Source organism: Enterobacter sp. 296B2 (assembly GCF_034106185.1).
Lineage (GTDB): Bacteria > Pseudomonadota > Gammaproteobacteria > Enterobacterales > Enterobacteriaceae > Enterobacter > Enterobacter cloacae_N.
The window spans coordinates 1-55,484 of record NZ_JAWNCA010000011.1 but is presented as its reverse complement, the minus strand read 5'-3'; the positions used below and the strand labels follow the sequence as shown (position 1 = coordinate 55,484).

Genomic DNA, 55,484 nt, shown 5'->3' with positions numbered 1-55,484 from the left:
ATCGTAAATCTCGTCCGCCTGATACGGCGGCTCCGGTGGCGCAACGTCCAGCTCGTGGCGGGACTGGCTGATAAACTCGCCAAACCATTGTTTAAAGTGTTCCGGCTCGTTGATCAGATCCAGCATCATGCCGCGCAGTTTATCCAGCTCTTCTGGCACGATATCTGCCGGATGCTCTCGCGCAGGTACATCCGGATCGCTGTAGCGATAGCTGCCCAGCTCGCGCTGCAGAACATAGTCGGCAAAGCCGCTGATCATCTCGCGGCCGCTCGGCGCGCGGAATCCAACGGAGTAGTTCAGCGAGTTCTCCAGGGAGTAACCTTCGTGAGGGAATCCCGGCGGAATGTAGAGGATATCGCCCGGCTCCAGCTCTTCGTCGATAATTCCTTCGAACGGATCCACCTGAAGCAGATCCGGGTGCGGGCAGTGCTGTTTCATTGGCACTTTTTCGCCCACGCGCCAGCGGCGGCGGCCCGTACCCTGAATGATAAACACGTCGTACTGGTCCAGATGCGGACCCACGCCGCCGCCCGGTACAGAGAAGGAGATCATCAGATCGTCCATTCGCCAGTCGGGCAGGGCGCGGAACGGGCGCATTAGCGCGGCAGTTGGCTCGTGCCAGTGGTTGACCGCCTGTACCAGCAGCGACCAGTTGCTTTCGCCGAGGTGATCGTAGCTTTCGAAAGGACCGTGGCTGACCTGCCATTTCCCGTCCTGGTGGCTGACCAGGCGGCTGTCGACTTCGTTTTCCATGGCCAGACCGGCCAGCTCGTCAGGCGAGATAGGGTCGACAAAGTTGCTGAACCCGCGTTTCAGAACCACCGGGCGCTTTTGCCAGTAACGTTCGATAAATTCGGGCCAGTTAAGTGTTAAGTGATAATCCATATTTTTTTATTCCGCAGGCTCTTACTGACTCGGATTATAACGGAAGCTCAGGCCCCCGGCTGCGAGATCCTCGCATTTTTCACATAACGGGTTAACTATCGTCCGAAGTGGGCTGCTGTCGACCAAAAATCACTTCCATTCTGGCCCCACCCAGCAAGCTTTCGCTGGTTTCGATTTTGCCATCGTACTGGTCGACAATCTCGCGGGCCACGGCTAATCCCACCCCCTGACCGGGACGCAGCGTATCCGCACGCTGACCGCGATCGAACACCACATCACGTTTATTGCGCGGGATCCCCGGGCCATCATCCTCGACGATAATATGTAATTCGTTATCCGTCTGGCGCGCCGACACTTCCACAAACTCCAGGCAGTACTTGCAGGCGTTATCCAACAGGTTGCCCATCACTTCCATAAAGTCATTTTTTTCGCCGACAAAGCTAATCTCAGGCGAAATATCGAGGCTGATATTCACCCCTTTACGCTGATACACCTTGTTGAGCGCGGACGTGAGATTATCCAGCAGCGGGGCTACCGGGTGCAGCTCGCGGCTTAGGAGCGCGCTGCCGGAACGCATGCTGGCGCGGTGCAGATAATAGCCAATTTGCTGCGAGATTCGGCTGATCTGTTCCAGCATCACCGGCTCGGCATCATCGACGCTCAGCTTTGAGCTGCGCATTGAACGCAGAGTGCTTTGCATCACGGCCAGCGGCGTTTTCAGGCTGTGCGTGAGGTCGGTCAGGGTCGTACGGTACTTATCATAGCGTTCACGCTCGCTTTTCAGCAGGCGATTGAGGTTACGCACCAGGCTGGTCAGCTCACGGGTGGTCTCCGGGTTGAGCTTTTCACGATGATGTTCCTCAAGCTCGCGCACCTCTCGCGCCAGGGACTCAATAGGACGCAAGCTCCACCACGCCGCCACCCAAAGCAGCGGGATCACCAGCAGCAGGTTTGCGGCGAGAACATAAACGAACCAGCCCCAGACCTTATAGGAACGTTTTAGCTCAACCGGGATGGTGTCAATCACCACAATGGTCAACTGCGGCATGTTCATGGTCGCCGGGTAGATATTGATCGCCACCGAGTGCGTCATCTCCGTCTCGGCATCGTCAGCGCGGATTTCATTGAGCTTTTGCTGCATTGAGCGATCTTCGCGGATCAGGGTGCTGGTGGTGTTGAGATCGGCTTCAATCTCATGAAATCCGTTGGTTTTGAGCCATTCAGGACGAATGCTATTGACCAGCCACGGAATATCGCGCTGCGCCCAAAGCAACTTTCCCTTTTCGTTATAAATCATGGCCAGGGTTGGACTCTGCTGATTCAGATTTTCCGGCATTTCAACGGTGATGTGGTTGTCTTCCCATTTCGCCAGGGTATAAAACAGATTGCTTTCGCCGCGTAACAGACGAAAGGTCGTTTTATCGAAGCTGACGCTGTACCCTACGAGGGCGACCATACCGTAGGAGAGCGACAGCACCAACACCACCGCGGCCGTAGCCAGTAAAAAGCGAACCCGCAGCGAGAGGGGCAGAATATGGCGCAAAATCCGTCTCATTTAGCGTAATTCAAACAGGTAGCCCTGACCGCGGACGGTGGTAATCACATCCTGCGGATACTGCGCCTGAATTTTCTTACGCAAACGCCCCATCAGCACGTCGATGGTGTGACTCTCGCGCAGCTCAGCGTCAGGGTAGAGCTGGAGCATTAAGGAGTCTTTGCTCACTACCTTGCCGCTGTTACGGATCAGCGTTTCCATAATGGTGTATTCGAATGCGGTCAGCTTGATCGCTTCATCGTTAATTGAGAGCTCGCGCCGGGAGAGATCCACCTGGAAAGGCGGAATGGAGATAACCTGTGAAGCCAGCCCGCTGTTGCGGCGTAACAGCGCCTGCATGCGCGCCGCCACTTCTTCAATATGGAACGGTTTGGTGACGTAATCATCCGCACCGGCGCTGAGCACTTCAACTTTGTCCTGCCAGCCTTCGCGTGCCGTCAGAACCAGAACCGGCAGAGAAACATCATGGCTGCGCCAGCGACGAATTAACGACAGGCCGTCTTCATCAGGCAGGCCTAAATCGACAATGGCGATGTCCGGCAGGTGTTCATTGAGATAATAATCGGCTTCTTTTGCATCTTCAGCATCGTCCACCTGATGTCCCATCTCCTGAAGCTGAACCTTCAGGTGGTGGCGTAGCAATGCGTTATCCTCAACAACCAGTACGCGCATCATCTTTTCTCCGGGAATAAATAGTATGAATAGTTTAACGCTGATTATGTTGCTGTGGGGATAAACATTCAGTAAACCGGGGAAAAGCAACCCCCTTTCCGGGCGGAAAGGGGGGGGAAGGACGTTATTTCAGCTCGTCAACCATGGTGATGGCGCGGCCAATGTAATTCGCCGGGGTCATGGCTTTCAGGCGGGTTTTCTCTTCTTCCGGCAGTGCCAGACCGTCGATAAACTGCTTCATGCCTTCGGCGTCAACGCGTTTACCGCGGGTCAGCTCTTTCAGCTTCTCGTACGGCTTTTCGATACCGTAACGGCGCATCACGGTCTGAATCGGCTCTGCCAGCACTTCCCAGTTGTGATCCAGTTCGTCCAGCAGACGATCGCGGTTCACTTCCAGTTTGCTCACGCCTTTCAGGGTGGACTGATACGCGATCAGCGCGTAGCCGATGCCCACGCCCAGGTTACGCAGTACGGTGGAGTCGGTCAGGTCGCGCTGCCAGCGGGAAACCGGCAGTTTGCTCGCCATATGCTGCAGCACGGCATTCGCCAGGCCCAGGTTGCCTTCAGAGTTTTCGAAGTCGATGGGGTTCACTTTGTGCGGCATGGTGGAGGAGCCGATTTCACCGGCGATGGTTTTCTGCTTGAAGTGGTTCAGCGCGATGTAGCCCCAAACGTCACGATCGAAGTCGATCAGGATGGTGTTGAAGCGCGCGATGCAGTCAAACAGCTCGGCGATGTAGTCGTGCGGCTCAATCTGGGTGGTGTACGGGTTCCACTGAATGCCCAGCGAGGTCACGAACTCTTCGCTGAACTGGTGCCAGTCCACTTCCGGGTAAGCGGCGATGTGGGCGTTATAGTTACCGACCGCGCCGTTGATTTTGCCCAGAATCTCAACCTGTTCCAGCTGACGATACTGGCGCTCCATGCGGTACGCCACGTTCGCCATCTCTTTACCCATGGTGGATGGGGTGGCCGGCTGGCCATGGGTACGGGAAAGCAGTGGAATATCGCGGTATTCCACGGAGAGTGTTTTCACCGCGTCGATGATTTTACGCCAGTAAGGCAACACAACCTCTTTACGCGCGGTGGAGAGCATCAGCGCGTGAGACAGGTTGTTGATATCTTCGGAAGTACAGGCGAAGTGAATGAATTCGGATACCGCGTGCAGGGCAGGGACGCTTTCCACTTTCTCTTTCAGGAAGTACTCAACCGCTTTCACGTCGTGGTTGGTGGTGCGTTCAATGGTCTTAATACGCGCGGCGTCTTCTTCGCTAAATTCAGCAACGATTTTATCAAGGTAATCGTTTGCCTTTTCATCAAAAGCAGGAACTTCCTTGATTGCTGCCTGGGCGGCCAGCTTCTGCAGCCAGCGTACTTCAACCTGAACACGGAACTTCAGCAAACCATATTCGCTGAAGATCCCGCGCAGCGCGCTGACTTTATCGCCGTAGCGTCCATCGACAGGGGATACGGCGGTCAGTGAGGATAATTCCATAATTCGCAACTCCGGGAGGTTAACAATGAGCAAGAATTTGTTTTGCCTGAGTGGTCAGGCGATTACGAGAAAACATTAACTGCAGGCGGCCACCGCCAACCTGGTGCCACAGCACGGCAGCGCGGATCCCTGCCAGCAGGGACGCGCGCACTTTTGCCTGTACCTGCGGACTTTGCAGTACGGCAGGGGATCCGGTGACCTGAATACGCGGGCCCAGCGGGCTGATGACATCAACGTAAATGCCCGCCATGGCGCTCAGCAGCGTTTCGGACTGCAGGTCGAAATGGTCGAGCTGACGCTGTAACCCGGCGATGCGATCGCCCAGGGTATTAAGCGCGCCTTTCGCGGCGCTCAGCTTACGCTCCAGCACCATCAGGCTTAAGGTGTAGCGGGTCAGCTCCGCGTTTAACCCCTGACGGCTGCTGGCGTTAAGTACGCCAAGCAGGGTTTCAAGACCGAGACGAAGATTGGTTTCACTGCCGCCGAACACACCCAGAGTTGAACCGGGGTTGAGGTCGATAACGCTGTTGAGCGAAACGTGCAGGGCGTCAGCGTCGCAGTGACCCTGATGCGCCAGCTGTTGCACCAGACGAGCTGACTGGCAAATTCCCGCCAGCGCCAGGGTGATGTCATAGTAATTCTTCGCCACACGGTCTCCTTTATGTGTGCAATCGGTTAAACAGCGGGCAGCGGCAGGCGCTGTTCAATGATCCCGCCGCCCAGGCAGATCTCACCGCTGTAGAAGACAGCAGACTGGCCCGGGGTAACGGCGGCGACCGGCTCGTCGAAACGCACGTCAATACGGTCATCATCAAGCGCGGTGATGGTGCAAGGAATATCGGTCTGGCGGTAGCGCGTTTTCACCGTGCAGCGCAGCGTGCCTTTCAGCGGCTCGCGATCGACCCAGTGCAGCTGCTGTGCGATAAGGCCAACGGACATCAGACGCGGGTGGTCGTGACCCTGAGCCACCACCAGAATATTGTTTTCGACGTCTTTGTCGACCACGTACCACGGATCTTCGCTGCCTTCTTTGGTCCCGCCAATACCCAGGCCTTTACGCTGGCCTAAGGTGTGGTACATCAGCCCCTGATGCTGACCAATCTCGTCGCCATCAACGGTGACAATTTTACCCGGCTGCGCAGGGAGGTAGCGGCCAAGGAAATCACGGAACTTTCGCTCGCCGATAAAGCAGATACCGGTAGAGTCTTTTTTCTTCGCGGTGATCAGGTCCAGCTCTTCAGCGATTTTACGCACTTCCGGTTTTTCCAGTTCGCCAACCGGGAACAGGCTTTGCGCAATCTGTTCGTGGCTCAGCGTATAAAGGAAGTAGCTCTGATCTTTGTTGCCGTCCAGGCCGCGCAGCAGCTGGCTTTTGCCATTCACGTCTGCACGACGCACGTAGTGACCGGTCGCAATGTAGTCTGCGCCCAGATCTTCCGCGGCGAATTCCAGGAAGGCTTTAAATTTGATCTCTTTGTTGCACAGAATATCCGGGTTCGGGGTGCGGCCTGCTTTGTACTCTTCAAGGAACAGTTCAAAGACGTTATCCCAGTATTCTGCGGCAAAGTTAACGGTATGCAGTTCAATGCCGAGCTTATCGCATACGGCCTGCGCATCGGCGAGATCCGCAGCGGCAGTGCAGTATTCCTCGCCATCGTCTTCCTCCCAGTTCTTCATGAACAGGCCCTCCACCTTATAGCCCTGTTGCTGTAACAGGTAGGCGGAAACGGAGGAATCGACACCGCCGGACATGCCGACGATCACTTTTTTCTGGCTGTTATCTGACATGGAATACTCACGACATTGAACTTCAAGGCGGCGTATTCTATCACGCCCCCCCACCGATGACACCCTCTGTAAACGGCCAGTTAAATTCTCCGATGACACCCAGCGGCAAGCGCGCGTCTGACTGCCAGCAGCGGATGCTTTCCGCAACCAGCGGTGAGCGCAGGTTTGGCGCGTTCAGGATCTCCTCGGCGGTGACCCACAGGCAGCGATCGATATCGTCATCGTGCGGTTCAGTGGCGCACGTTTCGCTAAGCTCAACGGCAAATAAAAAGCGCAGGAATGGGGTGCTGTCGGGTGCAATCCACTGGTGCATGCGAATGAAGTGCTGCGGTTCAGCGTGAATGCCCGTCTCTTCCCAGAGCTCGCGCTTCGCGGCCTGCAGCAACGTTTCATTGGCTTCAAGATGCCCGGCAGGCTGATTCCACAGCGCCTTGCCGTTGATGCTCTCTTCCACAACGAGGAATTTTCCCTGCGCATGCACCACGCAGGCGACCGTAACATGAGGTTTAAACATCGTTTCTCCTTAAGGGGCAACGTCGCGCCATTCGCCGTTTGCCAGCGAATCCAGCGTGTAGCTGCCCATGGCGTAGCGAATCAGACGCAGGGTAGGGAAGCCGACGTGTGCGGTCATGCGCCTCACCTGACGGTTGCGGCCTTCATACAGGGTGATTTTGAGCCAGCTTGTCGGGATGGATTTGCGCTCGCGAATGGGTGGGTTACGCGGCCACAGCCACTCCGGCTCATTCACGCGTTCAATACCGGCGGGCAGGGTGGGGCCGTCGTTCAGCGTCACGCCGCTGCGTAATTTCGCCAGCGTCTCTTCGTCCGGCTCGCCCTCGACCTGCACGAAGTAAATTTTTCCGGTGCGTTTGCCCGGCTGCGTGAGCTTCGCCTGCAGAGCGCCGTCATTGGTTAAGACCAAAAGTCCTTCGCTGTCCCGGTCCAGACGCCCGGCGGCGTAAACACCCTGAACGGGGATGTAATCCTTCAGCGTGCTGCGCCCGGCCTCATCGGTGAACTGCGGCAAAACATCGTAGGGTTTATTGAACAAAATCACCCGCTTCGGCTGGGTTTGCTGGGGTCGTCTGGTGGCTTGCCGCGAGCTGAATCGCTCAACCCGGTGTTTTGTAAAAGAAGTTTTCTTCATGGTATTTTCAGGCGTTATCAATTGCCGCATTATAGCCTAATAACGAAGACCTTTCATGGCGCAGGACAATCAGGTACTATCGAAGGGCTCATTACAATTTATTAACATAAGATCAGTAACAACCAGAAGCGCTCGAAGGAGAGGTTAATGGAAAGCAAAGTAGTTGTTCCGGCGGAAGGTAAAAAGATCACCCTGCAAAACGGCAAGATTAACGTTCCTGACAATCCGATTATCCCGTTCATCGAAGGTGATGGTATCGGCGTAGACGTTACCCCGGCAATGCTGAAAGTGGTTGATGCCGCTGTTGAGAAAGCCTACAAAGGCGAGCGTAAAATTTCCTGGATGGAAATTTACACCGGTGAGAAATCGACTCAAGTTTATGGCCAGGACGTCTGGCTGCCAGCGGAAACGCTGGACCTGATCCGCGAATACCGCGTTGCTATTAAAGGCCCACTGACTACCCCAGTTGGTGGCGGCATCCGTTCCCTGAACGTGGCACTGCGTCAGGAGCTTGACCTGTACGTGTGTCTGCGTCCGGTTCGTTACTATCAGGGCACCCCAAGCCCGGTTAAGCACCCTGAACTGACCGACATGGTTATCTTCCGCGAAAACTCAGAAGACATCTACGCGGGTATCGAATGGAAAGCGGACTCTGCTGACGCAGAAAAAGTGATTAAATTCCTGCGCGAAGAGATGGGCGTGAAGAAAATTCGCTTCCCTGAGCATTGCGGTATCGGCATCAAGCCGTGCTCCGAAGAAGGGACCAAACGTCTGGTGCGTGCGGCCATCGAATATGCGATCACCAACGACCGTGACTCTGTGACCCTGGTTCACAAGGGCAACATCATGAAGTTCACCGAAGGCGCGTTCAAAGACTGGGGCTACCAGCTGGCGACCGAAGAGTTCGGCGGTGAGTTGATCGACGGCGGCCCGTGGCAGAAGATTAAGAACCCGAACACCGGCAAAGAGATCATCATTAAAGATGTGATCGCCGATGCGTTCCTGCAGCAGATCCTGCTGCGTCCTGCAGAATACGACGTCATTGCCTGTATGAACCTGAACGGTGACTACATTTCTGACGCCCTGGCAGCGCAGGTTGGCGGTATCGGTATCGCCCCTGGCGCGAACATCGGTGACGAGTGCGCCCTGTTCGAAGCGACCCACGGTACTGCGCCTAAATATGCCGGGCAGGACAAAGTGAACCCAGGCTCTATCATCCTGTCCGCAGAGATGATGCTGCGTCATATGGAATGGTTCGAAGCCGCAGACCTGATCGTCAAAGGTATGGAAGGCGCGATTAACGCCAAAACCGTCACCTATGACTTCGAACGTCTGATGGAAGGCGCTAAGCTGCTGAAATGTTCAGAGTTCGGCGACGCGATTATCGCGAACATGTAATCCAGATTCTGGGTTTAACAAGAGCGGGGGCCTGAGGGTTCCCGTTTTTTTTGCCTCTGCCTGCAGGAAATAACACGATGCTCGCTACTGTTCTTATTGCTGTCGTTGCATTCATCCATGTCTACATTCTTGTGCTGGAAATGTTCCTGTGGAACACCAGAACAGGGCACAAGGCCTTTAATTTGCGTCCCGACTTTGCGCGGGAAACCCGCGTGCTGGCCGCGAATCAGGGGCTCTATAATGGTTTTCTGGCGGCGGGCCTGGTCTGGAGCCTCTGGCTTGGCGAAAAAGGCGTCCATGTGGCCATCTTCTTCCTGGTCTGCGTGCTGATTGCCGGTCTCTTTGGCGCAGTGACGGCCAGCCGGAAGATACTGTACGTTCAGGCATTACCTGCTCTCGCGGCCCTGCTTGCGCTGCTTCTCTGACGCAACGCGTTGGTCAACCGTCCGTCGTCGGATATACTTTTGGCTTCACCCTGAGAGGTTAACACTGTTATGAATAACGAAATCCCACTGAAGTATTATGACATCGTCGAAGAATACGCGACGGAAGCGACAAAGCCCGTGAGTGAATCGGAGCAGGACCCGCTGGCGCATTATTTCCAGCTGCTTCTCACGCGTTTGTCGAATAATGAGGAGATTGATGAGGAAGCTCAGCAAGAGATGGCGCGTGAAGCTGGAGTACATGCCGAACGTATTGATGATATTGCGAATTTCCTCAATCAGTGGGGAAATGAATAACCTACCGAGCGACACCAGTGAGCTGCTTCGCAAGCTCACTCCGGGTGACCGATTTTGAGAAATACCATCCCTGAACGTAAGCCTCGGGATATCTTTCTGCAATAAAGCGATACTGTATTTCGCTCTCCACGCCTTCGAAAACAAGCGTTTTATTCAGTTTTGCGAGGGCGTCACAAAAGATAACAAAAATATTCTGCTTATAATGCTCGCTGATGCCGTCGACCAGCGACTTGTCGATTTTGATCTCATCATATTCAAGAAGAGAGAGTCGGGCCAGGTTTGAGTTTTGCACCCCGAAGTCATCAATGGATATCTTCACGCCAAGCGATTTTAACTCCTTACAAAAATCCTCCAGAATAGTCTCCGTGGAAACGGCTTTTTCAGAAAGCTCGATTTTAACCAGAGACAGGGGAATGTTATTAGCTAAACACAGACGGCGTAAGATGCTGATAAATTGTCCATCTTCTATTTCCGTTCTTCCTACATTGAGTGAAACCACCAGTCGATGTTTAATAACAAGCGGTGCGATATCCGCAAGGGATTTTTCGAGAATGTTAATGTAGTATTTTTTATACAGGCCTATTTTTTTGATTAGTGGAATAAACAGCTCCGGAGAGACGTCACCGTATTTTACATCACGCCATCGGGACAAAACTTCCACACCCACTATTTTTTTATCCTGAATCCTGACAATAGGCTGGTAGTGCACGCCGATAGTGTTGGTAAAAACGGCTTTAACCAGCGTCCGCTCCAGTGAGAATCGATCTTCATTGAGTCGAAAGAAAAATAGCGTTATCGCCACCCAGATAAAACATAAAATGGCCGCGAGCACGGTAAACACGACGGGCGACAGGGAGGCCAGTCCCGCATTGTGGTGCTTCACAATGACGCACAAATCCCAGGATGCGCTGCACTGGGTGAGTGTAAGGGTAAACAAAGAGGAATGCAGTCCGCTCTGCTTTTTTAACTCCGGGGTCGCCGAAAAAAATATTCTGCCGAAGTCTTTTGTGGTTGTGCTGAGAGAGTAGTTTGCGGTGACCGGGATGAATTTATCGTAAGCGTTGCGGGAGGTGAAGATAATAAGATTATTATAGATGGCCGCATTGCCGGTAAAAAAATCTTTTCTGGAAAATTGCGCGAGGAGGAATCCTCTGGGCGTTTTATGCAGTTCTGCAGGAAGCGGGACAGGATTAGCGAGTTTTCCCCAAAAAGCGGTACAGATTATTTTCCCCTGTTCTATATAACCGATGTCTGCAAGATAGCGGCTTTCAAGCTTTATCTGCCTGTAGCGATCGAGACTGCTTTTGTCACATCCCTGAGCGCTCAGGCTTTTGAGTGTCTGTGCCACGCTCTGGGTCAAACTTTCCGAATAGTGTAAAAGGGTACGGGAAATTTCAAGCTGCTTGCTTTTCTGCTGACCCACGATAACCGCGTTGACCGCATAAAGAGACAGGAAGACCAGAAACGCTGAAACGATAGCAACGGCAATGATCTTTTTCATTTTCCGGATACCCTGTCTGCTCCCTGATTTCTCAAATCTTAACACAGGCAGGGCAAGCTACAAGCGTGATAATAACGGCAGCCGGGCTACTCCAGAGAAATGAACGCCTGCCTAAGTGCAATTCATTTTCCTCTTAACCAGAGCTTTGTTACAGTGACAACAGTTGTCAGCCAGGGATGACTGGCGTGATAAGGTGGAAAAGCTCGTGCATGTGAAAAATACTTTTTACACAACAACCATTACCGTCATCATTGTCTCACTGATCGTTTCATTGTCGCTTGCCGTCCAGATTGCCACGTCCCGACAGCAGTCAATCCAGCAGATCAATACCAGCGTTGCCAATTTGAGCCATACCCTGAACGTCTACACTGAAGGGATCATCCGCCAAAGTGAAATGTTGATTACCACCGTTTCCGACACAATTGAAATTTATGGCATGACCCCTCAACAGGCGATCAATATTCAGCGAATGATAAGCAATCAGGATAATCTTCTCACTCAGATTAATAATGTAGTTGTCTATGATGCGCATGGGGATATCTTCACCGCGTTGCACAAAAATTTTGCGGGTCCCCGTAAAGGCGCGGACAGGGCATTTTTTGTCTATCACAAGGAAAATAAAATTCAGCAGATTTATATTGGTGAGCCGGTGATAAGCAGAACCAATGGTAAATGGGTTATTACCCTTAGCCGACGACTTGAAACCCATACCGGTGCGTTTAACGGTGTTGTGGTGGTGACACTGGGTATCGAAAATTTTCTGGCCCTGTATGGACAGATAAATATTGGTCACGCGGGTGTTATCGGTTTAACGACACAAGCAGGCGTTTTACTGATTCGTTATCCTTTTAAAAATAACTATATCGGTACGATTTTTTCTGATTCACCGCTCTTCAGAAAATACCTCAAGGTACAAAATACAGGTATAGCCAGCTCTGTCTCCCGGTTTGATAAAATCGAACGCATTTATGCCTATGAGAAAAACAGACGCTACGGACTGGTTACGACGGTAGCGGTAAGCATCGATGAAGCCCTTTCACCGTGGCGCAAGCAGGCGATTCAGCTTGCCGCACTTATTTTTGTCTTTACCGCGACACTCATCGTGGCGTCCTGTTTCCTCTATTCCGATTTATCCAGAAAAACACGGGATAACAAAGCGCTAAAAATTATTGCCTCGGAGGATGCGCTGACAGGGCTTTATAACAGGCGCATCTTTGATGAAAAAATCCTCTCGGAAATTGCGGCGTGTGCGGTAAAGGACGCGCCAGTTTCGCTGCTCCTTGTGGATGTGGACTACTTCAAAAAGTACAACGATAACTACGGCCATCCGGAAGGAGACAGATGCCTGGCGTTGCTGGGAAACTGCCTCAGGGAAAGTCTCACCCGGGACAACCAGATTGTGGCGCGTTATGGCGGGGAGGAGTTTGCGTTGATTTTGCCTGAAACGGATATTCAGGAGGCGCTCCGCCTTGCGCAGACGATTATTCGCAATGTTTTCTCTCAGCAAATTGAACACGCGTTTAGCCCCTTCGGGCGGGTCACGGTAAGCGTAGGGATCTCCAGTGCGCGTGCTGTCAACATCGCGGATAGCCAGCAGAATATTATTAATGCTGCCGACCAGGCGCTCTATCAGGCAAAACGCGGGGGACGCAACCGGCACGCTTTTGTTGGGGCATGATCAAAAAAAAGCCCACTCATGAGTGGGCAAGAAATACTGGAAGCAATGTGAGCAATGTCGTACTGAATACCTGAGTGTTTTTCTCAACTATTCAGTGTTGAGAAAGATAATCTTTCTCAACAAAAGATGCAACCCCACATTTCTTGTGGAAGGGCATATTGATGAAGAAATGTTCACATGCTCTCTGTGAGGCTTATCACAAATTTCCTTTCTCAGATCCTGTGCTATCCTTTTTGTGTCGTTGATTTAATGACAAAAACCATACAGAGAGGAAAGTTATGGGAATTTTATCCTGGATTATCTTTGGGCTTATTGCGGGTATTCTGGCGAAGTGGATCATGCCGGGCAAAGATGGCGGTGGGTTTATCGTCACCATAATACTGGGTATTGTCGGCGCGGTAGTCGGCGGTTGGATCAGTACGCTGTTCGGTTTTGGTAAAGTCGATGGCTTTAACTTCGGCAGTTTCGCGGTCGCGGTGATCGGCGCGCTGGTTGTGCTGTTTATCTACAGAAAGATCAAAAGCTAATACTGAAGCGTTAAAAAGGCTGCCAGATGGCGGCCTTTTTACGTAGCGGGTTTACCACCAGCCAAACTGTGTGCCGGCAAACGCCACGACGGCAACGAGCAACATAATGAGGGTGGTTTTTCTCATTTATGCCCCCGGAGCTGCGTAACCACCGACAAAAAACCACGCCAGAAAGACTACCGCCGTTATAAAAATAACGACCGGGAAGAGGATCCCTATTCTCATATCATCACCTGTTTCGGTTTCTGTAACGCCGTAGAGTGTACGGGGTTAATCCATAACGAGAAAGCCTGTTTTGCTTTTTCCTTTCTTATCCTGATACATCGCGATATCTGCGGCACGTAACGCACTGTCCGGATCGGTTACCCCGGGATCCACTTCGATAACGCCGAGGCTGGCGCCCGGATAAATGATGCTGATGGTACCCAGCCAGTATTCCCCCGCAATGCGGGCGCTGAGACGCGTTCTGAGAAGGTTAATTTGCTCCTCATTCCCGGCATTGCTCAGGGAGGCCACCAGAAACTCATCGCCGCCCAGCCGACCGATGATATCGTCCTGCTGTTTTTCTGCGGTCAAACGCTTGCCCACTTCAATCAGGAACTGGTCGCCTGCTTCATGCCCGTAGCGATCGTTAATCAGCTTGAAATCATCCAGATCGATAAAGGCAATGATGGCGTTACGTTTCAGATGTCGCGCCAGTGAAAACAGGGTGGTCAGATCCTCAAAAATGGCGCGACGGTTGGGTAACCCTGTGAGGGCATCTGTGTAGGAGTGTGCAATAAGGGCCGCATTGGCTTCACGAAGCTGGGTCACCAGAGACTCTTTCTGGATGGACTGGGCAATCAGCCCGGCGAATAACTTCAGAACCTGTTCACCGCGCTCGCTAAGCGGCTTTCTGGCCGTGCTGGTGGCGCAGAGCGTTCCATAGAGTGAACCATCCGCAAGATGGACAGGAATACTCATGTAGGTCGTAATGCCGAGCGCTTTCGCCGCTTCGCACTCTGGCCAGCGTTCGGGAACGTCGTTGCTGAATACGGTATCACTGTCCAGCGCACGCTTACACAGAGTTTCATCCCACGGGACGCTCAGCCCCTCAGGGATTGTCATCTGCTTGCTGTTGCGGGCATACAGGATATGCTGCAGTCGGGCTTCGATATCGATCTTAGTGAGGTAAGTCGACTCCATATCCGTCACGATCTCCAGCATCTCCAGCAGCTGACGAACGAGACCTTCAAGGGATTGTTCAGTGGCGAGGGTTTCTGAAACACGGGCAAGGATAATATCCGACATGACGTAGAAAGACTCCCAGCAGAAGACGTCTGCATCTGCATGCTATGCTGAATTCGTAGGCTTCCGGCACAGTTAAACATGAATGCAGAAAATTTAATACAGGCTGAAAGAAGGGGGATTAGGCGGGGAAAAAAGCCCCGATGTTGTGAACGGGGCAAAGACATCTTGATTACGGAATGATGTTCTCTGGTCATAGTGAGAACATGCCGGACTATAGCGCTGAAAAGTGCAGTTAGAATGGAGAAATCGTGGAGAATACGGCGACAAGCCGTTACCCTTAGCTAACGATGATGCTAAAAGGATCAATGAGATGAGATTTCTGCTTCTGGCGCTGGCGCTTCCCCTGGTTGCCTGCACCGCAAAAACAACCCCACCCGACGCCCCGAAACCGCCGCACGCCGTAGGCATGGCGAACCCGGCTTCCGTTTACTGCCTTGAAAAGGGCGGGGAACAGGTCCCAATTCAAAGCCCGCAGGGTGTCCGCACCGAGTGCAGGCTGCCTGGCGGCGAAGCGATCGACGAATGGACGCTCTATCGTCGCGATCATCCGCAACCCACCAGGTGACAGACGGATACCGCCTGCGATACACTTCTCTTTAGGATTAATCTTAGCCAGTTTCTGGCATTCGTTTCCGCGAGAGAAGTATGTTTCAGCTAAAACCGGGCAGCATGGCGATGATCATCGGTGCCCGTACGGCGTCTGGACGTCGCAATATTGGTAAATCTGTTGAGCTATTTGGTCTTTGCCAGCCAGGCCTGCGTTTCGTTAACCCGGTCAACGGCGTGATGACGCAGTTGCCCGCAAGCGCGGACCGCGCGCTCTGGCTGGTGACGGGTGATGTTTACGCCTTTGACAATCAGCACGGCTTTGCGTTTGTTCGTGCCGAACACCTGATGCCGCTCACCCCGGACGAAGCTCCACAAATCCAGGATGCGCTGGCGGTCGGCTGATCACAGATGGCGCAGCCAGTCGGCTAAAACCAGAGCGTGATTCTGCTTCGTGTCTTTCGCGCCGTAGAGCAGGGTTACGGTCTGCTTGTTCGCCAGCGCCGCCAGACGCTCTCCTTCGTCCTTATGCTGCGCCAGCTCTTCCTTGTAGGCTTGAGTGAACGCCGCGAAATCAATCGCTTCGCTATGAAAGTCCTTGCGTAACGCACTGGACGGCGTGAGCGTTTTACACCATTCGTCATACGCGAGGTCCGTTTTTTTCACCCCGCGGGGCCAGAGCCTGTCCACCAGAACCCGATAGCCATCGTCCGGGCTTGCCTGCTCATAGACGCGTTTGCATTGGATCATGATTCCACCCTCCCAATTTAAGGTATTGTGATAATTGCAGAAGATCGGTAGTCTGAGGTTCCTTATGTTATCTGATAATACTCTGGCATAAGGAACCTTTCATGGAACACCTCCCGGTTAAAACGACGCTGCGCATTGCGCTGGTTGGCGATTACAATCCTGATGTTATTGCACACAAGGCGATCCCACTGGCCATTGACGACGCCGCCGCGGTCCTTGACCTCACCGCCGATTACGACTGGCTAGCCACCACGGAATTAACCAGTTCTGAGGATCTGGTGGGCTACGATGCCATCTGGCTGGTTCCCGCAAGCCCCTATAAAAACACCGAGGCGGCCTTTATTGCCGCACGCTACGCGCGTGAAAACAGCATTCCGTTCCTGGGCACCTGCGGTGGATTCCAGCATGCGTTGATTGAGTATGCCCGTAACGTGCTGGGCTGGAGCGACGCGGCACATGCTGAGACGGATACCGAAGGCACGATGGTGATAGCGCCGCTGACCTGCTCGCTGGTGGAAAAAACCGATGCCATTGAGCTGCGTAATAATACGCTGATCGCGAAGGCCTACGGAAAGCCGGAAATCGTTGAGGGTTATCACTGTAACTATGGCGTGTCGGCGGCGTTTGCGCAGGAACTGGAGAGCGGTGATATGCGCGTGACGGGCTGGGACGAGCAGGGGGAAATCCGCGCTGCGGAGCTGGTGACCCATCCGTTCTTTGTGATTACCTTATTCCAGCACGAGCGTGCTGCGCTGGAAGGGCGTCCGGTGGTGCTGGTGCAGGCAATGCTGCGCGCGGCGCGCGGGTAATAAAGGCAGACCTTATGGTCTGCCACCGTGTTTAACGAGGCGTGATTTCGCGGTCGCGCCCGGCAAGTACGCCGCAGATGGCCATGACGACAGCGGCCAGCGCGCAGGCGAGAAGCGGGATGCGCCAGTCTCCAGCCGAATCGTGAATTTTACCCATCAGCGGCGGACCGCAGGCGGCGAGCAGATAGCCAATCGACTGCGCCATACCTGACAGCGCCGCGGCCTGGTGCGCGGAGCTGGCGCGCAGCCCGATAAACGTCAGGCCGAGGATCATCGTTGCCCCGGTACCAAAGCCGAACACCAGCGTCCACATCACCGCCATGTCAGGCATAAACCATAGCCCCGCCGCGCTTACCGCGCACAGCAGCGCCACTGCGCCTGCAATGGTTCGCTGATCTTTCAGACGGTGGAGGATCAGCGGCACGGCAAGCCCAGGCACGGCCGTGGCCAGCTGCAACAGCCCGTGCACCGAGCCGGCCTGCGCTTCGCTGTAGCCGTGGCTGAGCAATATCGCCGGCAGCCAGCCGATGATGACGTAGTAAATCAGCGAGTTAATCCCCAGAAAGAGCGTCACCTGCCAGGCGAGGGCCGAGCGCCAGATGGCGCGATTATGCAGCGCGCCGGCGCCTGTTACCGTCGCAATGTGTTTCTGACGCCACTGGGGCAGCCAGAGCAGCAGCGCGACCAGCGGAAACGCCATCAGCATCAGCAGCGCGCCATGCCAGCCCGCGCTACCCTGCGCCAGGGGAACAATCATCGCTGAGCCAAACGCCGCCGAGATGCCCATTGTCAGGGAATAGGCGCCCGTGAGTCGGGCAACCTGGCCCGGGAAATCACGTTTGATTAAGCCGGGCAGCAGCACATTCCCGAGCGCGATCCCGCAGCCAATTACCGCCGTTCCGACGAAAAGCAGGGTGGTGGAAGGCAGGGAGCGAACCGCAATTCCGGCGCAAATCAGCAGCAAGGCGACAAACAGGCTGCGCTCCATGCCGATACGCCGGGCAACGCCTGCTGCGAGCGGCGAGACAAGGGCGAAAGCCAGCAGGGGCAGGGTGGTCAGCAGACCGGTTTGCGCCGTGCTTAAGCCATAATCGAGGCGAATAGTATCGAGCAGCGGGGCTGCTCCGGTAAAGGTGACGCGAAGCGTGGTGGCAATCATCAGGATGCCTGCGATTAACAGCGCGCCGTGTTTTCCTGAGGTGCGAAGAGCAGTAGTCATTGTGTTCTCATACGTTCAAGCGAGCGCACACAATACCGATTTTTTCAGCGGTTGAAATCAGGCTAAAATGACAGTTTATCGCTTATATCGGACAAACTGATGATTGGTCTGGGACTGGACGGCTACGATCCTGATAGCCAGCACGATGCGGCCGTCGCGTTTCGCATCCGCGTGGTGGCGGAGGAACAATATATTCCCCGGCATCAACACCGTAAGGGGCAGCTGATTCTGGCCCTCGGCGGCGCCATTACCTGCGAAGTGGAAAATGCCATGCTGATGGTACCGCCTCAGTATGCCGTCTGGATCCCTGGCCAAATGCCGCACAGCAACAGGGCCACGCCGGGGGCGCAGCTCTGCTTTTTGTTCATTGAGCCAGGTGCCGCCAGCCTGCCCGACCGCTGCTGCACTCTGAAAATTTCCCCCCTCGTGCGGGAGCTGATTTTATCGCTGGCTGAGAAATCACGTGAACAGCTTCAGCTTGCGGCCACATCGCGTCTGGTGGATGTCCTTTTTGACGAGCTGCCGCTCCAGCGGCAGGAGCATCTGCAGCTGCCCGTCTCACCCCATCCTAAAATCCGGCTGATGAGCGAGAAGATGGCGGAAGAGCCCGCCGCCTGGCAGACGCTGGCACAGTGGGCGAGCCACTTTGCGATGAGCGAACGTAATCTGGCGCGGCTGGTGGTGAAAGAGACCGGCTTAAGCTTTCGACGCTGGCGTCACCAGCTGCAGCTGATTTTGGCGTTACAGCATCTGATAAGCGGGAAATCGGTTCAGCAGGCGGCACAGTCGCTGGGCTACGACTCTACCACCGCGTTTATTACCATGTTCAGGAAGGGGCTGGGCCAGACGCCGGCACGTTATATGGCCAGCCTGACTATGACTTCCCGATAAACAGGGAAACCAGCCCTGCCGCAATCAGCGGGCCCACCGGCACGCCGCGAAAGAGCGCCACGCCCAACACGGTACCCACCAGCAGGCCGGCAACCAGTGAAGGCTGGCTGCTCATCAGCGTAACGCCGCGCCCGCCCAGCCACGAGACAAAAATGCCTACCGCGATCGCCACCAGCGATTTCCAGTTCACAAACGAGTGTAGTAACGTCGAGGCGGGAAGCGTTCCGCCGGCAATGGGCGCCATCACCCCGATGGTTAAAATGATGATCCCGATGGTGAGGCCTTGCTTTTCTATCCACGGGAAAAAGGTGTTTAACGGGGTCACGCGCACAATAATCAGCACCAGAATCGAGATGGCGACTGTGGTGTTATGGCTGATAAACCCGAGCGCGGCGAGAGCCAGAAGAATGAGCAGAGTAGGGTCAAACATGGGAAGTCCTTGCCAGAATAGTTACCCTGCTTACTGTACGCGGAAAAGCGGCGGAAGACAGTTTTAAAAAGATTCTCTTGCTGTCATAACCTTGTCATTTACGCGGATTAAAACGAAGGCAGGTATCGCAACGGGGCCGCCATCATGAACGATCACATGTTTGTTGAAGCGCTGATCATCTCCTCATCGTTTTTCGCTATTGCCGCGATTCTCGTCGCCTCCGTCCTGTTTCTGGAACGAAAAGGCTGACAGCGCCGTCACGACGACGCTTTATGGAAGTTAACAAGCTCAGGACGGGCAATGCGCAGGTAATCCTGGGTATCCATAATCACGGATTTCTCCAGTAAGCCGGCGTTAAAGGCGATTTCGTCGAAACGCTCAAACAGCAGCGGGTCTGCAACCAGCGCTAAATCAGGATGGAAGCTAAAGGGCGGGATAGCGCCAAAAACGCAGGCGGTAAGGGTATCAACCTCGGCCGGGCTGGCGAGGGAAGCCTTAAGCCCGCCAAAATGGCTGGCAAGCTGGCTCAGATCGGCCTGCAGGTCTGCGGCCAGAATCGCCAGTACGTGTTTTTTAACGCCGTTGCCCTTCACTTTGCAGACCAGGGCTTTTGCACCCTGGCGCAGATCGGTCCCGCGAATTTCACTCACCGCTTCACATTTCCCGACCGCCTCATGCTCCATGACGCGAAAACGCGCGCCCTGCTCGGTGAGTAAGGTAATCAGCTTCTGGTGGGTTCCTGCCCCAATAGCGTCGTCAGTCATCACAATTTTCCCGGTGATAATCCAGTATGCAGCTTGCTACATTAGCACGGGATGAACGGGGTCGAAAGAAAACAGCCAGCGGATTCGCTGGCTGTGGGGTTATACGTTGCTGGTCGCAGATTGCTTGTGGAAGAGCTCTCTGAATACCGGATAAATATCATCCTGATCGCGGATATGCTGCATTGCAAAGTTATCGAACATGGACTGTAGATGTTCATACTCCCGCCACAGGGTCTGGTGAGCGCGACGGGTGATTTCGATATAGCTGTAGTAACGCACCACAGGCAGAATTTTCTTCGCCAGGATCTCGTGACACAGCGGTGAGTCGTCGGCCCAGTTGTCGCCATCCGACGCCTGCGCGGCATAAATGTTCCACTGCGCCGGGTCATAACGCTCTTTCACCACTTCGTCCATCAGTTTCAACGCGCTTGATACGATGGTCCCCCCGGTCTCCTGAGAGTAGAAGAACTCATGTTCATCCACCTCTTTCGCCTGGGTGTGATGGCGGATATAAACCACTTCCACGTTCTTATAGGTTCTGCTCAGGAACAGGTAGAGCAAAATATAAAAACGTTTCGCCATATCCTTGGTGGCCTGGTCCATTGAGCCGGAGACGTCCATCAGACAGAACATGACCGCCTGGCTGGAGGGTTCAGGGCGTTTTTCGTAGTTCTTATAGCGCAGGTCGAAAGTGTCGATAAACGGCACACGGTCGATCTTTGCTCTTAACTCGGCAATCTCTTTACGCAGGCGCTCCTCTTCCAGCAGCTGCGCCGGCTCCGTGTTTTCCACGACCTTCAGGCTGCTCTCCAGCTCGCGCAGCTCACGACGTTTGCCTGCCGTCATGGCCGTGCGGCGCGCCAGAGAATTCTGCAACGAACGCACAACACTGATATTGGCGGGCACGCCGTTGGCGGTATAGCCCGCGCGATGGGTTTTGTACTCATTAAGCTGACGATGCTGATTTTTTTTCAGGTTCGGCAGCGCAAGGTCCTCGAACAGCAGGTCGAGATATTCATCTTTCGAAATCTGGAAAACGAACTCATCCTGACCTTCACCGTCCTGGCTGGCCTGTCCCTGACCGCTTCCTGAACCACCACCGCCGCCCTGAGGGCGCTCAATTCTGTCGTTCTGTACAAAGTGGTCATTACCTGGGTGTACGCGATGGCGCAGGCCCCCGCGCCCCTGATGAAACATCGGTTCGCTGATGTCATCGGTAGGGATGGAGACAGACTCGCCGCTGTCGACGTCGGTCACCGAGCGTTTGTTGATGGCCTCGGAGATCGACTGTTTAATTTGCGCTTTATAACGGCGCAAGAAGCGCTGGCGGTTCACCGTGCTCTTGTTTTTGCCGTTAAGACGCCGGTCAATAAACCAGGTCATATACCCCCCGTACTGCATTTGCCAACTTGCGTTTTTGTTGGCCCGGCAGGCGCAGGCGCTACCGGGCACTTGTTTTAGGACGATTTACGCACGCGCAGATACCATTCGCAGAGCAGGCGAACCTGCTTGCGGGTGTAGCCTTTTTCCATCATACGGTCGACAAAATCGTCGTGTTTCTTCTGCTCGTCAGTTGAGGTTTTGGTGTTAAACGAGATCACCGGCAGCAGCTCTTCGGTATTGGAGAACATTTTCTTCTCAATGACCGTGCGCAGCTTCTCGTAACTGGTCCAGTTCGGATTGCGACCGTTGTTATGCGCTCTGGCGCGCAGGACGAAGTTCACAATCTCATTACGGAAGTCTTTCGGGTTGCTGATCCCGGCAGGCTTCTCAATTTTTTCCAGCTCCGCGTTCAGGGATTCACGGTCAAACAGCTGGCCGGTATCCGGGTCGCGGTACTCCTGATCCTGAATCCAGAAGTCAGCGTAGGTGACATAGCGGTCGAAAATGTTCTGCCCGTATTCTGAATAGGATTCCAGATAGGCCGTCTGGATCTCTTTGCCGATGAACTCGGCGTATTTCGGGATCAGGTAGCCTTTCAGGAACTCAAGGTAGCGTTCAGCCTGCTCCTGCGGGAACTGCTCGCGCTCAATTTGCTGCTCCAGCACGTAGAACAGGTGAACCGGGTTGGCCGCCACTTCCGCATGGTCGAAGTTAAAGACGCGGGAGAGGATCTTAAACGCGAAACGCGTGGACAGACCGTTCATCCCCTCATCGACCCCGGCGTAGTCACGGTATTCCTGATAGGACTTCGCTTTCGGATCGGTATCTTTCAGACTTTCACCATCATAGACGCGCATTTTCGAATAGATGCTGGAGTTTTCCGGCTCTTTCAGGCGCGACAGGATGGAGAAGCGCGAGAGCGTTTCCAGCGTACCCGGGGCGCATGGCGCGTGTACCAGCTCGCTGTGGTTAAGCAGTTTCTCGTAAATTTTGATCTCTTCGGAGATCCGCAGGCAATAAGGCACCTTGACGATGTAAACGCGGTCAAGGAAGGCCTCATTGTTTTTATTATTACGGAAGGTCACCCATTCAGATTCGTTAGAGTGGGCGAGAATGATGCCGTTAAACGGCAGGGCGGAAATACCTTCCGTCCCGTTGTAGTTCCCTTCCTGGGTCGCTGTCAGCAGAGGATGCAGCACTTTAATCGGTGCTTTAAACATCTCAACGAATTCCATAATCCCCTGGTTGGCGCGGCACAGCGCACCGGAATAGCCATAGGCATCCGGGTCGTTTTGTGCGTAGTTTTCCAGCTTACGGATATCGACTTTGCCCACCAGCGCCGAGATATCCTGGTTGTTCTCATCACCCGGTTCCGTTTTGGCGATAGCGATCTGCTCCAGTATGGATGGCCATACTTTCACCACACGGAACTTAGTGATATCGCCGCCAAACTCGTGGAGGCGTTTTGCCGCCCACGGCGACATGATGGTGCCGAGGTAGCGGCGCGGGATGCCAAACTCTTTATCCAGAATTTGCGCATCTTCCTGCGGATTAAACAGGCACAGCGGATGGTCGTTCACCGGGCTGCGTTCGCCGTTGGCGCTCAGCACATAAATCGGTACGCGCTGCATCAGCGACTTCAGGCGTTCAGCCAGCGAGGATTTACCGCCGCCGACGGGGCCGAGTAAATAGAGGATCTGTTTCTTCTCTTCCAGACCCTGGGCGGCATGCTTCAGATAGGAGACAATCTGTTCAATGGCATCTTCCATACCATAGAACTCTTCGAAAGCCGGATATCGGGCGACCACCCGATTCGAAAACAGACGGGAAAGCCGTGGCTCCAGGGCAGTATCAACCATGTTTGGCTCACCGATAGCCATCAATAGCCGTTCTGCCGCATTGGCATAGGCACTGCGATCTTGCCGACAAATGGTAAGAAACTCCTGCAGTGTGAACTCTTCGTCCTTGGCAGCTTCATAGCGCTGGCGATAGTGATCGAATATATTCATGGCATGCCGTCCTTTCGTTTTTTAGCACAGGATAAGAGCCGTTCGTATGAGTAGTGGAGGCTCCCGGAAGAGAATCTCTCGCACCCCACTGCCAGAGCAGCAACCTGTGTGCCAGGTCAGACGCTAAGAACCGCAGGTGTTCAGGAAAACTCTTCTTAAATTTAAGCGTAGATGGCATTTGCCAAACTTGCATGCTGAGAAAAACTAATTTCAATGACATATCAATAACTCATCCAAAAATTTCCACCTGAGTTATAAGGCTTAAGGACGTTTTTCATTCAGCGGTCATATAAATGAAAGCGGGCTGTCATCTGAAAAGTTAAAAATAATGGGTTAATCAGACTGATTAGCAGGCAAAAAATTTTGGGATGTACGGGAATGGCGGTTACACTTCACCCGCTGATTATTTGACTACAGGAAAGAATGGATTGTGACCAAACTCAAACTTCTGGCATTGGGCATCCTTGCCGCTACCGCAGTTAGCACCGCTCAGGCGGAAAGTCAGTGGACAGTGGGCGCGGGCGTTGGCGTCATTAACAGCCCATACAAACAGTATGACCGCGATGTTTATCCTGTTCCCGTTATCACCTATGAAGGCGATAATTTCTGGTTCCGTGGTCTCGGCGGCGGCTACTATCTCTGGAACGATACGGCCGATAAGCTATCTATCATGGCCTACTACGATCCAACGCACTTCAAGCCGGGAGACAGCGACAGCCATGCGCTTCGCCAGCTCGACAAGCGCAAAAGCTCTATGATGGCCGGGCTTTCGTACGTGCATAACACCCAGTATGGCTTCCTGCGTACGGCCCTGGCGGGTGATACGCTGGATAACAGCAACGGCTTTATCTGGGATCTGGCCTGGCTGTACCGCTATACCAACGGTGGGCTCACCCTGACGCCGGGTATCGGTGTGCAGTACAACAGTGAAAACTACAACGACTACTACTATGGCGTCTCTAAAAACGAGTCCCGCCGCAGTGGGCTGAAAAGCTACAGCGCTGATGACGGCTGGGATCCTTACCTGGAGCTGACCGCGAGCTATAACTTCCTTGGCGACTGGAACGTCTACGGCACCGGTCGTTACGAGCGTCTGAGCGACGAAGTGAAGGATAGCCCGATGGTCGATAAGTCCTGGGCTGGCATCTTCTCTGTGGGTGTGACCTACAAGTTCTGATTGTGCATTATTTTAGTGCAATCTTTGCATCAAAACGGGGCGCTTGCGCCCCGTTTGCTTTTGCGTGGTGCGGCGGCATTATCGCTTAACGATGCGGATCGTCTGCCCTAAACGTGATGGCTTTTCTTCACTGGCTTTCTGCGGGGTGGTCACGCAGGCCGTTTCCACGCAGACGAACGTTTTATAACCGTCGTCAGGCACGTCGGCCATGCTTACAGACAGAGCAGGACCCGGGTTCCAGCCCACCACGTTGCTGTGATGGTGATGGACCACCTCAATGCTGCGGTTCAGGGCACCGTCGTGGATCACGCTGCATGCTTCCGGATGCAGATAGACGCGGTCGGTACGGTCAGGGAACGCCTGAACGCCGTCGCTCAGTTTGCCTTCTTTGGCGTTATCCACTTTATCGATAAAGGTATCGCCAAGGCCGCTCACCTTCACTGCGCTGATATCACCCACGTTGAAGTAGGTATGCAGGGCCGAGGTGGTGTCGAACTCGCCGTGGGCTTCCAGCTCAATTTCGCAGGTTTTACACAGCTTGAAGCGGGCATACAGGGTGAACTCGTGCGGCCACAGGGCGCGGGTCTCGTCATTTGCCTGCAGCTCAAAGGTCAGCACGGCGCCGTTATCGTCTTCGTTATGCGCTTTCAGCGTCCACTGCTGGTTGCGGGCAAAACCGTGAGAAGGCAAACCCGGCTGTGCAGACGGGCCAAACCACGGCCAGCAGATCGGTACGCCACCGCGAATAGCCGCCCCTTTTTTGAAGGAGGTCGCATCGCTCAGCCACAAACCTTCGGCTTCGCCTTCCGGTTTCCAGGAGAGCAGGTGAGCGCCGTTCAGCGCCACGGACGCTTTAACGCGGGGATGGTCAACGACGATAAAGTCGGCACCGTCAATCTGACGGCGGGAGAGCACAGGGGTAAGTTGTTCGACTACCGGAAGTGCAAAAATTTTATTAATCATTAAGCAATCCTCTGTCTAAAAAACAATAAAAAAGGCGACCGAAGTCGCCTTTTTGGATCAAGCACTCATCTCAACTTATTTGGAGATGTGAGCGATCAGGTCCAGTACTTTGTTAGAGTAACCAGTTTCGTTGTCGTACCAGGAAACCAGTTTCACGAAGTTGTCGTTCAGTGCGATACCTGCTTTAGCATCGAACACGGAAGTGCACACTTCGCCGTTGAAATCGGTAGATACAACGTCGTCTTCGGTGTAACCCAGAACGCCTTTCATTGCGCCTTCGGAAGCAGCTTTGATTGCTTTCTTAATTTCTTCATAAGAAGCAGCTTTTTCCAGACGAACAGTCAGGTCAACAACGGATACGTTAGGAGTTGGAACGCGGAACGCCATACCAGTCAGTTTGCCATTCAGTTCTGGCAGTACTTTACCTACAGCTTTAGCAGCACCGGTAGAGGATGGGATGATGTTCTGAGCCGCGCCACGGCCGCCGCGCCAGTCTTTGTGAGACGGGCCATCAACGGTTTTCTGAGTAGCGGTGGTAGCGTGAACGGTAGTCATCAGACCTTCGATGATGCCGAAGTTGTCGTTGATAACTTTAGCCAGCGGTGCCAGGCAGTTGGTGGTGCAGGATGCGTTAGAAACGATGTCCTGGCCAGCGTAAGTTTCGAAGTTTGCACCACGAACGAACATTGGGGTGTTGTCTTTGGAAGGACCGGTCAGAACAACTTTCTTCGCACCCGCAGTGATGTGTTTACGTGCAGTTTCGTCGGTCAGGAAGATACCGGTTGCTTCAGCAACAACGTCAACACCGATTTCGTTCCATTTCAGGTTAGCTGGGTCTTTCTCAGCAGTAACGCGGATGGTTTTACCGTTAACAACCAGGTGGCCGTCTTTCACTTCAACGGTGCCGTCGAAACGACCGTGAGTTGAGTCGTACTTCAGCATGTACGCCATGTATTCAGCGTCCAGGAGATCGTTGATACCAACGATTTCGATGTCAGAACGTTTCTGAGCAGCACGGAAAACAATACGGCCGATACGGCCAAAACCGTTGATACCTACTTTGATAGTCATATATTCCACCAGCTATTTGTTAGTGAATAAAAGGTTGCCTGTAAAATTACAAAAACCTTACGCAGCGTCAAGCGGAATCGTGTCAATCATTGCGACAAATCAATCCTGTGACTAACGTTTGTGCGACTGACTCGCCTCACTTTCCCTTTGAGCTTGCAACCACATGGGGGCTGCGCCCGGAATTTTAAAGGCCTCGCAGGATAAAAATGTGAACATGATCACAATTGCCTGACCGCCTTTTCGCGACACATAAGTTTAGAACAAAAGTGCACGCAAGGGTGTTAATGTTTTGTTAGAATCGGGGTTAAAAGATGTCTGTTTCTACAGCGAGATGTAAGCATATGTCGAACCAACGTAACCCTGACGATTTGAAAAAAAACCTCACAGAAATGCAGTTTTACGTGACGCAGAATCACGGAACGGAGCCGCCATTTACCGGGCGTTTGCTGCATAACAAGCGAGACGGCGTCTACCACTGTCTGGTCTGCGATGCCCCGCTGTTCAATTCACAAACGAAATACGACTCCGGCTGCGGCTGGCCGAGCTTTTACGAGCCGGTGAGCGATGACGCAATCCGCTATCTGACCGACTCGTCGCACGGTATGGTGCGCACGGAAATTCGCTGCGGCAACTGCGACGCGCACCTGGGGCATGTTTTCCCGGATGGCCCTCAGCCAACGGGCGAGCGTTTCTGCGTAAACTCAGCTTCTCTGAGCTTCAGCGACGATGAAAACGGCGACCAGATTAAGGGTTGAAAAAACGATTCAGCAAATTATTCCTTTGAAAGGGAGAGATCGTGAATATTGAGGACATGATTAACGGGATGACCCCGGAAGTTTATCAGCGTCTGGTGACCGCCGTTGAGCTGGGTAAATGGCCCGACGGAGTGGCCCTGACGCCTGAGCAAAAAGAGAACAGTTTGCAGTTGGTGATGCTGTGGCAGGCGCGCAACAACACCGATGCACAGCACATGACTATCGATACCAACGGTCAGATGGTGATGAAGAGCAAGCGCGAGCTTAAGGAAGATTTTGGCATCACGCCGAAGCCGATTGCGACCTTCAAATAACGCTCTCCGTGTGGGCCGGGTAAGCGCTAGCGCCACCCGGCACATATACCTTAGTGCTTAATCCCGAGTGATTCCGCCAGCTGTTTCGCTAACTGATTGTTATCATCAGCCCCGTACTCCCAGAACATCGCCCCGGCGAGGCCTTTCTCTTTGATGTAGTCTGCCTTGATCGCGACGGAACGCGGGTTCTCATACGAAATCGCAAACAGCGCGTTGCCATCGGAACCCTTTACCGATAGCCACGGCACCTTCGCCTGGTCGTCCCAGTGCTCGGTAAAACGCTTCTGCGGATCGTTCAGCAGCTTCTTCACGATATCGTTGTACTTCACGTAGGTATCTTTGGTCAGGTCATAACCGAGCGACTTAAACAGGCCGATCTCCTGCGGCCCGAAGTAGGGCTGGGTGACCGGATTTTTTTGCGCGTCCGGCTTGCTCCAGTCAATGCCCGGTTCAACCGCACGTTTCGGTACGCGACCGTAAAAACCGATCCCGAGGTTCATCTGCTTCGGCTTAAGTCCGGCGGCCAGATAGTTGCTCACCACAAAATCGACGCTGTATTTATCCGCGGCAGCCACCGTTGGCCAGGCGCTGGAGTCATACAGGTTCGCGTTGAAATACTGGGTGCCGTACGCCATGTCGTAGGTCATCAGGTTGATATAGTCGAGCAGGGGCGCGATGGCTTTGACATCTACCCAGCTTTTCGGACTTTCCGCATTCGCGCCCACCGCAATGGTCACCAGCTTTTTCTGCCCAAACGCCGCGCGCATCTCTTTCAACAAGGCGGTGAAGTTATCCCGATCGGCTGGCTGGCTTGCAACCAGCCCCCACGCGCCGTTAACCGGATACTCCCAGTCGAGATCGATCCCGTCCAGGCCGTATTTGTCGACAATTTCCTGCGCGGAGCGGATAAACACTGCGCGACTCTCTTTGGTTGCCGCCGCGCCAGAGAAACCACGCGCGCCCCAGCCGCCAACGGAGAGCAGGACTTTCAGGTTCGGGTTTTGTTTACGCAGGGCCGGGATGAGGGCCAGATCGGACGCCACTTTTGGCGACAGCCAGATTTGATGCAGTTTCGTCGGATCTTTCAGCGCGGCGTTGGTCTCGTCTTTCTCGTCGTTATAAACAAGTCCAAACGAGTAGTTCAGATGGGTGATCTGGCGAACGTCCAGCTTATTAATATCGCCACCCGGTCCGGCGGTGACATCGCCACCCCCGTTAAAGTAGCCCACGGACATCAGCGGCGCGGCGGAAGCAAGTGACGCGCAAAGCAAGGGTAATGCTGCCAGCAGGGGCAAACGTTTCATACAAGTTCCTCTTTGACGTAATAAAAATAACCACGCCACAGAAAAGGCGTGGCGAAAAAACAGCCTGATGAGAATAGCATTGCCGTTTCGCTTGTGATGCGAGGGAGTTCACTTTATGGGGATTGGGGAAGAAATGCCGGGTGGCGGCTGCGCCTTACCCGGCTTAAAAGACTACGCCTGCGTTTCCAGCCAGTCTGCCAGCGTATACAGCGTAGCACCTTCAGCGGCCATATCCATAAACGCCTGAGCGCTGTCCTGTGGGTGAATGTTCACCCCACGACAGCCATCGGTGATGACGCTGACGGTATAGCCTAACTGGAGCGCGTCCAGCACGGTAAACTTCACGCAGTAATCCGTCGCCAGACCCAGTACGATCAGCTCCGTGATTTCATGGTGACGTAACCACGCGTCCAGCGCCGTCTTCTGACGATGCCCGTTATCGAAAAACGCGCTATAGCTGTCGATAGCCGCGTTTTCGCCTTTATGGAACACCGCGTCGATGGCTTTCTGATTCAGGAGCGGATGCAGCTCCGCGCCTTCCGTCTGCTGTACGCAGTGATCCGGCCAGAAAGTTTGCGCCAGCCCGTCGAGTTCACCCTGGGTGAACGGCTCGACGTTGTGCTGGCTGGCAAAGCTGCCGTGATTCGCCGGGTGCCAGTCCTGGCTGGCGACAACCGCTTCACTGCGTGCTTTGCACCAGTCAATCAGCGCGTTGGCCACGTCAACGGTGCTGTCACCTTCGGCGACGGCAAGCGCACCGCCCGCGCAGAAATCATTTTGCAAATCGACCAGTAGCAGGGCGCGTTGCTTCATGAGACCTCCTTATTCGTCCGGGGTCAGTTCGCCGCGCAGGTTTTGCATCATGGCGCGGCGAATGGACTGAATGTCCAGATCCTGACTCAGTAAATAGTGAAGTTTAGTCAGCGTCGCCTCAACGGTCATATCGAAGCCGCTGATCACCCCCGCGTGCGCCAGCGCGTTGCCGGTGGCATAGCCCCCCATATTCACTTTGCCGGACATGCACTGGGTCAGGTTCACGACCACAATTCCGCGCTCGCTGGCTTCCTGAAGCTCTTTCAGGAACTCGCCGTTCTGCGGAGCATTGCCCACGCCATAGGAGCGCAGGATCAGCGCTTTCACCGGCTGGCGCAGGAAGTTGCGCACCACGTCTGCGGAGATCCCCGGATAGATGGTGACCACGCCAATCGGCTGCGGGGTAATCGGATGCACGATCAGCTCGCCAGCGGTGTTTGGTGCCGGAGGCGTTCCCAGACGACGGATATGAATCCCGGCTTCCAGCAGCGGCTGCAGGTTAGGGGAGGCGAAGGCGTCAAAACCGTCGGCATGGGCTTTGGTGGTGCGGTTGCCGCGATACAGACGGTTGTTGAAGAACAGCGACACTTCGTTGATCGGGTAATTGGCCGCCACGTACAGGGAGTTCAGCAGGTTGATCTGCCCGTCAGAGCGCAGCTCGGCCAGCGGAATTTGCGACCCGGTGACGATCACCGGCTTGCTCAGGTTCTCCAGCATGAAGGAGAGTGCCGAAGCGGTGAACGCCATGGTGTCGGTGCCGTGCAGGATCACGAAGCCGTCGTACTGGTCGTAATGGGCTTTAATGTCATCCGCAATGTGCTGCCAGTCTTCCGGCGTCATGTCGGAGGAGTCCATCAGCGGCTCGTATTCATGGATGGTAAAGTCAGGCATTTCCGGACGGTGGAATTCAGGCATCAGCGCAAGCTGACGCTGCAGGTGGCCGGAGACCGGAATATAGCCGTTTTCAGAGCGCTGCATCCCGATGGTACCGCCAGTGTAGGCGACATAAATCGATTTCTTCTGCATGGTAGTGAGTTCTTGTTCTTCAAAAGAAAAAATCCCCTCTTCACGGGAAGAGGGGACGGTTTTTAACGGACGTTCGCGCAGGTCAGGCAAAACGCGTAACGGCTTTGTGGATCGTTGAAGGCCGCGAGCTTATCGCTTTCCACCTTCATTGCTTTCGCAGCCGTGGCCACCGGGGCAGGCAGGTACGCCTGCAGCGCCTCCGGCAGCATGGCGCGAACGGAAACGGACATGCTGTCCATCACCATATCGAAGAACGACGGCTCGTCCTGGTAATACTCAATATGCCACTGCTTGAGCTTCGCCAGTTCGGCGGCTTTCTTCACCGCGTCGTCGAAGTCGCCCAGGCTGTCGACCAGACCGTTACTCTTCGCATCCTGCCCGGTCCAGACGTGGCCCTGAGCAATCTGGTCGATCTGCTCAGGCGTCTTCTTACGCGAGTCGGCAACCAGCGTGATAAAGCGCTTATAGCCGTTCTCAATGCTCAGCTGCATCATCTCTGAAACTTCCGGCGGCAGGGATTTGGTCATCGACACATCCGCCAGCGGCGACGTGGAAACGCCATCGGTATGCACGCCCAGATAATCCAGACTGTTTTCCACGGTATTAATCACCCCGAAGATGCCGATCGAGCCGGTCAGCGTGCTTGGGTTCGCCACAATGTAGTTGGCAGGCGTGGAGATCCAGTATCCGCCAGACGCGGCCATACCACCCATGGATACGACGACAGGCTTGCCGGCGGCACGCGCCGCGGCCAGTTCAGCGCGGATCACCTCGGAGGCGCTGACGCTGCCGCCAGGGCTGTTGACGCGCAGAACAATCGCTTTCACTTTCGGGTCAAGGCGTGCGTCGCGGATTTGCGACGCGGTGGTGTCACCGCCGACGTTGCCCGGCGTTTCCTGACCGTCCATAATGGCGCCGTTAGCAAAGACCACGGCTACGCTGTCACCGCTATCGTCCGGCTTTTTCGCAGCATAGTCATACATGCTGATGGCGCTGTAGTTTTTGTCCTCTTTGCTCCAGCCAAACTGTTTGGTCAGGGCCTTTTCGATATCCGCACTGGTGCCCAGCGCGTCAACCAGCTTATTGTCGAGCGCGTATTTCGCAGTATCGCCGTCGACCTTACGCAGCCCGTCCAGCACGCCGCGAGCGCCAGGGAACACCTGCTCAGCGGTAATTTGACGGTTAGCGGCAACGGTGCCGAGATAGTTCTGCCACAGCTCGCCAATCCAGCGGCTGTCTGCTTCACGGGCGGCAGGAGACATATCGTCGCGGATAAACGGCTCCACGGCAGATTTATAGGTGCCGACGCGGAAGACGTGGGTGGTGACCTTCAGCTTGTCGAGCAGCGATTTGTAGTACAGGCCGTTGGTGGCAAAGCCGTGCAGATCGACCGTCCCCTGCGGAGAAAGCCAGATCTTATTGGCGAAGCTCGCCAGATAATATTGCCCCTGGCTGTAGCTGTCGCCCACGGCAATCACCGGCTTGCCGCTGTCGCGGAATTCGCGCAGCGCTTTCCCGATGTACTGCATGGAAGGCTGGTCGCCGCCGGCAAAATCTTTCAGATCCAGCACGATCCCGGTGATGTTACGGTCGTCTTTGGCCTGTCGGATGGTATCGACGATATCGAACAGGGAGTTCTCCTGCAGGCGGTCTGACGTCGCGCCAAACAGCTGTCGGCTGATAACCCCCAGACGGTTGCTGGTGGACGGTTTATCAACGATCACGCCGGTGATATCGAGTAACAGGGCCCCGCGAGTCGAATGCTGAGCCTGATTCGCGTTGCTGATATGCATCCAGATGCCCGCGCAAACCAGAACCAGCAGGATGAAGAAGATATTCATCACCAGGTTGCGGACGAAGTTGAGCAGTCGCCACGTCCATTTAAAGAAACCGGCAAAGATTCGCCAAAGGGTTCGCATGTATTCTCCCTAACCAGAAAATGACTGTTTCCGTCGCCACTGGACGGTAATGTTGGGTTATCGTAATGACCCAACCGCCACTTGTCAGCAGGAATCGCCTGCCAGGCTGTAACAAAATCTGCCGTCGTGTTAATTTTGTGAGTAAATTTCAAGAAAGGAGTTAACCAATGGATGCACTCGAACTGCTTGTTAACCGTCGTAGCGCGTCACGTCTGGCCGAACCTGCCCCTGTGGGCGAGCAGCTGGAAAACATTCTGCGTGCCGGCATGCGTGCCCCGGATCACGGCACGCTGCAGCCATGGCACTTCTTTGTGATTGAGGGTGAAGGCCGCGAACGTTTCAGTCAGTTGCTGGAGCAGGGGGCGATTGCCGCTGGGCAGGATGAGAAGGGGATTGATAAAGCTCGCAACGCGCCGTTCCGCGCCCCGATGATCGTTACCGTCGTGGCCAAATGCCAGGCCGACCATAAGGTGCCGGTCTGGGAGCAGGAAATGTCTGCTGGCTGTGCGGTGATGGCGATGCAAATGGCCGCCGTTGCGCAGGGGTTTAACGGTATCTGGCGCACCGGTCCGCTGACCGAGAGCGCTGCCGTGCGGGCAGGATTCTCCTGCGGTGAGCACGACAAAATTGTCGGCTTCCTCTACCTCGGTACCCCACAGCTTAAAGCCTCCAGCACCATTAGCGTGCCGGACACCACGCCTTTCGTCAGCCGTTTCTGATAACGCGCGCTAAACTGTCTGGATTCTGAGCATCTGCCGCAGAATTCAGACAGTCATACTTACCTCTTTATGGAATGAGCGCTACCATAGCGCGATTGAGATGACAGGAGACGTCCATGAGCGAGCAAACCATTCGTTTAACGCAGTACAGCCACGGAGCCGGTTGCGGTTGTAAAATTTCCCCTAAAGTGCTGGAGACCATTCTGCACAGCGAACAGGCGAAGTTTGTCGACCCGAACCTGCTTGTCGGCAATGAAACGCGTGACGATGCGGCGGTTTATGACTTAGGTAACGGTACCAGCATTATCAGCACCACTGACTTCTTTATGCCGATTGTCGACAACCCGTTCGACTTCGGGCGCATTGCGGCCACCAACGCCATCAGCGATATCTTCGCCATGGGCGGTAAGCCGATCATGGCGATCGCCATTCTGGGCTGGCCGATCAACACCATTCCACCGGAAATCGCCCGCGAGGTGATTGATGGTGGGCGTTTCGCCTGTCAGCAGGCGGGAATTGCCCTGGCTGGCGGCCACTCGATTGATGCGCCGGAGCCGATCTTCGGCCTGGCCGTGACGGGCGTGGTGCCGACCGAGCGCGTGAAGCGCAACAGTACCGCGCAGGCGGGCTGCAGGCTCTTCCTCACCAAGCCGCTGGGCATTGGCGTGCTTACCACCGCCGAGAAAAAATCCCTGCTGAAACCAGAGCACAAAGGCCTGGCAACGGAAGTGATGTGCCAGATGAACCTCGCCGGTGCGGCGTTCGCCAATATCGACGGCGTGAAGGCGATGACCGACGTCACCGGTTTTGGCCTGCTGGGGCACCTCTCTGAGGTCTGTCAGGGCGCAGGCGTGCAGGCGCAGGTCTGGTATCAGGACGTGCCGAAGCTGCCGGGCGTGGAGGAGTACATTGCCCAGGGCGCGGTCCCGGGCGGTACCCAGCGCAATTTCGCCAGCTACGGTCACCTGATGGGCGAAATGCCTGAGGAGTGGCGCAACCTGCTGTGCGATCCGCAAACTTCCGGCGGTCTGCTGCTGGCGGTCACGCCGGAATCCGAAGCCGAGGTACAGGCAACCGCGGCCGAGTTTGGCATCACCCTGACGGCGATCGGCGAGCTGGTGACCGCGCGCGGTGGCCGACCGATGATTGAGATCCGTTAATTCGATGCGGTTGTTTATTGCCGAAAAGCCGAGCCTGGCCCGAGCCATCGCCGACGTGCTGCCTAAGCCGCATCGCAAAGGCGACGGCTTTATCGAATGCGGTAACGGACAGGTGGTGACCTGGTGTATCGGCCACCTGCTTGAGCAGGCGCAACCGGACGTCTACGACAGCCGCTACGCCCGCTGGAACCTCAACGATCTGCCGATTGTGCCGGAAAAGTGGCGCCTTCAGCCTCGCCCGTCCGTTACCAAACAGCTCAACGTTATTAAACGTTTTCTGCACGAAGCGACGGAAGTGGTCCACGCGGGTGACCCGGACAGAGAGGGGCAGCTGCTGGTGGACGAAGTGCTGGACTATCTTGAGCTGGCGCCGGAAAAGCGCCAGCAGGTGCAGCGCTGCCTGATCAACGACCTCAACCCGCAGGCGGTTGAGCGTGCCATTTCGCGTCTGCGTGCCAACAGCGAATTTATCCCGCTGTGCGTCTCCGCGCTGGCGCGTGCACGCGCCGACTGGCTGTACGGGATCAACATGACCCGCGCCTACACTATCCTCGGTCGCAACGCGGGCTATCAGGGCGTGCTCTCCGTGGGCCGCGTGCAGACGCCGGTGCTGGGGCTGGTGGTGCGTCGCGATGAAGAGATTGAGAACTTCGTCGCCAAAGATTTCTTTGAAGTGAAAGCCCACATCGTCACGCCAAAAGACGAACGCTTTACCGCCGTCTGGCAGCCGAGCGATGCCTGCGAGTCGTATCAGGACGAAGAGGGGCGGCTGCTGCACCGTCCGCTGGCGGAGCACGTGGTCAACCGTATTACCGGCCAGCCCGCTATCGTCACCAGCTATAACGATAAACGGGAATCAGAACCCGCGCCGCTGCCGTTCTCCCTTTCTGCTCTACAGATTGAGGCCGCGAAGCGCTTTGGTCTCAGCGCGCAGAACGTGCTGGACATCTGTCAGAAGCTTTACGAAACCCACAAGCTGATCACCTATCCGCGTTCGGACAGCCGCTATCTGCCGGAAGAGCACTTTGCCGGACGCCACTCGGTGATGAACGCCATCGGCGTCCACGCGCCGGATCTGCTCCCGCAGCCCGTCGTTAACCCGGATACCCATAACCGCTGCTGGGATGACAAAAAGGTGGATGCCCACCACGCGATTATCCCGACGGCGCGTGCCAGCAGCGTCAACCTGACCGATAACGAAGCGAAGGTGTATAACCTGATCGCCCGTCAGTACCTGATGCAGTTCTGCCCGGACGCGGTATTCCGTAAATGCGTGATTGAGCTTGAGATTGCCAAAGGCAAGTTTATCGCCAAGGCGCGTTTCCTTGCGGAAGCTGGCTGGCGCACGCTGCTCGGCAACAAAGAGCGCGACGAGGAGAACGATGGCACGCCGCTGCCGGTGGTGGCGAAAGATGACGAACTGCTGTGTGAAAAAGGCGAAGTGGTTGAACGACAGACCCAGCCGCCGCGCCACTTCACCGATGCGACGCTGCTTTCCGCCATGACCGGGATCGCCCGCTTTGTGCAGGATAAAGATCTGAAGAAGATCCTGCGCGCCACCGACGGTCTGGGTACGGAAGCGACCCGCGCGGGGATCATCGAGCTGCTCTTTAAGCGTGGTTTCCTGGAGAAAAAGGGACGCTATATTCACTCAACGGAACCGGGCCGGGCGCTAATTCACTCTCTGCCGGAGCTGGCCGCCCGGCCGGACATGACCGCACACTGGGAATCGGTGCTGACGCAGATCAGCGAGAAGCAGTGTCGTTACCAGGACTTTATGCAGCCGCTGGTCGGGACGCTTTACCAGCTGATCGATCAGGCTCGCAGCACGCCGGTGAAAACGTTCAGAGGGATGGTTGCACCCGGTGGCGGTGCGAAGAAACCGTTCAAGAAGAAAAAGAGCGCGGCCTGATACGCCCGGTTTTCTCCCTCTCCCTGTGGGAGAGGGCCGGGGTGAGGGCACCCGGCCGTACGATATAAACCTTAAATCACACCCTGCCCAATCATCGCATCCGCTACCTTCACGAACCCGGCGATATTCGCGCCGCGCACGTAGTTGGTCTGCGACGCTTCACCGCCGTACTCCACGCAGGCGTGGTGAATATCCAGCATGATGTGGTGCAGGCGTGCATCCACTTTCTCCGCCTTCCAGCCGAGACGCGCGGCGTTTTGCGCCATCTCCAGACCGGAGGTCGCCACGCCGCCCGCGTTAGCGGCCTTGCCCGGCGCAAACAGCACGCCCGCCTCCAGGAACAGATCCGTCGCCTCGATAGTGGTCGGCATATTCGCCCCTTCGGCCACCGCCTTCACGCCGTTGGTAATCAGCGTGCGCGCGGCGTCCGCGTCCAGCTCGTTTTGCGTGGCGCACGGCAGGGCGATATCCACCGGCACGCCCCACGGCTGTTTACCTTCCAGATACGTCAGGCCAAACTCCGCGGCATAATCGGCAAGTCTGCCATCGCGGCTGGCTTTGATTTCGCACAGGCGCGCCAGCTTCTCAGCCGTAAAGCCCGCTTCATCCACTACCGTGCCCTTAGAGTCGGAGGCCGTCACCACGCGGGCGCCAAACTGCATCGCTTTTTCGATAGCGTACTGCGCCACGTTACCGGAGCCGGAAACCGCCACGCGCATCCCTTCAAAACCTAAGCCGTGACGCTTGAGCATTGCCTCGGTGAAGTAAACCAGGCCGTAGCCGGTCGCCTCCGGGCGGATCAGACTGCCGCCAAACGATAGTCCTTTGCCGGTAAAGACGCAGGCGCTGTTATTGGAGAGTTTTTTCATCATCCCGGCCATAAAGCCCACTTCGCGGGCCCCCACGCCGATATCCCCCGCCGGTACGTCGGTGTCCGGGCCGAGGTGGCGGTAGAGCTCGGTCATCAGCGCCTGACAGAAACGCATCACTTCGCCTTCGCTTTTGCCTTTGGGATCGAAATCACTCCCGCCTTTACCGCCGCCCATTGGCAGGGTGGTGAGCGCGTTTTTAAACGTCTGCTCAAAGCCGAGGAATTTCAGAATCGACAGGTTCACGGAAGGGTGGAAGCGCATACCGCCCTTAAACGGACCGATGGCGGAGTTAAACTGCACGCGCCAGGCGCGGTTGACCTGCACCTGGTTGCGGTCATCCACCCAGGTCACGCGGAACTGGATCACGCGTTCTGGCTCAACCAGACGTTCCAGCAGCGACAGTTGACGATAGCGCGGGTTTTCTTCAAGGAACGGCCAGAGGGTGGTCATTACTTCACGAACAGCCTGAGCAAATTCGCTTTGGTGCGGGTCGCGCTGCTGAACATGGGCAAGGAAACTTTCCAGAGAGCGTGTCTGATCCATAGATATAAGAACCTCTTATAGTAATTTATGTCTGTTGCTTATGCGATTTGTGTTGTTTTTTTGACTATACCACCCGTACCGCTTTGTGAAGCAAGCGGAAATGTATGCCGAAAGGGAAATTAATGACCCGGGCCGCGTCATAACAAAAAGCGATGACGCGCTAAATTAAAGATTCTGCCCGATTTACCGTTATAGTCATTAACAGGAGACAACAGGAAGAGAACTCTATGAACCGTTACGTGATGGCCGCGTTATCATTGATGTTGACCGCAGGCGCGCAGGCTGACCGCATTCGTCCGGATGTAGAAGTGAATGTGCCGCCGGAGGTGTTTAGCTCCAGCGGCCAGCGCGCGCAGCCGTGTAACCAGTGCTGCATCTACCAGGATCAAAACTATTCTGAAGGGGCCGTCGTGAAGGCCGATGGCGTGCTGCTCCAGTGCCAGCGCGATGAACGTACCATCAGCACGAATCCGCTGGTCTGGCGGCGCGTAAAAGAATAAACGCCTCCAGCAGCGGGATATCCGCAGGGGCCAGGCTGTAGCAAAGCGCCTCTTCCGGCGTACACCACACCAGCGCGCTGTGGTAGTGCGCCGTTAACTCTCCGCTGAAGGTAGGCACGTGCCAGGCATGCAGGTTGATTAACCGCTGTGATACCTCGCGCTGATGGCTTGCCACGTACTGCTCAGGCTGCGCCTCAATACCCAGCTCTTCACGCAGCTCGCGGATAAGCGCCTCGGGATGGGTTTCTCCGGCCTCCACTTTGCCGCCAGCGAACTCCCACATACCCGGCTGGTCGGCGTGAGCAGGGCGCTGCGCCAGTAAAATTTTGTCGTCTTTTTCGATGATGGCCGCAACGACATCGACTGTTTTTAGCATGGTCGTCAATACTTGATAGCGAAAAACGCCATATTATCGTGCCCTTTCAAAGAGTCCAGCCATCAGGAGAATCAGGTGAAAGAGACGTCCACCTGGGTAGAGCCCATCCCAACCCTTCCGGCGAGCGTAAAACCCATTGCCGCCGCGCAGCGAAAACACTTCGGCGCCGTGCTGAACCCCACGCGCTGGTGGGGACGCATGCCGCGTCTGTTCTGGCTGGTCGCCTTGTTCGTGGCCTTTCTGGAGCGCAGAAAAGCGCGCCTGACGCCAGTGCTGCGCTCGCTGCTCATGACGCGCGTATCGCAGCTGTGCCACTGTGCGTTCTGCATTGATGCCAACAGCCTGCGCCTGGCCGAGCGCTGCGGCGCGCTGGATAAAGTCCAGGCCGTGAGCGGCTGGACTGATTCTGACTTGTTCAGTGAACAGGAGCGCGCGGCACTGGCATATGCGGAGGCGGTGACCGCCACGCCACCCCGGGTGGATGAGGCCGTCAAAACGGCGATGAAACGCCACTTTACGGATGATGCCATCACTGAAATGACGGCACTCATTGCCTTTCAGAATCTCTCGGCCCGGTTTAATGCCGCGCTGGATATTCCGGCTCAGGGGCTGTGCGCCACGTTTAAAGGGAAGCCAGATGCTTGACCGTCACCTGCACCCGCGGGTAAAGCCCGCTCTGAACCGTCTGGTTTCCATGCTGGATAAGCCGGGAATTACGCCCGACGGGCTAACGCTTGCCGGGTTTGCCATCGGCCTGCTGGCGCTGCCGTTTCTGGCCCTCGGCTGGTATCTGGCGGCGCTGGTTGCCATCGTTCTGAACCGCCTGCTGGATGGTCTGGACGGCGCGCTGGCGCGTCGGAGAGGGCTGACGGATGCGGGAGGGTTTCTGGATATCGCCCTCGATTTTCTGTTCTACGCGCTGGTGCCGTTTGGCTTTGCGCTGGCTGCACCCGCAGAGAATACGCTGGCCGCCGCCTGGCTGCTGTTTGCGTTTATCGGTACCGGCAGCAGTTTTCTGGCCTTTGCCGCGCTGGCCGCGAAGCATAATATCGACAACCCCGGCTATGCGCACAAGTCGTTTTACTATATCGGCGGGTTAACGGAAGGGACGGAAACCATCGCGCTGTTCGTGCTGTGCTGCCTGTTTCCGGCGCACTTTACGCTGTTCGCGTGGATATTCGGCGCGCTGTGCTGGCTGACCACCACAACGCGCATCTGGAGCGGCTACGTGACGCTGAAGTCACTCACCCCTTAGAGAGTGCTCTCCGGCCCGCGCTCGCCGGTAGTGACCGGGTTCTGCGGGTGGCTGCTCCATTCATACCAGCCGCCGTCATAGACGGCGACGTGCTTCCAGCCCATCGCCCGGGCGTACATAAAGGTTTCTGACGCTCGCCAGCCGGTGCCGCAGTAAAACGCGACCTGCTGTTCCGGCAGGATATTCCAGCTTTTCCACTGGGCGGCGATATCGTCCGCGCTGCGCATGGTGCCATCCGGGTTATGGAAGTCTTCCATATGGGTGGCATCGCTGCCCGCATGGCCCCAGCGGGCGCCGGCAATTTCACCTTTTGGCTTGATGTAGCTGTAGCCGCTGGTTTCGCCGATAAACTCCGGCCACGAACGAATGCTGACCAGGGAGGCATCCTGACGGTGCAGCATGCCGCGCGCCTGTTCCATATCCACCATCAGCTGCGGCTGGCCGGGGATCGGCGCGCCAAAATCAGCGGCCGGAGCTACTTTAGCGGGCATGCCGCGCTCAACTGGCAGACCGGCATCTGACCACGCCTTCCAGCCGCCATCGAGAATGCGCACATCCTTCACGCCCGCGTACAGCATAATCTGTGCCACGCGCGCGGCGGCGTAAACGTCACGGCCATACAGAATGACGGTGGTATCGTGACGGATCCCGTGCTTTGCCAGCATCGCTTTCAGCCTGTCGTCGGAGACTTTATTCCACAGCGGCTCGCTTTCCACCTCGTTAGTGTCGATGTAGCCCGCGCCGGGAATGTGGTTCAGCAGGTAAAACTTCGGCGCGCCCCAGGCAGCTTCAATTACTTTCCATTCGCCCGCCGGCGCGGCGGTCACCGGTTTACCCTGCTGGAGCTGGTGGATCCACTGCGGGTAGACGAGCTGTTCAAAGTGCGCCAGACGCTGAAGGCGGTCGGGCACCTGCAGGGCATCGCTGAGAAGCGAAACGTGGCGGTATCCGACTTTCTCCAGGCGGGCTTTCACCGCCAGGCTGGCGCCACTGTCGCCGTATAGCGCGATGGCCGTCCCCGGCGTCAGCTGATGCTGCCTGGCCCAAAGCGCAATCTGCTCGTCGCTCATTGCATCAAGCCAGGCGGCAGCCAGGTTGAGCGCTGCGGGTTCATGCCCGGATGGGCCGCTGAGGGTCTGCGGCCAGCCGTTATAGAAGGCGCTGGGGCGGGTGTCGATTGCCGCGCCGTGCTGTGCCTGAAGCTGAGACAGCGTCATCGTATTGGCCATATCAGCTGCCAGAGAGGAAAAAGAGGCGAGGCCGCAGATCAGGGCCAGCGCGGTCAGTTGAGAAACACGTTTCATCGAATAACCTGACGTCAGTAAAAGAGGGGGGCATTGTCGTCTCTCCCGAAACGGAAAACATTGCGTTAGCACATTATTGCCAGCGAGAAATCTCCATCACCTCGCCGCCGGGCGGAATATCGTCCTTGTCATGGGTGACCAGCACCACCGGAATATTGCGCGCGCGGACGGTGTCAAACACCCATGCCCGGAACGTCGTGCGTAACGCTTTATCAAGGCGGCTGAACGGTTCGTCCAGCAGCAGCGCCTGCGGCTCTGCGAGCAGGGCGCGCAGCAGGCTAACCCGGGCACGCTCGCCGCCGGAAAGCGTGGCCGGATCGCTGGCGTAATGACCGCTCAGCCCGGCGGAAGCCAGCGCCTGCTCGACCGATTCCCGACGCGCGCGTCCGACGATCCGCTCGGGCAGCGCCAGCATCAAATTTTGCCCGACGCTGAACGGGTCAAACAGCAGCGCGTCCTGAAAAAGAATGCCCAGACCGCGGGATTCGACGGGCAAACCGTCGCAGCGGCGTTCGTCGAGCCACAGTTCGCCCCGCGCCTGAAACTCGTCTGACAGCGCGCCGGCCATCCAGGCAAAAAGGGTCGATTTGCCGCTGCCGGACGGCCCCATCAGGGTGACAATCTCCCCGCGGGGTACGCAAAAATTGACCCCGCGGAAAAGCGGTTCGATGGTGAGATTGCTTACCTTCAGCATTAACGTAATCCTTGACGGTAGCGGCCCGCGAGCCGGGATAACAGCGCGGCAAGGCCGAATACGACGCCCGTGACGAGCAATAATCCCAGGGCACGGTTCGCGAGAACCGGGATGCTGCCCCCGCTGCTGAGCGCGACGGTCTCAGTGGTCAGCGTGGCGAAACGCCCCGCGCCCAGCCAGAGCGTCGGCATATATTGCGCCATGCTGACGGAAAAGCCGGTGGCAAAGGCCAGCAGCGCAGGGCGCAGCAGCATGGGGCATTTCAGCAGTAAGAATATTTTTTCCTGCCGCCAGCCGAGCGTTCTGGCGGTAAGGATAAGCCGGGGATCGATCCGCCGCCAGGCCGGTTGCAGCACCAGCAGCATCCACGGTAGCACCCACAGCAGATGGCCCCAGAGGACGGCGGCAAAGCGTCCATCGAGCCCCAGATGCAAAGCAACCGCGTATTGCCCGGTGACGAGAGGCAGGGCCGGAAGGGCGAGCGGTAACCACACCCACGCCGCGCCTCGCTGTGGCCCCAATTCCAGCCAGAGAAAAATGACGATAAGGGCGATAAGGCTCGAAAGCAGACCGAAGGAAAGGCTGATGCCCACGGGACCCACGTTGTCCCGTTGCGCCAGCATCAACAGCACGGCGGCGCACAGGATGCCGCAGGCGGGCAGAAACCCACTGAATGCGCGTTCAGGCAGCACGATATGCGACCTGCGGCGCGTACCTGTCTGGTCCGGAATCGCGCGACGCCAGGCCTTCCACAGGCCGTACCCCAGCGCGGCAAGCGCGGCCAGCAGGCAAAGGAGCAGCAGGCACAGCAGCGTCCCTTTTGCCTGCTGCTGCGCGTCGCCCTGGCTCAGCCACTGCCAGGCCAGCACGGCCAGCGTGGGCGGGTTGCCGGGCCCGAGAACGATCGCCACGTCCACGACCGACAGCGACCACGCCAGCACCGCCAGCATCACCGCCCCGAGGACGGGCGCGATCGCCGGAAGGATCAGCCAGCTGAGCGTCTGAAAACGCCCGTAGCCGAAGGTCTGCAGGACGATCTTCTGCTGCGCGAGCCCTTTTTCCGGCAGCACGGCGTAAATCGCCCACAGCACAAACGCGCTCTCTTTGACCGCGAGCGTCAGGCCCAGCCCGGCACCGTAGCGGTCAAACGGCGGCGAACAGACGGTACAAACCTGATACAACAGACCGCCCTCGGCAAACAGCAGTAGCGCGCTGGTGGCGAAGGCTACGTGGGGGATCGCCAGCAGCCACGGCAGGCGCGTGCTGAGGCGCCGCCAGCGGTTGCCGGGCCAGAAAAGGGCCACGAGAGAAAGGGCGATAAACAAGGCCCCCAGCGTGGCGATAAGCGTTGAGACCAGCGTGGCAACGGCTGCCTGCGGCAGTTGCGGATCGTTCAGCAGCCGCTGCCAGTTCGTTACGGAAAAGGCCGGTGCGAACAGCATGGCGCCAGCGGGCAGGATCGGCAGATAAATCACCGCCATCGCCAGCCAGACAAGCCAGCTTAACGGGTGCCGTAACGACGCAGCCATTCCTGCTCCAGCGCGTTCACCCAGGCGGACTGCGGTTCCGCGAGCATCTTCGGCAGCCCCTGCGGCATATGGGCCTGCAGCTGTTTCGCTTCAACTTCGGGCAGCGTTTTCGCATCCAGCACGCTCGGGTCTCCCCAGACTGCCGGGTCGGCCTTGCGGATCTGCGCCTGCGGCGACAGCAGGAAATTGGCGACCACTTTCGCCCCCGCACTCGCGCTGGCATTGGCCGGAACAGCCACAAAATGCACGTTGCCGAGCATCCCGTCGCGAAAACCAAAGCTGTAGCTGTCGGCAGGCAGCTCGCCGCTCGCCACTTTTTGCTGCGCGTGCGCCGGGTTAAAGGTCAGCGACAGATTCAGACTGCCGCTGGCAAGCAGGGCATCCATCCGGGCGGGAGAGGGAGGGAAATCTTTTCCTTCACGCCACAGCAGTGGGTGCAGCTTATCGAGGTAGGCCCAGAGCGGCGCCGTAACCTGGGCAAACGTAGCGTCAGGCGCTTTTTGTAACGCCTCGGGATGCGCCGCAAGCGTCAGCAGCAGCTGCTCCAGAAAGGCCGTGCCGGTAAAATCGGGCGGGCGAGGATAGCTGACTTTGCCCGGGTGCTGCTGCGCGTACGCCAGCAGCGCCTGAGGATCTTCTGGCGGCGTCGGCATGCTGACCCGGCGGGCGATAAAGGTCAGCTGCGCGCCGCCCCACGGCGACTCCGCGCCGTCTGTGGGAATGGCAAAATCTTCCGTGACGGGTTTGCGGGTATCGACATAGCGCCAGTTAGGCAACCTCTGCGCCCACCCGGTTTGCAGCAGGTTAGCCTCTTTCAGGGTGCGGAAGTTTTCGCCGTTGACCCACAGCAGGTCGACCGAGCCGTTGGTCTTTCGCCCTGAAGTGGCTTCGGTCTGGATACGTTTGACCGCATCGGCGGCATCCGCCAGCGGGACGATTTTTAGCGTAATGGCATAGTGCGTTTGCATCTCACCGCTAACCCACTCAAGGTAGCGGTTGACCGCCGGATCGCCGCCCCAGGCGTTAAACCAGACGGTCTGGCCTTTGGCCTGCTGTTGAACAGTTTGCCAGCCTTCGGCGGCATAGAGGGGGGCTGCCAACAGCAGACCGGTCAGAAACGTGCAAAAACGCACACGGCGCATAATGCCTCACTTTTTAGCAGAAGGGAGATAGCGGGATAAGAGCCGGCGCGTGGCCAGCGGTAATAACCCCAGTAGTGTAAAGGCGAATACCATGCCCGGCGACAAAATATCGCGAAGCGATGCCACTTTTCCCAGCTCCCGCCCGGCGTTCAGAAAGACAACCGTCGCGGGCAGCATGGCGACCTGGCTGACCCACCAGTAGCGCCGCACCGTGATGCGTGTCAGCCCCATGAGCAAATTCACCAGAAAAAACGGGAACAGCGGCATCAGGCGCAGGGCAAAAAGATACCCCGTGCCGTCGCGAGCCATGCCGGCATTCACCGTTGTCATCTGACGGGCAAACTGCCGTTGCACCCAGTCGCGCAGCAGGTAACGGCTGGCGAGCATCGCCAGCGTGGCCCCGAGCGTGGAGGCAAACGAAACCAGCACGGTGCCTTCCCACAGCGTGAATAACGCCCCGCCCAGCAGGGTCAGAACTGCTGCGCCGGGTATTGACAGGGCGGAAACCGCAACATAAAGCGCAAAGAAGATCAGCGCGCTACGCAGCGGCGCGCGGTCGACATGGGAGAGTAACGTCTGCTGATGCGTTTTAATTCCTGCCAGAGAGAGCGTGTCAGGCGGCAGAAAGACAAATGTCATAAGAAATGCGCCCAGAAGGGCGCACAGGAAAAGTGTTTTTCGCATGTTCACGCGCGATTACAGCTTGAATTTAGCCCATACCGGCGCGTGGTCCGACGGTTTTTCCATGCTGCGGATGTCGTAGTCGATTCCGGTTTCGATGCAGCGCTCTGCCAGCGGCGTGCTGGCCAGCAGCAGATCGATACGCAGGCCGCGGTTGTCGTCAAAGCCCTTTGAGCGGTAGTCAAACCACGAGAAGCGATCCTGCGTTTCCGGGTTGGCACTGCGGAAGGTATCCACCAGGCCCCAGCCCAGCAGGCGCTCCATCCACTCACGCTCTTCCGGCAGGAAAGAACATTTGCCGGTGCGCAGCCAGCGCTTGCGGTTCTCTTCGCCGATGCCGATATCGAGATCCGTCGGGCTGATGTTCATGTCGCCCATGATCAGCACCGGATTCTCTTTTTTCAGTTCGGTCGTCAGGTAATTCTGTAGATCCTGATAAAACTTCGCTTTGGCCGGGAATTTTGTCTCGTGATCGCGGCTCTCGCCCTGCGGGAAATAGCCGTTAATGACCGTGATGTTCCCGAGCGCGGAAGGCACTTCCGCCATGATGATGCGGCGCTGCGCTTCTTCTCCGTCGCCGGGGAAGCCGCGGCGCACGGAAACCGGCGTATCTTTGGTGAGCAGCGCGACGCCATAGTGACCTTTCTGACCGTGGTAAAAGACGTTATAGCCAAGTTTCGCCACCTCTTCGAGGGGGAACATGTCGTCGTGAACCTTGGTCTCCTGCAGGCCGATCACATCTGGCTGATGTTGCTCAACAATGGCTTCAAGCTGATGGGGGCGGGCGCGCAGGCCGTTGATATTAAAAGAGACAAATTTCATAGTCGCTGCCAGTGCAAGGTGAATAGTGCATGGATGGTAGCAGAATTTGCGTCAACTGTTACCGGGTTCGACCAATAACTGCGACAGATCATGCCGGTGGTGCAATATTTGCACCATTCTGACGCGCTTCGCCCCCAAAGAGGGCGTAAATGGCCGATAAATTTCGCGAGCGATCACAATTCCAGAATTATATTTGGCCTCTGCATACTCTTTCTGATTTTCATGCGGCAAAGCGCCGCTTGTCGTAAAAATATTCACTTTTTATGCACTAACAGTGAATAACTCCATGTTGTAACTTGTTGATATTCTGTTACCTCAACCCGTTTATGCAATTTTATCGCTGGCTGGCACGAAGGCTGCAATCTACATTCACAGTGCAAACACTCAATTATTTAACATTCAAATAACTTTTTATTTACCGGATGAGGTCGCTATGTCTCTGTCAATTACGCGTGAAAATTTCGATGAATGGATGATGCCGGTTTACGCTCCGGCGGCTTTTATTCCGGTTCGCGGGGAAGGCTCACGCCTGTGGGATCAGCAGGGTAAAGAATATATCGACTTTGCAGGTGGGATTGCGGTCAATGCGCTGGGTCATGCGCACCCTGCACTGCGTCAGGCGCTGAATGACCAGGCGGCGAAGTTCTGGCATACCGGCAATGGCTTTACCAACGAACCCGCACTGCGCCTGGCGAAAAAGCTGATTGACGCGACCTTTGCCGAAAAAGTCTTTTTCTGTAACTCCGGGGCGGAAGCCAATGAAGCGGCGCTGAAGCTGGCGCGCAAATATGCCCACGATAAGTTTGGTACGCACAAAAGTGGGATTGTGGCGTTTAAAAATGCCTTCCATGGACGCACGCTCTTTACCGTGAGCGCGGGCGGCCAGCCTTCTTATTCACAGGATTTTGCCCCGCTGCCGCCGGATATTCGCCACGGCATCTATAACGACCTGCAGTCCGCCAGCGAGCTGATTAACGACACCACCTGCGCGGTGATCGTCGAGCCGATGCAGGGCGAGGGCGGCGTGCTTCCGGCGCAAAAGGCATTCCTTCAGGGGCTGCGCGAGCTGTGCGACCGTCACAACGCGGTCCTGATCTTCGACGAAGTGCAGACCGGCGTGGGCCGCACCGGCGAGCTGTATGCCTATATGCACTACGGCGTGACGCCGGACGTGCTCTCTACCGCCAAAGCGCTGGGCGGCGGCTTCCCGATTGGCGCGACGCTGACTACCGATAAATTCGCCAGCGTGATGACCGTGGGCACGCACGGCACGACCTACGGCGGCAACCCGCTGGCGACCGCCGTCGCCGGACAGGTTCTTGACATCATTAACACACCTGAGGTGCTGAAGGGCGTTAAACAGCGTCACGAGTGGTTCGTTGAGCGCCTGAACGCCATCAACGGCAAGCTTGGCCTGTTTAAAGAAATTCGCGGTCTGGGGCTGTTAATCGGCTGCGAGCTCACCGCTGAGTTTGCCGGAAAAGCTAAACTTATTTCACAGGAAGCGGCAAAAGTGGGCGTGATGGTGCTGATTGCCGGTGCCAACGTGGTGCGTTTTGCGCCTGCGCTGATCGTCAGCGAGGAAGAGGTGCAAACCGGTCTGGACCGTTTTGCGCTGGCGTGTGAAAAGGTGAAATCCGGGGTGTCATCATGATGGTCATCCGTCCCGTTGAGCGCGACGATATCGCCGGGCTCATGCAGCTTGCCGGTAAGACGGGAGGCGGGCTGACCTCGCTTCCTGCCGATGAAAAAACGCTGTCGGCGCGCATTGAGCGCGCCCTGCAAACCTGGCAGGGGACGTTGCCAAAAAGCGAACAGGGTTACGTGTTCGTGCTGGAAGACACCGACACGGGGAGCGTGGCCGGGATTTGCGCCATCGAAGTGGCCGTCGGGCTTAACGACCCGTGGTACAACTACCGCGTCGGCACCATGGTTCATGCCTCGAAAGAGCTGAACGTCTATAACGCGCTGCCCACGCTGTTTCTCTGTAATGACCACACGGGCGCCAGCGAGCTGTGCACGCTGTTCCTCGACCCGGCGTGGCGCAAAGAGGGCAACGGCTATCTGCTCTCCAAATCTCGCTTTATGTTTATGGCCGCCTTCCGCGATCGCTTTAATGAAAAAGTGGTGGCAGAGATGCGCGGCGTGATCGACGACAAAGGCTACTCTCCCTTCTGGGAAAGCCTGGGCGAGCGCTTCTTCTCGATGGAGTTCAGCCGGGCGGACTATCTCTGCGGCACGGGCCAGAAGGCCTTTATTGCCGAGCTGATGCCTAAACATCCTATCTATACCCATTTCTTAACGCCGGAAGCGCAGGCGGTGATCGGTGAAGTGCATCCGCAAACCGCGCCTGCCCGTGCGGTGCTGGAGAAAGAGGGCTTCCGCTACCGTAACTACGTCGACATCTTTGACGGCGGACCGACGCTTGAGTGTGATATTGACCGCGTGCGCGCGATCCGCAAAAGCCGCCTGGTTGAGGTATCTGAAGGCCAGCCTGCGCCGGGTGACTGGCCGGCTTGCCTGGTGGCGAACGAAAATTACGCCAACTTCCGTGCCATGCTGGTGCGGGCCAACCCGAAATGTGAACGTCTGGTGCTGACGGCTGCTGAGCTGGATGCCCTGAAATGTAACGCCGGCGATACGGTTCGCCTGGTGCGTCTCTGCCCTGAGGAGAAAACAGCATGACATTATGGATTAACGGTGACTGGGTCACGGGCGAAGGCGAACAGCGCACAAAGACCAATCCGGTTGGAAAAGAAGTTCTCTGGAAGGGGAATGACGCCAGCGCCGCGCAGGTCGAGCAGGCCTGCCGTGCCGCGCGCCGCGCGTTTCCCGCGTGGGCAAAACAGCCTTTCACCGAGCGCCAGGGGATTGTTGAAAAGTTTGCCGGTCTGCTGGAGGCGAACAAAGCCGAACTGACGCGCATCATCGCGTCTGAAACCAGTAAACCGCGCTGGGAAGCGGCAACCGAAGTGACGGCGATGATTAATAAGATCGCCATTTCGGTCAAGGCGTACCACACCCGCACCGGCGAACAACATACCGAGATGCCGGACGGCGCGGCCACGCTGCGCCACCGTCCGCACGGCGTGCTGGCGGTGTTTGGCCCGTATAACTTCCCGGGGCATCTGCCGAATGGCCACATTGTGCCCGCGCTGCTGGCGGGCAATACCGTTATCTTCAAACCGAGCGAGCTCACGCCGTTAACCGGCGAGGCAGTGGTGAAGCTATGGGAACAGGCTGGCCTGCCGCCGGGCGTACTGAACCTCGTGCAGGGCGGACGGGAAACCGGCCAGGCGCTCAGTGCGCTGAGCGATATTGACGGCCTGCTGTTTACCGGCAGCGCCGGAACGGGTTATCAGCTGCACCGCCAGCTGGCGGGCCAGCCGGAAAAAATCCTGGCGCTGGAGATGGGGGGCAACAACCCGCTGATTGTGGAAGACCCTGACGATATCGACGCCGCGGTGCACCTGACGATCCAGTCCGCCTTTATTACCGCCGGACAGCGCTGTACCTGCGCTCGCCGCCTGCTGGTCAAGCGCGGCGCGCAGGGGGATGCCTTCCTGAAACGTCTGGTAGAGGTGAGCGCGCGTCTGGTGCCTGCCGCGTGGGATGCCGACCCGCAACCGTTTATCGGCGGGCTGATTTCAGAACAGGCCGCGCTGAACGTGCTGAAGGCCTGGCAGGACCACGTCGCGCGCGGCGCGAAAAGCCTGCTGGAGCCGAAGCAGGTTCAGCCGGGTACCTCGCTGCTGACGCCGGGCATCGTTGAGATGAGTGGCGCGAGCAACGTGCCGGATGAAGAGGTGTTTGGCCCGCTGCTGTGCGTCTGGCGTTACGACGATTTTGACGCGGCCATTGCGATGGCCAATAACACCCGCTACGGCCTGTCGAGCGGGCTGATTTCACCGCATCGCGAGAAGTTTGATCGCCTGCTGCTGGAGGCGCGCGCCGGGATCGTGAACTGGAATAAACCGCTGACCGGGGCGGCGAGCACCGCGCCGTTCGGCGGCGTAGGGGCATCCGGTAACCATCGCGCCAGCGCGTGGTATGCCGCCGATTACTGTGCGTGGCCGATGGCGAGCCTGGAAACCCCGGCGCTGACGCTGCCGGAGACGCTCAACCCGGGGCTGGACTTTAGCGAAGGGGCTCGACATGAAAGCGCGTGAAGTTAACTTTGACGGGCTGGTGGGGCTTACGCACCACTATGCCGGTCTCTCTTTTGGTAACGAAGCCTCGACGAAGCACCGTTTTCAGGTCTCCAACCCGAAACTGGCGGCGAAGCAGGGGCTGCTAAAAATGAAGGCGTTGGCGGATGCCGGTTTCCCGCAGGCGGTGATCCCGCCGCAGGAACGCCCGAACGTGGCCGTGCTGCGCCAGCTCGGTTTCACCGGCAGCGATGAGCAGGTGGTCGAAAAAGCGGGCACGCAGACGCCGCACCTGCTCTCTGCCGCGAGCTCCGCCTCCTCAATGTGGGTGGCCAACGCGGCGACCGTCGCCCCGTCAGCCGATACGCTGGATGGCAAAGTCCACCTGACGGTGGCGAACCTGAACAACAAATTCCACCGCGCCACCGAAGCGGACACCACCGAGCGCGTGCTGCGCGCCATTTTCAAGCATGACGACTATTTTGAGGTCCATCAGGCCCTGCCGCAGGTGGCGATGTTTGGCGACGAAGGTGCGGCCAACCATAACCGTCTGGGAGGCGATTACGGCGATCCCGCCGTGCAGCTGTTCATCTACGGGCGCGAGGAGGGCGGGCATTCCGCCCCGGTCCGTTATCCAGCGCGTCAGACGCTGGCGGCCAGCCAGGCGGTGGCCCGCCTGAACCAGGTCAATCCCTCACAGGTTATTTTTGCCCAGCAGAACCCGCAGGTGATCGATCAGGGGGTGTTTCATAACGACGTGATTGCCGTGTCCAACCGCCAGGTGCTGTTCTGCCATGAGCAGGCCTTTGCCCATCAGGAGAAGCTGCTTGCCACGCTGCGCGAACGCGTGCCCGGCTTTATGCCGATTCAGGTGCCAACGCAGGCGATCAGCGTGCAGGACGCGGTCGAAACCTATCTGTTCAACAGCCAACTGCTGAGCCGCGATGACGGTAGCATGATGCTGGTGCTACCGCAGGAGTCCCGGGATCATCAGGGCGTGTGGCGCTATCTCACTGAACTGGTGAAGGCCGATAACCCGATTGACGAGCTTCGCGTCTTTGACCTGCGCGAAAGCATGGCCAACGGCGGTGGTCCCGCCTGTCTGCGCCTGCGGGTCGTGTTAACGTCGAATGAAATGCAGGCCGTTAACCCGGCTGTGATGATGAATGAGGCGCTGTTCAACACCCTGAACGACTGGGTAGATCGCTACTATCGCGACCGGTTAACGCTGGCCGATCTGGTCGACCCGCAGCTGCTGCGCGAAGGGCGCGAGGCGCTGGACGCGTTATCGACAATCCTGCAGCTGGGATCGGTTTATCCGTTCCAGCGCTAGAGGAGTGGGTATGGAAAATTTACTGGCGCTGACCCTGGCGGATGAAACGCCGGAGCAGAGCGAGGGGGAAGGCCCCTCATTCCGCTGGCGGTGGCAGGGGCGCGGGGTGCTTGAGCTGACGCCGAGCGCAAAAAGCGATCTCTCGCTGCTGCTTTCCACTGGGATTCACGGGAATGAAACCGCACCCGTTGAGATTGTCGATGGGCTGCTGCGCGCGCTTTATCGCGGAGAAATCACCCTTGCGTGCCGCGTGCTGGTGGTGCTTGGCAACCCGCCTGCGCTGGCGCAAAACAAACGGTACCTGGTGAGTGATATTAACCGCATGTTTGGCGGTCGCTGGTCGCAGTTCCCGCAGAGCGACGAAACAGCGCGCGCTCAGTGGCTGGAGAACGTCGTGACGACGTTTTTTGCCGCGGCGGGGCCAGCGCGCTGGCATCTCGATCTGCATACGGCGATTCGCGCCTCTTACCATGTGCGCTTCGGCGTTCTGCCGCAGCGCAATCAGCCGTGGGATGAGGGCTTTTTGAGCTGGCTCGGGGATGCCGGGCTGGAGGCGCTGGTGTTCCATCAGTCGCCGGGCGGAACGTTTACGCACTTTACCTGTGAAAACTTCGGTGCGCTGTCCTGTACGCTGGAGCTGGGAAAAGCACTACCGTTCGGACAGAACGATCTTACGCGCTTTGCGCCAACGCGTCTCGCGCTTCGGGCGCTGCTCGGTGGGACAGCTCCCGAGCACGCACATCAGCCCGTTGAGCGGTACCGGGTCGTACAGCAGATCACCCGCCGTAGCAATGCTTTCCAGCTTCATATGGCCGCGCATACCCTGAACTTCACGCCGTTTCGCAAAGGGGCGCTGCTTGCGGAAGATGGCGAAGATCGTTATGAGGTGCAGAAAACAACCGAATATGTGCTGTTCCCTAACCCCACAGTGGCGTTTGGCCTGCGAGCCGGTCTGATGCTGGAAAAACTCTCCTGACCTTTCCCCTCTCGTCATCCGGGAGGGGAAGTAAAAATGTTTTCTTAGCGATTAAAGCGCTCTGACTTGTTTTACGGAATATTCCTAGCGAATTGCTTTATTATTCACCTTCACTCCGTTATACTTCTGCTAAATATCTTTAAAATCATCGCGTTGAATATTTTTTATTGCAACTCTCCACGCTTTATCCTTATTTTCTCCACATTTGGCGAAAAATTGTTTTTTACACTTTCATTGTTTTACCGTTGCTCTGACTAATTGACGATAAACCCCGTAAAGTTAATCTCGTCAACACGGCATAGCGCCGAAGAATAACTGAAAGAAAGGAAATAAATTATGCGTAAGTTTACTGCACTGTTTGTTGCTTCTACCCTGGCTCTGGGCGCTACCAGCATGGCGTTCGCCGCAGATACCGCAACCACCGCTGCCGCGCCGGCTGAGGGCAAAATGATGATGCATCATCAAGGCAAGCCGGGTATGCACCATGAAATGATGATGTTTAAAGATCTGAACCTGACGGACGCGCAGAAGCAGCAGATCCGCGAGATCATGAAAAGCCAGCGCGACCAGATGAAGCGTCCTCCGCTGGAAGAGCGCCGCGCAATGCATGACATCATTGCCAGCGACAGCTTCGATAAGGCGAAAGCTGAAGCGCAGATCGACAAAATGGCCGAGCAGCATAAAGCCCGCATGCTGGCTCACATGGAAACCCAGAACAAGATCTACAACATTCTGACTCCGGAACAGAAAAAACAGTTTAATGCCAATTTTGAGAAGCGTCTGACAGAACGTCCGGCGATGGAAGGTAAAATGCCAGCACCAACCGAATAATCGGTTCACTCTCTTAAGACCGCCGGGATCCTGTCCACAAAAGCGCAATCGCTGTGGACAGGACCGGCGGTTTTTCTATTCTGCCCTCTTGTCTGCCGCCGCCAGCGCGGTATTCTCCTGTAGTCGCTTCAGAGAATGTTTGTAGAGTCATGGCGTTAGCTTTTTTTACTAACGCTCCTCTAAGGCCTGCCCGCTCTGCTGCCGATACTGGGTCTGTGAATCTCTAACGATAACAAACAAGACTGCAAGGATAGCGATATCCTTGCCCTGGCACGGGTTGTGCCATTCAGGAGTGGTGATGGAGTTCTTTGATATTCGTAAGATGCCGGTCAGCCTCTGGCGCAATGGTGCCGGCGAAACGCGAGAAATTTGCTGTATTCCTCCCGCGACGCGCGATTTTTTCTGGCGTGCCAGTATCGCGACCATCGCCAGCAACGGAGAATTCTCCTCGTTTCCCGGTGTCGACCGGGTAATTACGCTGCTGGAAGGCGGGGAGGTGACGCTGGATGCCGGTCAGGCGTTCTGCCATACCCTTAAACAGCATCAGCCTTACAGTTTTGCCGGCGATTTGCCGGTGAAGGCGCTGCTTTCCGATGGCAGGATGGCGATGGACTTCAACATCATGACCCGGCGCGACTGCTGTCAGGCGAAGGTACGGGTTGCCGATCGTACCTTTACCACCTTTGGCTCGCGCGGAGGCGTGGTGTTTGTATTAAGCGGGGCGTGGCAGCTGGGTGATAAATTGCTGACGGCCGATCAGGGCGCCAGCTGGCAGGAGGGGACCCATACTCTGCGTCTGCTGGAGTCACAGGGTACCCTGCTGTTCAGTGAAATTAACTGGCTGCCGGGTCACTGAGCGCGATGACCTCGAACTTGCCCGCTAAGACGGGCTTGCAGAGGATTTTGTAGCCGTCGTGGTCGAATCCGGCGGGGGTGCGCAACAGGGTTGCCGCGTCGCTTAAATCATCGACAGCCCCCAGCCAGAGCCAGTTATTGACGATGTGATACTGCGTCATGGTTTCACCCACCTCTTTTAGCGCAACGGCGCCGTCCCACGGCCAGCAGTTGACGCTGATCCCCGCCAGGCCCGCGAGGAGGCGGGCGTGATGCGCCTCAAGGCTCTCTTTCCCGCAGCAGGCACCTGCGCAGCGCTTCAGCGCAGAGCGGAAACAGGCGCGGCCCCGCGTGGTGCCCTCTAACCCTAAAAGGCTGTAGCATAGCTGCAGCTCGTCGGCGAGCGCCTGGAGAGACTGCAGGGCCGCACGCTTGTTTGCGAATAATCCAAAGAGATTAGGGGCATGTGAAAAATCGACTTCGCGGGCGTACACCACCTGCGGCTTGCCGTCGGCGATCTGCAGGGAGCAGAGCTGGCGGTTGCGTCGCAGGCGCTTATTAAAGAGCGGCTGCTGCTCCTTTATCAGCCGGGCTTCCAGCAACAGCGCGCCCATTTCTCCCGCCGTCTGGAACCAGGTAATGCGGCGCGACTGGCGCAGCATGGCGGCCTCGTCCGGGGTACGCAGGTGGGATAACACCCGGCTGCGAATGTTAACGCTTTTGCCGATGTAGAGCGGCAGGGTCTCGCTTTCACCGTGAAAGATGTACACGCCCGGCTGTTTGGGCAACGCCTCAAGCCAGGGGCGGAGATGTTCGGGATATTCATAGATAGCCGCCGCTTCAAACTCAAGACGCGGGGCGGATTGACGCCTGCTCACATACTGCTCCATATACTGTTCAGGTATACAGTGTAGCAGGTGTGCTGTGGTTAAAAAAGAGCCGGGTGGCGGCGGGGGGGGGGGGGGGGGGGGGGGGGGGGGCCGACGCCCACTCCCGAGGTGGCGTGGGGGACGAGTTGTGGGATGGGGGGGGTT

General features: G+C 56.6%; 58 protein-coding genes (1 of these 58 running past the window's edge). 26 read left to right on the top strand and 32 right to left on the bottom strand.

Annotation, left to right across the window (positions count from 1 at the left end; genetic code table 11):
- The 8 genes from URZ40_RS10560 to rluE form a co-directional block, all read right to left on the bottom strand.
- Window positions 1–885 carry the 5' portion of a cupin domain-containing protein gene (locus URZ40_RS10560; protein WP_116340613.1) on the bottom strand. Its footprint begins 237 nt before the window's first position, so 885 of the gene's 1,122 nt are visible here — the first part of the coding sequence; the start codon lies at window positions 883–885; the stop codon falls past the left edge of the window.
- Between the two features lie 91 nt (window positions 886–976).
- Window positions 977–2,440 (bottom strand): two-component system sensor histidine kinase PhoQ, encoded by a 1,464-nt coding sequence (phoQ, locus tag URZ40_RS10555; protein WP_116340611.1) that lies wholly within the window; start codon window positions 2,438–2,440, stop codon window positions 977–979.
- Entirely contained in the window at window positions 2,441–3,112 is a 672-nt protein-coding gene (gene phoP / locus URZ40_RS10550) for a two-component system response regulator PhoP (RefSeq protein ID WP_116341160.1), read from the bottom strand.
- Between the two features lie 124 nt (window positions 3,113–3,236).
- The gene (purB, locus tag URZ40_RS10545) at window positions 3,237–4,607 is read right to left on the bottom strand and encodes an adenylosuccinate lyase (protein WP_088126880.1); all 1,371 of its coding nucleotides are present in this window, start codon (window positions 4,605–4,607) and stop codon (window positions 3,237–3,239) included.
- A 19-nt stretch (window positions 4,608–4,626) separates the two neighbouring features.
- Window positions 4,627–5,256, bottom strand: a complete 630-nt coding sequence (gene hflD / locus URZ40_RS10540; protein WP_013097081.1) for a high frequency lysogenization protein HflD — start codon at window positions 5,254–5,256, stop codon at window positions 4,627–4,629.
- 26 nt (window positions 5,257–5,282) lie between these two features.
- Window positions 5,283–6,395, bottom strand: coding sequence for a tRNA 2-thiouridine(34) synthase MnmA (mnmA, locus tag URZ40_RS10535; protein WP_028012751.1), 1,113 nt, complete (start codon window positions 6,393–6,395; stop codon window positions 5,283–5,285).
- A gap of 40 nt (window positions 6,396–6,435) precedes the next feature.
- Window positions 6,436–6,909, bottom strand: a complete 474-nt coding sequence (locus URZ40_RS10530) for an NUDIX hydrolase (protein ID WP_316378925.1) — start codon at window positions 6,907–6,909, stop codon at window positions 6,436–6,438.
- Between the two features lie 9 nt (window positions 6,910–6,918).
- The gene (gene rluE, locus URZ40_RS10525) at window positions 6,919–7,572 is read right to left on the bottom strand and encodes a 23S rRNA pseudouridine(2457) synthase RluE (RefSeq protein WP_320720509.1); all 654 of its coding nucleotides are present in this window, start codon (window positions 7,570–7,572) and stop codon (window positions 6,919–6,921) included.
- Between the two features lie 117 nt (window positions 7,573–7,689).
- Here rluE and icd point away from each other — a divergent pair, with 117 nt between their 5' ends.
- From icd to URZ40_RS10510, 3 genes are all read left to right on the top strand, one after another.
- Window positions 7,690–8,940: an NADP-dependent isocitrate dehydrogenase gene (icd, locus tag URZ40_RS10520; RefSeq protein WP_192981663.1), complete on the top strand. Its 1,251-nt coding sequence runs from the start codon at window positions 7,690–7,692 to the stop codon at window positions 8,938–8,940.
- Between the two features lie 77 nt (window positions 8,941–9,017).
- The gene (locus URZ40_RS10515; RefSeq protein WP_302218808.1) at window positions 9,018–9,365 is read left to right on the top strand and encodes a DUF1304 domain-containing protein; all 348 of its coding nucleotides are present in this window, start codon (window positions 9,018–9,020) and stop codon (window positions 9,363–9,365) included.
- Between the two features lie 69 nt (window positions 9,366–9,434).
- Complete coding sequence (locus tag URZ40_RS10510) at window positions 9,435–9,680, top strand: DUF2543 family protein (RefSeq protein WP_163328873.1); 246 nt, start codon at window positions 9,435–9,437, stop codon at window positions 9,678–9,680.
- A 1-nt stretch (window position 9,681) separates the two neighbouring features.
- Here URZ40_RS10510 and URZ40_RS10505 read toward each other — a convergent pair whose 3' ends face one another.
- On the bottom strand, window positions 9,682–11,181 hold the full coding sequence (locus URZ40_RS10505; protein ID WP_316378926.1) for an EAL domain-containing protein: 1,500 nt from the start codon (window positions 11,179–11,181) through the stop codon (window positions 9,682–9,684).
- A 193-nt stretch (window positions 11,182–11,374) separates the two neighbouring features.
- On the opposite strand from URZ40_RS10505, the gene URZ40_RS10500 reads away from it, so the two are divergent.
- Together URZ40_RS10500 and URZ40_RS10495 are read left to right on the top strand one after the other, a co-directional pair.
- On the top strand, window positions 11,375–12,859 hold the full coding sequence (locus tag URZ40_RS10500; RefSeq protein WP_320720508.1) for a sensor domain-containing diguanylate cyclase: 1,485 nt from the start codon (window positions 11,375–11,377) through the stop codon (window positions 12,857–12,859).
- Between the two features lie 278 nt (window positions 12,860–13,137).
- Window positions 13,138–13,386 carry a GlsB/YeaQ/YmgE family stress response membrane protein gene (locus URZ40_RS10495; RefSeq protein ID WP_028012758.1) on the top strand — a complete coding sequence of 83 codons (249 nt, stop codon included), beginning with the start codon at window positions 13,138–13,140 and terminating at the stop codon, window positions 13,384–13,386.
- 126 nt (window positions 13,387–13,512) lie between these two features.
- Here URZ40_RS10495 and URZ40_RS10490 read toward each other — a convergent pair whose 3' ends face one another.
- On the bottom strand, window positions 13,513–13,611 hold the full coding sequence (locus URZ40_RS10490) for a YoaK family small membrane protein (RefSeq protein ID WP_014883431.1): 99 nt from the start codon (window positions 13,609–13,611) through the stop codon (window positions 13,513–13,515).
- A gap of 45 nt (window positions 13,612–13,656) precedes the next feature.
- Complete coding sequence (locus URZ40_RS10485; RefSeq protein WP_233002374.1) at window positions 13,657–14,676, bottom strand: sensor domain-containing diguanylate cyclase; 1,020 nt, start codon at window positions 14,674–14,676, stop codon at window positions 13,657–13,659.
- A gap of 310 nt (window positions 14,677–14,986) precedes the next feature.
- Between URZ40_RS10485 and URZ40_RS10480 the strand changes: the two genes are divergently transcribed.
- Both URZ40_RS10480 and URZ40_RS10475 read left to right on the top strand, forming a co-directional pair.
- A complete protein-coding gene (locus URZ40_RS10480) occupies window positions 14,987–15,241 on the top strand; it encodes a DUF333 domain-containing protein (protein WP_166710789.1) in 255 nt (84 codons plus the stop codon).
- An 80-nt stretch (window positions 15,242–15,321) separates the two neighbouring features.
- Window positions 15,322–15,627, top strand: a complete 306-nt coding sequence (locus tag URZ40_RS10475; RefSeq protein ID WP_163328879.1) for a hypothetical protein — start codon at window positions 15,322–15,324, stop codon at window positions 15,625–15,627.
- On the opposite strand, the gene URZ40_RS10470 is transcribed toward URZ40_RS10475, so the two are convergent.
- Window positions 15,628–15,972: a DUF488 domain-containing protein gene (locus tag URZ40_RS10470; protein ID WP_316378928.1), complete on the bottom strand. Its 345-nt coding sequence runs from the start codon at window positions 15,970–15,972 to the stop codon at window positions 15,628–15,630. It lies immediately after the preceding gene.
- A gap of 101 nt (window positions 15,973–16,073) precedes the next feature.
- Between URZ40_RS10470 and URZ40_RS10465 the strand changes: the two genes are divergently transcribed.
- Window positions 16,074–16,781: a CTP synthase gene (locus URZ40_RS10465; RefSeq protein ID WP_028012763.1), complete on the top strand. Its 708-nt coding sequence runs from the start codon at window positions 16,074–16,076 to the stop codon at window positions 16,779–16,781.
- A 31-nt stretch (window positions 16,782–16,812) separates the two neighbouring features.
- On the opposite strand, the gene URZ40_RS10460 is transcribed toward URZ40_RS10465, so the two are convergent.
- A complete protein-coding gene (locus URZ40_RS10460) occupies window positions 16,813–18,000 on the bottom strand; it encodes a CynX/NimT family MFS transporter (RefSeq protein ID WP_316378929.1) in 1,188 nt (395 codons plus the stop codon).
- Between the two features lie 99 nt (window positions 18,001–18,099).
- Between URZ40_RS10460 and URZ40_RS10455 the strand changes: the two genes are divergently transcribed.
- Window positions 18,100–18,891 (top strand): helix-turn-helix transcriptional regulator, encoded by a 792-nt coding sequence (locus URZ40_RS10455; protein WP_316378930.1) that lies wholly within the window; start codon window positions 18,100–18,102, stop codon window positions 18,889–18,891.
- Here URZ40_RS10455 and URZ40_RS10450 read toward each other — a convergent pair.
- Window positions 18,875–19,321 carry a DUF441 domain-containing protein gene (locus URZ40_RS10450; RefSeq protein ID WP_316378932.1) on the bottom strand — a complete coding sequence of 149 codons (447 nt, stop codon included), beginning with the start codon at window positions 19,319–19,321 and terminating at the stop codon, window positions 18,875–18,877. The two genes, URZ40_RS10455 and URZ40_RS10450, sit on opposite strands and share 17 nt — an antisense overlap.
- A 144-nt stretch (window positions 19,322–19,465) precedes the next feature.
- On the opposite strand from URZ40_RS10450, the gene yoaI reads away from it, so the two are divergent.
- A complete protein-coding gene (gene yoaI, locus URZ40_RS10445) occupies window positions 19,466–19,570 on the top strand; it encodes a small membrane protein YoaI (RefSeq protein ID WP_226857506.1) in 105 nt (34 codons plus the stop codon).
- Window positions 19,571–19,578: 8 nt separating this feature from the next.
- On the opposite strand, the gene URZ40_RS10440 is transcribed toward yoaI, so the two are convergent.
- The 3 genes from URZ40_RS10440 to yeaG form a co-directional block, all read right to left on the bottom strand.
- Window positions 19,579–20,085, bottom strand: coding sequence for a YbaK/prolyl-tRNA synthetase associated domain-containing protein (locus tag URZ40_RS10440; protein ID WP_116340583.1), 507 nt, complete (start codon window positions 20,083–20,085; stop codon window positions 19,579–19,581).
- A 99-nt stretch (window positions 20,086–20,184) separates the two neighbouring features.
- Window positions 20,185–21,468 carry a YeaH/YhbH family protein gene (locus tag URZ40_RS10435; RefSeq protein ID WP_116340581.1) on the bottom strand — a complete coding sequence of 428 codons (1,284 nt, stop codon included), beginning with the start codon at window positions 21,466–21,468 and terminating at the stop codon, window positions 20,185–20,187.
- A 74-nt stretch (window positions 21,469–21,542) separates the two neighbouring features.
- Entirely contained in the window at window positions 21,543–23,477 is a 1,935-nt protein-coding gene (gene yeaG, locus URZ40_RS10430; protein ID WP_116340579.1) for a protein kinase YeaG, read from the bottom strand.
- Between the two features lie 430 nt (window positions 23,478–23,907).
- On the opposite strand from yeaG, the gene URZ40_RS10425 reads away from it, so the two are divergent.
- Complete coding sequence (locus URZ40_RS10425) at window positions 23,908–24,654, top strand: MipA/OmpV family protein (RefSeq protein ID WP_041910477.1); 747 nt, start codon at window positions 23,908–23,910, stop codon at window positions 24,652–24,654.
- Window positions 24,655–24,732: 78 nt separating this feature from the next.
- Here the strand turns inward: URZ40_RS10425 and URZ40_RS10420 are convergent, their stop codons facing one another.
- On the bottom strand, window positions 24,733–25,617 hold the full coding sequence (locus URZ40_RS10420; RefSeq protein WP_320720507.1) for a D-hexose-6-phosphate mutarotase: 885 nt from the start codon (window positions 25,615–25,617) through the stop codon (window positions 24,733–24,735).
- Window positions 25,618–25,692: 75 nt separating this feature from the next.
- Window positions 25,693–26,688: a glyceraldehyde-3-phosphate dehydrogenase gene (gene gapA / locus URZ40_RS10415; protein ID WP_014831506.1), complete on the bottom strand. Its 996-nt coding sequence runs from the start codon at window positions 26,686–26,688 to the stop codon at window positions 25,693–25,695.
- 341 nt (window positions 26,689–27,029) lie between these two features.
- Between gapA and msrB the strand changes: the two genes are divergently transcribed.
- Together msrB and URZ40_RS10405 are read left to right on the top strand one after the other, a co-directional pair.
- Window positions 27,030–27,443 carry a peptide-methionine (R)-S-oxide reductase MsrB gene (gene msrB, locus URZ40_RS10410; RefSeq protein ID WP_013097052.1) on the top strand — a complete coding sequence of 138 codons (414 nt, stop codon included), beginning with the start codon at window positions 27,030–27,032 and terminating at the stop codon, window positions 27,441–27,443.
- A gap of 41 nt (window positions 27,444–27,484) precedes the next feature.
- Window positions 27,485–27,757: a YeaC family protein gene (locus URZ40_RS10405; RefSeq protein ID WP_045261608.1), complete on the top strand. Its 273-nt coding sequence runs from the start codon at window positions 27,485–27,487 to the stop codon at window positions 27,755–27,757.
- A 50-nt stretch (window positions 27,758–27,807) separates the two neighbouring features.
- Here the strand turns inward: URZ40_RS10405 and URZ40_RS10400 are convergent, their stop codons facing one another.
- The 4 genes from URZ40_RS10400 to sppA form a co-directional block, all read right to left on the bottom strand.
- Window positions 27,808–29,061: a glycoside hydrolase family 18 protein gene (locus URZ40_RS10400; protein WP_116340573.1), complete on the bottom strand. Its 1,254-nt coding sequence runs from the start codon at window positions 29,059–29,061 to the stop codon at window positions 27,808–27,810.
- A 171-nt stretch (window positions 29,062–29,232) separates the two neighbouring features.
- The gene (gene pncA / locus URZ40_RS10395; RefSeq protein ID WP_116340571.1) at window positions 29,233–29,874 is read right to left on the bottom strand and encodes a bifunctional nicotinamidase/pyrazinamidase; all 642 of its coding nucleotides are present in this window, start codon (window positions 29,872–29,874) and stop codon (window positions 29,233–29,235) included.
- A 9-nt stretch (window positions 29,875–29,883) separates the two neighbouring features.
- Entirely contained in the window at window positions 29,884–30,900 is a 1,017-nt protein-coding gene (ansA, locus tag URZ40_RS10390) for an asparaginase (RefSeq protein ID WP_028012774.1), read from the bottom strand.
- 62 nt (window positions 30,901–30,962) lie between these two features.
- Window positions 30,963–32,819 carry a signal peptide peptidase SppA gene (gene sppA / locus URZ40_RS10385; RefSeq protein WP_316378933.1) on the bottom strand — a complete coding sequence of 619 codons (1,857 nt, stop codon included), beginning with the start codon at window positions 32,817–32,819 and terminating at the stop codon, window positions 30,963–30,965.
- A gap of 167 nt (window positions 32,820–32,986) precedes the next feature.
- Between sppA and URZ40_RS10380 the strand changes: the two genes are divergently transcribed.
- The 3 genes from URZ40_RS10380 (at window position 32,987) to URZ40_RS10370 (ending at window position 36,610) form a co-directional block, all read left to right on the top strand.
- The gene (locus URZ40_RS10380; protein ID WP_116340567.1) at window positions 32,987–33,538 is read left to right on the top strand and encodes an NAD(P)H nitroreductase; all 552 of its coding nucleotides are present in this window, start codon (window positions 32,987–32,989) and stop codon (window positions 33,536–33,538) included.
- Between the two features lie 116 nt (window positions 33,539–33,654).
- A complete protein-coding gene (gene selD, locus URZ40_RS10375) occupies window positions 33,655–34,698 on the top strand; it encodes a selenide, water dikinase SelD (RefSeq protein ID WP_163328894.1) in 1,044 nt (347 codons plus the stop codon).
- Window positions 34,699–34,702: 4 nt separating this feature from the next.
- Window positions 34,703–36,610: a DNA topoisomerase III gene (locus tag URZ40_RS10370; protein WP_316378934.1), complete on the top strand. Its 1,908-nt coding sequence runs from the start codon at window positions 34,703–34,705 to the stop codon at window positions 36,608–36,610.
- Window positions 36,611–36,681: 71 nt separating this feature from the next.
- On the opposite strand, the gene gdhA is transcribed toward URZ40_RS10370, so the two are convergent.
- Window positions 36,682–38,025 carry an NADP-specific glutamate dehydrogenase gene (gene gdhA / locus URZ40_RS10365; RefSeq protein ID WP_061098517.1) on the bottom strand — a complete coding sequence of 448 codons (1,344 nt, stop codon included), beginning with the start codon at window positions 38,023–38,025 and terminating at the stop codon, window positions 36,682–36,684.
- A gap of 227 nt (window positions 38,026–38,252) precedes the next feature.
- Between gdhA and URZ40_RS10360 the strand changes: the two genes are divergently transcribed.
- Window positions 38,253–38,525, top strand: a complete 273-nt coding sequence (locus tag URZ40_RS10360) for a YnjH family protein (RefSeq protein WP_028012780.1) — start codon at window positions 38,253–38,255, stop codon at window positions 38,523–38,525.
- Here the strand turns inward: URZ40_RS10360 and URZ40_RS10355 are convergent.
- Window positions 38,485–38,901 carry a pyrimidine (deoxy)nucleoside triphosphate diphosphatase gene (locus URZ40_RS10355; RefSeq protein WP_116340559.1) on the bottom strand — a complete coding sequence of 139 codons (417 nt, stop codon included), beginning with the start codon at window positions 38,899–38,901 and terminating at the stop codon, window positions 38,485–38,487. The two genes, URZ40_RS10360 and URZ40_RS10355, sit on opposite strands and share 41 nt — an antisense overlap.
- Before the next feature lie 75 nt (window positions 38,902–38,976).
- Here URZ40_RS10355 and URZ40_RS10350 point away from each other — a divergent pair, with 75 nt between their 5' ends.
- Both URZ40_RS10350 and URZ40_RS10345 read left to right on the top strand, forming a co-directional pair.
- A complete protein-coding gene (locus tag URZ40_RS10350) occupies window positions 38,977–39,546 on the top strand; it encodes a carboxymuconolactone decarboxylase family protein (RefSeq protein ID WP_163328898.1) in 570 nt (189 codons plus the stop codon).
- The gene (locus URZ40_RS10345; RefSeq protein ID WP_316378935.1) at window positions 39,539–40,156 is read left to right on the top strand and encodes a CDP-alcohol phosphatidyltransferase family protein; all 618 of its coding nucleotides are present in this window, start codon (window positions 39,539–39,541) and stop codon (window positions 40,154–40,156) included. Before URZ40_RS10350 ends, URZ40_RS10345 begins: the two co-directional genes overlap by 8 nt.
- Here URZ40_RS10345 and URZ40_RS10340 read toward each other — a convergent pair.
- The 6 genes from URZ40_RS10340 to xthA form a co-directional block, all read right to left on the bottom strand.
- A complete protein-coding gene (locus tag URZ40_RS10340) occupies window positions 40,153–41,460 on the bottom strand; it encodes a sulfurtransferase (RefSeq protein ID WP_316378936.1) in 1,308 nt (435 codons plus the stop codon). The genes URZ40_RS10345 and URZ40_RS10340 overlap by 4 nt on opposite strands.
- A gap of 73 nt (window positions 41,461–41,533) precedes the next feature.
- Entirely contained in the window at window positions 41,534–42,154 is a 621-nt protein-coding gene (locus tag URZ40_RS10335) for an ATP-binding cassette domain-containing protein (RefSeq protein WP_316378937.1), read from the bottom strand.
- Entirely contained in the window at window positions 42,154–43,683 is a 1,530-nt protein-coding gene (locus tag URZ40_RS10330) for a thiamine ABC transporter permease (RefSeq protein WP_320720506.1), read from the bottom strand. Before URZ40_RS10330 ends, URZ40_RS10335 begins: the two co-directional genes overlap by 1 nt.
- Window positions 43,656–44,816 carry an ABC transporter substrate-binding protein gene (locus tag URZ40_RS10325; protein WP_407065512.1) on the bottom strand — a complete coding sequence of 387 codons (1,161 nt, stop codon included), beginning with the start codon at window positions 44,814–44,816 and terminating at the stop codon, window positions 43,656–43,658. The genes URZ40_RS10330 and URZ40_RS10325 overlap by 28 nt, the downstream gene beginning before the upstream one ends.
- Before the next feature lie 15 nt (window positions 44,817–44,831).
- On the bottom strand, window positions 44,832–45,464 hold the full coding sequence (locus URZ40_RS10320; protein ID WP_243865731.1) for a TVP38/TMEM64 family protein: 633 nt from the start codon (window positions 45,462–45,464) through the stop codon (window positions 44,832–44,834).
- A gap of 57 nt (window positions 45,465–45,521) precedes the next feature.
- Window positions 45,522–46,328, bottom strand: coding sequence for an exodeoxyribonuclease III (gene xthA, locus URZ40_RS10315; RefSeq protein WP_116340543.1), 807 nt, complete (start codon window positions 46,326–46,328; stop codon window positions 45,522–45,524).
- Between the two features lie 433 nt (window positions 46,329–46,761).
- On the opposite strand from xthA, the gene URZ40_RS10310 reads away from it, so the two are divergent.
- The 7 genes from URZ40_RS10310 to ves all read left to right on the top strand — a co-directional run bounded on the left by URZ40_RS10310 (window position 46,762) and on the right by ves (window position 54,472).
- The gene (locus URZ40_RS10310; protein ID WP_116340541.1) at window positions 46,762–47,982 is read left to right on the top strand and encodes an aspartate aminotransferase family protein; all 1,221 of its coding nucleotides are present in this window, start codon (window positions 46,762–46,764) and stop codon (window positions 47,980–47,982) included.
- Window positions 47,979–49,013, top strand: a complete 1,035-nt coding sequence (astA, locus tag URZ40_RS10305; RefSeq protein ID WP_116340539.1) for an arginine N-succinyltransferase — start codon at window positions 47,979–47,981, stop codon at window positions 49,011–49,013. Before URZ40_RS10310 ends, astA begins: the two co-directional genes overlap by 4 nt.
- Window positions 49,010–50,497 (top strand): succinylglutamate-semialdehyde dehydrogenase, encoded by a 1,488-nt coding sequence (astD, locus tag URZ40_RS10300; protein WP_163328914.1) that lies wholly within the window; start codon window positions 49,010–49,012, stop codon window positions 50,495–50,497. Before astA ends, astD begins: the two co-directional genes overlap by 4 nt.
- Window positions 50,484–51,809, top strand: a complete 1,326-nt coding sequence (gene astB / locus URZ40_RS10295) for an N-succinylarginine dihydrolase (RefSeq protein ID WP_320720505.1) — start codon at window positions 50,484–50,486, stop codon at window positions 51,807–51,809. The genes astD and astB overlap by 14 nt, the downstream gene beginning before the upstream one ends.
- Window positions 51,810–51,819: 10 nt before the next feature.
- On the top strand, window positions 51,820–52,785 hold the full coding sequence (astE, locus tag URZ40_RS10290) for a succinylglutamate desuccinylase (RefSeq protein ID WP_116340533.1): 966 nt from the start codon (window positions 51,820–51,822) through the stop codon (window positions 52,783–52,785).
- A 336-nt stretch (window positions 52,786–53,121) separates the two neighbouring features.
- Window positions 53,122–53,616, top strand: a complete 495-nt coding sequence (spy, locus tag URZ40_RS10285) for an ATP-independent periplasmic protein-refolding chaperone Spy (RefSeq protein WP_116340531.1) — start codon at window positions 53,122–53,124, stop codon at window positions 53,614–53,616.
- Window positions 53,617–53,914: 298 nt separating this feature from the next.
- Entirely contained in the window at window positions 53,915–54,472 is a 558-nt protein-coding gene (gene ves / locus URZ40_RS10280) for an environmental stress-induced protein Ves (protein WP_045261590.1), read from the top strand.
- Here ves and cho read toward each other — a convergent pair.
- Window positions 54,450–55,328 (bottom strand): excinuclease Cho, encoded by an 879-nt coding sequence (gene cho, locus URZ40_RS10275; protein ID WP_116341156.1) that lies wholly within the window; start codon window positions 55,326–55,328, stop codon window positions 54,450–54,452. The two genes, ves and cho, sit on opposite strands and share 23 nt — an antisense overlap.
- Window positions 55,329–55,484 lie beyond the last annotated feature (156 nt).

Bases quoted from the DNA above. Each gene is read 5' to 3' on its own strand.
- phoQ (WP_116340611.1), bottom strand. From the start codon at position 2,440: ATGAGACGGATTTTGCGCCATATTCTGCCCCTCTCGCTGCGGGTTCGC.
- phoP (WP_116341160.1), bottom strand. From the start codon at position 3,112: ATGCGCGTACTGGTTGTTGAGGATAACGCATTGCTACGCCACCACCTG.
- purB (WP_088126880.1), bottom strand. From the start codon at position 4,607: ATGGAATTATCCTCACTGACCGCCGTATCCCCTGTCGATGGACGCTAC.
- mnmA (WP_028012751.1), bottom strand. From the start codon at position 6,395: ATGTCAGATAACAGCCAGAAAAAAGTGATCGTCGGCATGTCCGGCGGT.
- URZ40_RS10530 (WP_316378925.1), bottom strand. From the start codon at position 6,909: ATGTTTAAACCTCATGTTACGGTCGCCTGCGTGGTGCATGCGCAGGGA.
- rluE (WP_320720509.1), bottom strand. From the start codon at position 7,572: ATGCGGCAATTGATAACGCCTGAAAATACCATGAAGAAAACTTCTTTT.
- icd (WP_192981663.1), top strand. From the start codon at position 7,690: ATGGAAAGCAAAGTAGTTGTTCCGGCGGAAGGTAAAAAGATCACCCTG.
- URZ40_RS10515 (WP_302218808.1), top strand. From the start codon at position 9,018: ATGCTCGCTACTGTTCTTATTGCTGTCGTTGCATTCATCCATGTCTAC.
- URZ40_RS10510 (WP_163328873.1), top strand. From the start codon at position 9,435: ATGAATAACGAAATCCCACTGAAGTATTATGACATCGTCGAAGAATAC.
- URZ40_RS10505 (WP_316378926.1), bottom strand. From the start codon at position 11,181: ATGAAAAAGATCATTGCCGTTGCTATCGTTTCAGCGTTTCTGGTCTTC.
- URZ40_RS10495 (WP_028012758.1), top strand. From the start codon at position 13,138: ATGGGAATTTTATCCTGGATTATCTTTGGGCTTATTGCGGGTATTCTG.
- URZ40_RS10490 (WP_014883431.1), bottom strand. From the start codon at position 13,611: ATGAGAATAGGGATCCTCTTCCCGGTCGTTATTTTTATAACGGCGGTA.
- URZ40_RS10485 (WP_233002374.1), bottom strand. From the start codon at position 14,676: ATGTCGGATATTATCCTTGCCCGTGTTTCAGAAACCCTCGCCACTGAA.
- URZ40_RS10480 (WP_166710789.1), top strand. From the start codon at position 14,987: ATGAGATTTCTGCTTCTGGCGCTGGCGCTTCCCCTGGTTGCCTGCACC.
- URZ40_RS10475 (WP_163328879.1), top strand. From the start codon at position 15,322: ATGTTTCAGCTAAAACCGGGCAGCATGGCGATGATCATCGGTGCCCGT.
- URZ40_RS10470 (WP_316378928.1), bottom strand. From the start codon at position 15,972: ATGATCCAATGCAAACGCGTCTATGAGCAGGCAAGCCCGGACGATGGC.
- URZ40_RS10465 (WP_028012763.1), top strand. From the start codon at position 16,074: ATGGAACACCTCCCGGTTAAAACGACGCTGCGCATTGCGCTGGTTGGC.
- URZ40_RS10460 (WP_316378929.1), bottom strand. From the start codon at position 18,000: ATGACTACTGCTCTTCGCACCTCAGGAAAACACGGCGCGCTGTTAATC.
- URZ40_RS10455 (WP_316378930.1), top strand. From the start codon at position 18,100: ATGATTGGTCTGGGACTGGACGGCTACGATCCTGATAGCCAGCACGAT.
- URZ40_RS10450 (WP_316378932.1), bottom strand. From the start codon at position 19,321: ATGTTTGACCCTACTCTGCTCATTCTTCTGGCTCTCGCCGCGCTCGGG.
- yoaI (WP_226857506.1), top strand. From the start codon at position 19,466: ATGAACGATCACATGTTTGTTGAAGCGCTGATCATCTCCTCATCGTTT.
- URZ40_RS10440 (WP_116340583.1), bottom strand. From the start codon at position 20,085: ATGACTGACGACGCTATTGGGGCAGGAACCCACCAGAAGCTGATTACC.
- URZ40_RS10435 (WP_116340581.1), bottom strand. From the start codon at position 21,468: ATGACCTGGTTTATTGACCGGCGTCTTAACGGCAAAAACAAGAGCACG.
- yeaG (WP_116340579.1), bottom strand. From the start codon at position 23,477: ATGAATATATTCGATCACTATCGCCAGCGCTATGAAGCTGCCAAGGAC.
- URZ40_RS10420 (WP_320720507.1), bottom strand. From the start codon at position 25,617: ATGATTAATAAAATTTTTGCACTTCCGGTAGTCGAACAACTTACCCCT.
- gapA (WP_014831506.1), bottom strand. From the start codon at position 26,688: ATGACTATCAAAGTAGGTATCAACGGTTTTGGCCGTATCGGCCGTATT.
- msrB (WP_013097052.1), top strand. From the start codon at position 27,030: ATGTCGAACCAACGTAACCCTGACGATTTGAAAAAAAACCTCACAGAA.
- URZ40_RS10400 (WP_116340573.1), bottom strand. From the start codon at position 29,061: ATGAAACGTTTGCCCCTGCTGGCAGCATTACCCTTGCTTTGCGCGTCA.
- pncA (WP_116340571.1), bottom strand. From the start codon at position 29,874: ATGAAGCAACGCGCCCTGCTACTGGTCGATTTGCAAAATGATTTCTGC.
- ansA (WP_028012774.1), bottom strand. From the start codon at position 30,900: ATGCAGAAGAAATCGATTTATGTCGCCTACACTGGCGGTACCATCGGG.
- sppA (WP_316378933.1), bottom strand. From the start codon at position 32,819: ATGCGAACCCTTTGGCGAATCTTTGCCGGTTTCTTTAAATGGACGTGG.
- URZ40_RS10380 (WP_116340567.1), top strand. From the start codon at position 32,987: ATGGATGCACTCGAACTGCTTGTTAACCGTCGTAGCGCGTCACGTCTG.
- selD (WP_163328894.1), top strand. From the start codon at position 33,655: ATGAGCGAGCAAACCATTCGTTTAACGCAGTACAGCCACGGAGCCGGT.
- URZ40_RS10370 (WP_316378934.1), top strand. From the start codon at position 34,703: ATGCGGTTGTTTATTGCCGAAAAGCCGAGCCTGGCCCGAGCCATCGCC.
- gdhA (WP_061098517.1), bottom strand. From the start codon at position 38,025: ATGGATCAGACACGCTCTCTGGAAAGTTTCCTTGCCCATGTTCAGCAG.
- URZ40_RS10360 (WP_028012780.1), top strand. From the start codon at position 38,253: ATGAACCGTTACGTGATGGCCGCGTTATCATTGATGTTGACCGCAGGC.
- URZ40_RS10355 (WP_116340559.1), bottom strand. From the start codon at position 38,901: ATGCTAAAAACAGTCGATGTCGTTGCGGCCATCATCGAAAAAGACGAC.
- URZ40_RS10345 (WP_316378935.1), top strand. From the start codon at position 39,539: ATGCTTGACCGTCACCTGCACCCGCGGGTAAAGCCCGCTCTGAACCGT.
- URZ40_RS10340 (WP_316378936.1), bottom strand. From the start codon at position 41,460: ATGAAACGTGTTTCTCAACTGACCGCGCTGGCCCTGATCTGCGGCCTC.
- URZ40_RS10335 (WP_316378937.1), bottom strand. From the start codon at position 42,154: ATGCTGAAGGTAAGCAATCTCACCATCGAACCGCTTTTCCGCGGGGTC.
- URZ40_RS10330 (WP_320720506.1), bottom strand. From the start codon at position 43,683: ATGGCTGCGTCGTTACGGCACCCGTTAAGCTGGCTTGTCTGGCTGGCG.
- URZ40_RS10320 (WP_243865731.1), bottom strand. From the start codon at position 45,464: ATGACATTTGTCTTTCTGCCGCCTGACACGCTCTCTCTGGCAGGAATT.
- xthA (WP_116340543.1), bottom strand. From the start codon at position 46,328: ATGAAATTTGTCTCTTTTAATATCAACGGCCTGCGCGCCCGCCCCCAT.
- URZ40_RS10310 (WP_116340541.1), top strand. From the start codon at position 46,762: ATGTCTCTGTCAATTACGCGTGAAAATTTCGATGAATGGATGATGCCG.
- astA (WP_116340539.1), top strand. From the start codon at position 47,979: ATGATGGTCATCCGTCCCGTTGAGCGCGACGATATCGCCGGGCTCATG.
- astD (WP_163328914.1), top strand. From the start codon at position 49,010: ATGACATTATGGATTAACGGTGACTGGGTCACGGGCGAAGGCGAACAG.
- astB (WP_320720505.1), top strand. From the start codon at position 50,484: ATGAAAGCGCGTGAAGTTAACTTTGACGGGCTGGTGGGGCTTACGCAC.
- astE (WP_116340533.1), top strand. From the start codon at position 51,820: ATGGAAAATTTACTGGCGCTGACCCTGGCGGATGAAACGCCGGAGCAG.
- spy (WP_116340531.1), top strand. From the start codon at position 53,122: ATGCGTAAGTTTACTGCACTGTTTGTTGCTTCTACCCTGGCTCTGGGC.
- ves (WP_045261590.1), top strand. From the start codon at position 53,915: ATGGAGTTCTTTGATATTCGTAAGATGCCGGTCAGCCTCTGGCGCAAT.